This is a genomic window from Bradyrhizobium sp. (assembly GCF_035570375.1).
Lineage (GTDB): Bacteria > Pseudomonadota > Alphaproteobacteria > Rhizobiales > Xanthobacteraceae > Bradyrhizobium.
Genome location: NZ_DATMLW010000090.1, coordinates 1 through 44604, shown reverse-complemented (window position 1 = coordinate 44604; position 44604 = coordinate 1). Strand labels below are relative to the sequence as shown.

Annotated in this window: 35 protein-coding genes; 21 read left to right on the top strand and 14 right to left on the bottom strand. The window is 59.9% G+C overall.

Features of this window, described 5'->3' with window-relative positions:
* Nucleotides 1-369 precede the first annotated feature (369 nt).
* Nucleotides 370-1191, top strand: coding sequence for a substrate-binding domain-containing protein (locus VNX23_RS10130; protein WP_325629589.1), 822 nt, complete (start codon nucleotides 370-372; stop codon nucleotides 1189-1191).
* A gap of 2 nt (nucleotides 1192-1193) precedes the next feature.
* Entirely contained in the window at nucleotides 1194-1769 is a 576-nt protein-coding gene (locus tag VNX23_RS10125) for a PQQ-dependent catabolism-associated CXXCW motif protein (protein WP_325629576.1), read from the top strand.
* 5 nt (nucleotides 1770-1774) lie between these two features.
* Here the strand turns inward: VNX23_RS10125 and VNX23_RS10120 are convergent, their stop codons facing one another.
* From VNX23_RS10120 to VNX23_RS10100, 5 genes are read right to left on the bottom strand one after another with little or no spacing between them, the layout of a single operon-like run.
* Entirely contained in the window at nucleotides 1775-2344 is a 570-nt protein-coding gene (locus tag VNX23_RS10120; RefSeq protein ID WP_325629574.1) for a hypothetical protein, read from the bottom strand.
* Nucleotides 2345-2385: 41 nt separating this feature from the next.
* Nucleotides 2386-3234 carry an ABC transporter permease gene (locus VNX23_RS10115; protein ID WP_325629572.1) on the bottom strand — a complete coding sequence of 283 codons (849 nt, stop codon included), beginning with the start codon at nucleotides 3232-3234 and terminating at the stop codon, nucleotides 2386-2388.
* On the bottom strand, nucleotides 3231-4064 hold the full coding sequence (locus VNX23_RS10110; protein WP_414642974.1) for an ABC transporter ATP-binding protein: 834 nt from the start codon (nucleotides 4062-4064) through the stop codon (nucleotides 3231-3233). The genes VNX23_RS10115 and VNX23_RS10110 overlap by 4 nt, the downstream gene beginning before the upstream one ends.
* On the bottom strand, nucleotides 4037-5008 hold the full coding sequence (locus VNX23_RS10105; protein ID WP_325629570.1) for a YVTN family beta-propeller repeat protein: 972 nt from the start codon (nucleotides 5006-5008) through the stop codon (nucleotides 4037-4039). The genes VNX23_RS10110 and VNX23_RS10105 overlap by 28 nt, the downstream gene beginning before the upstream one ends.
* Nucleotides 5009-5030: 22 nt before the next feature.
* Entirely contained in the window at nucleotides 5031-6215 is a 1185-nt protein-coding gene (locus tag VNX23_RS10100; RefSeq protein ID WP_325629585.1) for an ABC transporter substrate-binding protein, read from the bottom strand.
* A gap of 104 nt (nucleotides 6216-6319) precedes the next feature.
* Between VNX23_RS10100 and VNX23_RS10095 the strand changes: the two genes are divergently transcribed.
* Complete coding sequence (locus tag VNX23_RS10095) at nucleotides 6320-6823, top strand: DUF3280 domain-containing protein (RefSeq protein ID WP_325629568.1); 504 nt, start codon at nucleotides 6320-6322, stop codon at nucleotides 6821-6823.
* 14 nt (nucleotides 6824-6837) lie between these two features.
* On the opposite strand, the gene fghA is transcribed toward VNX23_RS10095, so the two are convergent.
* Nucleotides 6838-7683, bottom strand: a complete 846-nt coding sequence (gene fghA, locus VNX23_RS10090) for an S-formylglutathione hydrolase (RefSeq protein WP_325629566.1) — start codon at nucleotides 7681-7683, stop codon at nucleotides 6838-6840.
* A gap of 353 nt (nucleotides 7684-8036) precedes the next feature.
* Here fghA and VNX23_RS10085 point away from each other — a divergent pair, with 353 nt between their 5' ends.
* The 9 genes from VNX23_RS10085 to VNX23_RS10045 all read left to right on the top strand — a co-directional run bounded on the left by VNX23_RS10085 (nucleotide 8037) and on the right by VNX23_RS10045 (nucleotide 23458).
* Entirely contained in the window at nucleotides 8037-10478 is a 2442-nt protein-coding gene (locus tag VNX23_RS10085; RefSeq protein WP_414642975.1) for a TonB-dependent receptor, read from the top strand.
* 177 nt (nucleotides 10479-10655) lie between these two features.
* On the top strand, nucleotides 10656-11348 hold the full coding sequence (gene minC, locus VNX23_RS10080; protein WP_325629562.1) for a septum site-determining protein MinC: 693 nt from the start codon (nucleotides 10656-10658) through the stop codon (nucleotides 11346-11348).
* Between the two features lie 18 nt (nucleotides 11349-11366).
* Nucleotides 11367-12182: a septum site-determining protein MinD gene (minD, locus tag VNX23_RS10075; protein WP_325629560.1), complete on the top strand. Its 816-nt coding sequence runs from the start codon at nucleotides 11367-11369 to the stop codon at nucleotides 12180-12182.
* Nucleotides 12182-12457: a cell division topological specificity factor MinE gene (minE, locus tag VNX23_RS10070; protein WP_325629583.1), complete on the top strand. Its 276-nt coding sequence runs from the start codon at nucleotides 12182-12184 to the stop codon at nucleotides 12455-12457. The genes minD and minE overlap by 1 nt, the downstream gene beginning before the upstream one ends.
* Before the next feature lie 359 nt (nucleotides 12458-12816).
* Nucleotides 12817-13476 carry a L,D-transpeptidase gene (locus VNX23_RS10065; RefSeq protein WP_414642973.1) on the top strand — a complete coding sequence of 220 codons (660 nt, stop codon included), beginning with the start codon at nucleotides 12817-12819 and terminating at the stop codon, nucleotides 13474-13476.
* Between the two features lie 345 nt (nucleotides 13477-13821).
* Nucleotides 13822-15981: a lytic transglycosylase domain-containing protein gene (locus VNX23_RS10060; RefSeq protein ID WP_325629558.1), complete on the top strand. Its 2160-nt coding sequence runs from the start codon at nucleotides 13822-13824 to the stop codon at nucleotides 15979-15981.
* A 509-nt stretch (nucleotides 15982-16490) separates the two neighbouring features.
* Complete coding sequence (locus VNX23_RS10055) at nucleotides 16491-16742, top strand: hypothetical protein (RefSeq protein ID WP_325629556.1); 252 nt, start codon at nucleotides 16491-16493, stop codon at nucleotides 16740-16742.
* A 1342-nt stretch (nucleotides 16743-18084) separates the two neighbouring features.
* Nucleotides 18085-21468 carry an adenylate/guanylate cyclase domain-containing protein gene (locus tag VNX23_RS10050; protein WP_325629554.1) on the top strand — a complete coding sequence of 1128 codons (3384 nt, stop codon included), beginning with the start codon at nucleotides 18085-18087 and terminating at the stop codon, nucleotides 21466-21468.
* A 340-nt stretch (nucleotides 21469-21808) separates the two neighbouring features.
* Nucleotides 21809-23458, top strand: coding sequence for a PAS domain-containing sensor histidine kinase (locus VNX23_RS10045; RefSeq protein WP_325629580.1), 1650 nt, complete (start codon nucleotides 21809-21811; stop codon nucleotides 23456-23458).
* Nucleotides 23459-24717: 1259 nt separating this feature from the next.
* On the opposite strand, the gene VNX23_RS10040 is transcribed toward VNX23_RS10045, so the two are convergent.
* The gene (locus tag VNX23_RS10040) at nucleotides 24718-25053 is read right to left on the bottom strand and encodes a hypothetical protein (RefSeq protein ID WP_325629552.1); all 336 of its coding nucleotides are present in this window, start codon (nucleotides 25051-25053) and stop codon (nucleotides 24718-24720) included.
* A gap of 305 nt (nucleotides 25054-25358) precedes the next feature.
* On the opposite strand from VNX23_RS10040, the gene VNX23_RS10035 reads away from it, so the two are divergent.
* Genes VNX23_RS10035 through VNX23_RS10020 form a run of 4 tightly spaced genes read left to right on the top strand, consistent with a single transcriptional unit; the run spans nucleotide 25359 to nucleotide 32087 of the window.
* Nucleotides 25359-26396 carry a patatin-like phospholipase family protein gene (locus VNX23_RS10035; RefSeq protein ID WP_325629550.1) on the top strand — a complete coding sequence of 346 codons (1038 nt, stop codon included), beginning with the start codon at nucleotides 25359-25361 and terminating at the stop codon, nucleotides 26394-26396.
* A gap of 20 nt (nucleotides 26397-26416) precedes the next feature.
* The gene (locus VNX23_RS10030; protein ID WP_325629578.1) at nucleotides 26417-27871 is read left to right on the top strand and encodes a GntP family permease; all 1455 of its coding nucleotides are present in this window, start codon (nucleotides 26417-26419) and stop codon (nucleotides 27869-27871) included.
* A 41-nt stretch (nucleotides 27872-27912) separates the two neighbouring features.
* The gene (locus tag VNX23_RS10025) at nucleotides 27913-29031 is read left to right on the top strand and encodes an efflux RND transporter periplasmic adaptor subunit (protein ID WP_325629548.1); all 1119 of its coding nucleotides are present in this window, start codon (nucleotides 27913-27915) and stop codon (nucleotides 29029-29031) included.
* Nucleotides 29028-32087: an efflux RND transporter permease subunit gene (locus VNX23_RS10020; RefSeq protein ID WP_325629546.1), complete on the top strand. Its 3060-nt coding sequence runs from the start codon at nucleotides 29028-29030 to the stop codon at nucleotides 32085-32087. The genes VNX23_RS10025 and VNX23_RS10020 overlap by 4 nt, the downstream gene beginning before the upstream one ends.
* 143 nt (nucleotides 32088-32230) lie before the next feature.
* Here the strand turns inward: VNX23_RS10020 and VNX23_RS10015 are convergent, their stop codons facing one another.
* From VNX23_RS10015 to VNX23_RS09985, 7 genes are all read right to left on the bottom strand, one after another.
* Complete coding sequence (locus VNX23_RS10015) at nucleotides 32231-33835, bottom strand: complex I subunit 5 family protein (protein WP_325629544.1); 1605 nt, start codon at nucleotides 33833-33835, stop codon at nucleotides 32231-32233.
* Nucleotides 33832-35250, bottom strand: coding sequence for a complex I subunit 5 family protein (locus VNX23_RS10010; RefSeq protein ID WP_325629542.1), 1419 nt, complete (start codon nucleotides 35248-35250; stop codon nucleotides 33832-33834). The genes VNX23_RS10015 and VNX23_RS10010 overlap by 4 nt, the downstream gene beginning before the upstream one ends.
* 71 nt (nucleotides 35251-35321) lie before the next feature.
* Nucleotides 35322-35660, bottom strand: a complete 339-nt coding sequence (locus VNX23_RS10005; protein WP_325629540.1) for an NADH-quinone oxidoreductase subunit K — start codon at nucleotides 35658-35660, stop codon at nucleotides 35322-35324.
* A complete protein-coding gene (locus tag VNX23_RS10000; protein WP_325629538.1) occupies nucleotides 35660-36610 on the bottom strand; it encodes a hydrogenase subunit MbhD domain-containing protein in 951 nt (316 codons plus the stop codon). The genes VNX23_RS10005 and VNX23_RS10000 overlap by 1 nt, the downstream gene beginning before the upstream one ends.
* Entirely contained in the window at nucleotides 36607-36894 is a 288-nt protein-coding gene (locus VNX23_RS09995) for a monovalent cation/H(+) antiporter subunit G (RefSeq protein WP_325629536.1), read from the bottom strand. Before VNX23_RS09995 ends, VNX23_RS10000 begins: the two co-directional genes overlap by 4 nt.
* Nucleotides 36891-37163, bottom strand: a complete 273-nt coding sequence (locus tag VNX23_RS09990) for a monovalent cation/H+ antiporter complex subunit F (RefSeq protein WP_325629534.1) — start codon at nucleotides 37161-37163, stop codon at nucleotides 36891-36893. The genes VNX23_RS09995 and VNX23_RS09990 overlap by 4 nt, the downstream gene beginning before the upstream one ends.
* On the bottom strand, nucleotides 37156-37626 hold the full coding sequence (locus VNX23_RS09985) for a Na+/H+ antiporter subunit E (RefSeq protein ID WP_325629532.1): 471 nt from the start codon (nucleotides 37624-37626) through the stop codon (nucleotides 37156-37158). Before VNX23_RS09985 ends, VNX23_RS09990 begins: the two co-directional genes overlap by 8 nt.
* A gap of 531 nt (nucleotides 37627-38157) precedes the next feature.
* On the opposite strand from VNX23_RS09985, the gene VNX23_RS09980 reads away from it, so the two are divergent.
* From VNX23_RS09980 to VNX23_RS09960, 5 genes are all read left to right on the top strand, one after another.
* Nucleotides 38158-39051 (top strand): transglutaminase family protein, encoded by an 894-nt coding sequence (locus tag VNX23_RS09980; protein ID WP_325629530.1) that lies wholly within the window; start codon nucleotides 38158-38160, stop codon nucleotides 39049-39051.
* A 196-nt stretch (nucleotides 39052-39247) separates the two neighbouring features.
* The gene (locus tag VNX23_RS09975) at nucleotides 39248-40747 is read left to right on the top strand and encodes an SGNH family hydrolase (protein WP_325629528.1); all 1500 of its coding nucleotides are present in this window, start codon (nucleotides 39248-39250) and stop codon (nucleotides 40745-40747) included.
* A gap of 1694 nt (nucleotides 40748-42441) precedes the next feature.
* Nucleotides 42442-42732: a hypothetical protein gene (locus VNX23_RS09970; RefSeq protein WP_325629526.1), complete on the top strand. Its 291-nt coding sequence runs from the start codon at nucleotides 42442-42444 to the stop codon at nucleotides 42730-42732.
* Between the two features lie 822 nt (nucleotides 42733-43554).
* Nucleotides 43555-43734, top strand: a complete 180-nt coding sequence (locus tag VNX23_RS09965; RefSeq protein WP_325629524.1) for a hypothetical protein — start codon at nucleotides 43555-43557, stop codon at nucleotides 43732-43734.
* Nucleotides 43735-44000: 266 nt separating this feature from the next.
* A complete protein-coding gene (locus tag VNX23_RS09960) occupies nucleotides 44001-44459 on the top strand; it encodes a DUF5681 domain-containing protein (protein ID WP_325629522.1) in 459 nt (152 codons plus the stop codon).
* The last annotated feature ends 145 nt before the right edge of the window (nucleotides 44460-44604 follow it).

Here is a 44604-nt window from a genome sequence, read left to right as displayed (position 1 = left end):
GCATCGGGCTGGCTGCGGGCCTGACCGATCCGACCGCGGGTCTTGGCGCAGTCGGCGGTTATGCGGCGCTGAGCAACTACACCGCGCTCGGCGGCACGCTGACGGTGTTCGCACTGCCGCAGTAAAAAAGCCAACAACCGTCCCGGCGCGGATCTCGTCCCGCGCCGGGACGTTCTGTCACCGAATGCTTAAAGGACAATCGCCCGCGCGAGACCTGGTTTGCCTGCCGCGACCACCTTGGCGGCGGCGAAGGTGTGTTTGCGGCGTCAATCATTCCACGCCGCCGCGAGGCGAAAGGAGATGAAGATGGAAAATGCCGCCTCTCGCCGGTGGGGCATCATCGTGCTCGCTTGCGTGGCCGCCGCTGCGATGGCCGGTCGGGAAAGCTCGGTCGCGCAGCAGTTGCCCGACAATACCGATCTGTCGATCGAACTGGTCGATCCAAAGGTGTTGAGAGTATGTGCCGACCCCCGCAATCTTCCGTTCTCGGATGAAAAGGGCGAAGGCTTCGAAAACAAGCTGGCTGAGCTATTTGCCGAAAAACTTCAGAAAAAGCTGGACTATACGTTTTTTCCGCAGGCAACCGGCTTCGTTCGCATGACACTCGCGGCCCATCGCTGCGACGTTATCATGGGGTTCCCGCAAGGGGATGAGCTCGTGCAAGGCACCAACCCCTATTATCGCACGGCCTATGCGTTGGTTGCCAAGCCGGGCAGCGGGCTGGAAGACGTGGCTTCACTGGGTGACGAACGCCTGAAGGGTAAACATCTGGGCATCATCGCAGGAACACCGCCGGCTACCAACATGGCTGTGAACGGACTCATGGCCAACGCCAGACCTTATCCGCTGATGATCGATACCCGTTTCGATTCGTCGGCAGGGGCCATGATGAAGGATCTCGCTGCAGGTGCGATCGATGCCGCCATTTTGTGGGGGCCGATGGCGGGCTACTACGCCAAGCAAGCCGCCCCGCCGCTCCATGTCACGCCACTGGTGCAGGAAAAGTCGGGCCCGAAACTGATTTACCGCATCGGCATGGGGGTTCGTTCCGCCGATCAGAACTGGAAACGGCTGCTCAACCGTCTGATTCAGGAGAACCAGCCGGCGATCAACAAGCTCCTGCTCGATTTCGGTGTGCCGCTGCTGGACGAGAACGATCGGCCGATCACCGCGGAGTTGACGACCAGATAGCCATGAGGTGGGCGCGCGCGGGCATCATCGCCGCAATCGTCGTATTGACGGCGACTGCAAACGCACAGGACAGGCCAGCCGAACCGGAAGGGTACCGCGACGACAATTATCGTTCCCCAGTGCCGGCAACGCTTGCCGGTGCGCGCGTTCTGACAACCGAACAGGCTGAAGAGATCTGGCGTTCCAAATCCGGCGTCTTCATCGACGTGCTTCCGCGCCCGCCAAAACCTGCCAATTTGCCTGCCGGCACGGTTTGGCGCGACAGGCCGAGGCTGAACATTCCCGGCAGCGTGTGGCTTCCGGACACCGGTTACGGAGCGTTGGCCCCGTCGACGGAGGACTATTTGCGCAATGGTCTTGTCCGCGCCTCGGCCGGCGATCCCACCAGGCTGCTGGTCATCTACTGCCAGGCCGACTGCTGGATGTCGTGGAATGCAGCAAAGCGGGCCCGATCCTATGGCTACTCCAACGTTGCCTGGTACCCAGAGGGCACCGATGGTTGGCAAAACGCCGACCTGCCACTGGTCGTTTCAGAGCCGGAGCCGAGGCCCGTCGAGGAGGGGGTGCCGACGCGTTGAGGAGGCTATTCCATTTCCTGCTGGATGATGCGGGCCAACGCGAACAGCCGCTGATCGATCGCGGTCGGCACCTCGCACACGAATTTGATCACGCGCCGCCGGTCCTCAAAGATCCGGGTTTCCCAGATCAGCTGATTGCTGAGTTCGTCTATCCTGGTCTGATCCTTGGTTTGCTGGTCCTGCAGCGATTGCAGCCCGACGGTATCTGAGCGAACCTTTTCGGCGGCCTCGCGCTGCTTGCGCGTTGTGCGTTCAAGGCCGTTCATCACTGCGGTCCGCTCGGCATTGAGCGTTTCAAACAAGCCCGCAAACACAAGCTTTCCCCGCTCGGCCTTTTCGGAAGGCGCCTCCTTGAGAAATTCGGCAATCTCTTTCTCCGCCTGATCAAGCGGAGTGCGCCGGACCGCAAGGCGAGCGACCAGCTGACTGATCTTCGGGCTATCTCTCCACTTGCTCGTGGCATCGTCGAGAGCAGGACCGCTCCATACTGCTGCGAGCGAAATCTCAGGTACCTTCGCCTGGGCGCACGGCCAGTCCGGATAGCGCGGATCGGCCGCGAGGCATCGGTCAGCCATGCCTGTCACCGCAACAATTACACAGAACGCCCTCAACGATCTCATGACTCGCCTCCAGCAGGTCCGCGACGGCTGAATCCACGGGCCGGATCGTAGGCGAACATCGCGCCGATCATGAAGGCGGCTGTGCAGCCGCCGACCACCGCCAACGAAACCAGGTTCAGCTTTCCATACAAGGCGAACCGGATCAGTTCGACCGCATGGGTGAAAGGATTGAATTGACAGACGTAGTAAAGCATCGGGCTTCCCTCCTGTACTCGCCACAGCGGGTAGAGGGCCGAGGATGCGAAGAACATCGGAAAGATCACGAAGTTCATGACGCCCGCGAAATTCTCCAGTTGCTTGATGCCGGACGAGATCAGCATGCCGAGCGAGCCGAGCATCAGTCCGGAGAGCGCCAGCGCGGGCAAGACCGTCAGATAGCCGATCGGCGGCGGCTCGATATCCCAGATCCACGCGATCAGCAGGAAGGCATAGACCTGAAGAATCGAAACCGCGGCACCGGCGAGAAGCTTGCAGAACAGGAGATACCAGCGCGGCAGCGGGCTGATCAACAGGGTGCGCATGTTGCCCATCTCGCGATCGTAGACCATCGAAAGCGACGATTGCATGCCATTGAAGAGTTGAATCATCGCCATCAGCCCGGGCGTGATGTAGACCTCGTAGAGAACATAGGTTTCGTAAGGCGGGATGATGGAAATTCCGAGCACCTGACGGAAACCGGCGGCGAAGATGAACAGCCACACCAGCGGGCGTACCAGCGCGGAAATGAAACGTTCGCGCTGGTGAACGAAGCGCAGGCCCTCCCGCCAGACAATCCCGCCCATGCAGGTCAGATATTCCGCGAAGGAGAAGCCCGCAGGCCTGTCGCTGGCGATCACTGCGCTCATGACGCTACCTTCCCGGGGCCCGGAGCGGTTTCGGTCAATTGTGCGAAGGCAGAATTTAGATCCCGTGCCCCGGTCTTGCCGACGACGGAGGTGACCTTGCCCTCTGCCAGTACCCGACCCTGATGCAGAACGACAAGACTATCGTTCGCTTCAATCTCGTCGAGAAGATGCGTGGCCCACAGCACGCCGGTACCTTGCTCGGCGACAAGGCTCCTGACATGCGCAAGGATCTCGGCTCGGGCCTTGACGTCGAGCCCGACAGTCGCCTCGTCGAGCAGCAAAAGGCGCGGCCGGTGCAAAAGTGCGCGAGCAATCTCAAGGCGCCGCATTTGCCCGCCCGAGAGGTCGCGAACCTTGCTGTTGTGACGCTCGGAGAGTCCGATGCGCGACAGCAATTCCTCCGAGCGCAGTCGCGCCTCGCGCCGGGAGATGCCGTGAAGCGCTGCATGATAGAGCAGGTTTTGCGTGACCGAGAGATCGAGATCGAGCGTCCGCGGCTGAAACACCACGCCCATGCACCGAAGCGCTGCGCCCGACTCCTGCTCTACATCGTGACCGAAAATCCTGATGCGTCCAGCCTGCAACGCGAACAGGCGGGTGATGATCGAAAACAGCGTACTCTTGCCCGCCCCGTTGAGGCCGAGCAGCGCCGCAAATTTTCCAGCCGTTACCGTGAAGCCAACATCGTCAAGCGCCTTGCGAGAACCGTAGCTGTGGCTCACGCCCTCGACCACCAGCGCCACGGAATCCGGCGCGTCCTCAAGAACGGTTGCCTGGTCAGCGATGGAAATGCCGCCTATCATCATTGCTTCGCGATCGTGATGCCCCATGGCAATTCGCCAACCTGAATGGTCTTGATCACCTTGAGCGCGGCGACGTCGATGACGGAGACGTCGTTGGAGATGCCATTGGTGACGAGAAGATATTTCTGGTCCGGCGTGAACGCCATGTGCCAGACCCGCTGTCCGACCAGGAGATATTTGATCACCTTGTGGCCGGCGACGTCGACCACCGCAACGCGATTGGCAGGGCCGAGCGCGACGAATGCGGTTTTGTCGTCGGCAGCGATACTGATGCCAACGGGCTGGATCGCTTCCTGCCGCAGGCCTGGAATTTCGAACGTGATCTTGGTCGTGACCACGTGCTTGACCGGATCGATCACCGAGACGGTACCGCCGATTTCGGAGGAGACCCACAATTCCGAGCCGTCGCTCTTGAACTCGGCAAAACGCGGACGCGAATCAACCAGCACATTGGCGACAATCTGGCGCATCTCGGTGTCGATGAAATGGGCCATATTGGTGGTTTCGGAAGTGTTGATCAGGATTTTTCCATCCGGACTGATCGCCATGCCCTCAGGTTCGACACCGACCTGAAGGTCTCCCATCCGTGCGCGCCGCTCGAGATCGATAAGCGTGACCGTATTGTCGTTCTCATTGGCGACGTAGAGAATTTTGCCGGCCTTGTCCTGGACAAAGAGTTCGGGGTCCGGACCCGAGGGCAGGGTGTCCGCGACTTCCTGGGTGGCCGTGTCGATCATCTGAATGGTATCGTCGTCGCCGACGGCGACGAGAACGAACTTGCCGTCCCTGGTGAATTCGATCCCGCGCGGCCGCTGCCCGACCTTGATGGTCTTGATGACCGCCCATTTATCGGTATCGATCACCGAAACCGTATTGCCTTTCTCGTTCGACACGTAGGCGACGAAGCCATAGCAGGGCAGAGCGCCGGCAAGCCACAAGACGGTTCCAAAGAGCAGGCAAGAACGCCACATCGATGAGAGCTCCATTGCACGTTCAGTGCAGCTTGCACCTGGTTTCGGGTTGATCCACTCCAAGCGTATCGAGTTCCGAGACCTGGTGCAGAAATCCTTCCTGTGGTGACACCGAAACCACCATGCGGCCATCGGCCAAAAGGATTGGCTGTCGAAGCTGCAGGTTCCAGGGCCGCAGCGTCAACCGCTGGCCCTTGAAGGCGGCTACGGAAAAGTCGGGCCCCCTGAGGAAATCGAACACCGTCTTGCGATCTGCGGAATTCACGCGCGATACCGCCTCCCCGATCATGCGTACCGCCGTCCATGCCTGCATGTCGAGGGCGGTCATGTGCCGCGAGTTCAGCTTGAGAAAACGATTTTGCATCTGCACCGCCCCCCATTGGTCCTGCGCTGCGTCCCAGCTTTTCGGAACGAGGCCGGCAGATCCCGCGACCGGACGAGGGTCCCAGGTCCGGTAAGGCAGATAGGGGGCGAATACCTCGCTCTCGTCGGCGGCGACGAGAACATCATAGGCTGGCGCCTGCTGGGTGAATACCGGCATCTGACGCTGAATCAGCGTCACGCCGCTGTCGGTGCGCCGCGCGCCGCCGGTGTCCTCGAAGACCCGCTCCTGCACGATCTTGGCGCCAAAGCGCGCGGCCGATCGGCGCAGCGCATCGGCAAAAAGCCTGTCTTCATCATGTGATCCGATCACCATCAACCAGCGCCTCCACTGCTTCCAGACCAGATACTGGGCGAGCGCGTCTGCGAGCATCGAGCGCGTCGGCGCGACATGAATCACATTGGCCCGGCAATCCTGCTCGCGCAGGCGATCGTCTGTCGCGCCAACATTGAACAACACCACTCCGCGATCGCGGATTGCGTCGGCGGCCTTGATCAAGGCCTCCGCGGGCAGATCGGCGACGATAAAGGTTATGTTCTGGTCGGCCAGTTGCGTCGCCGCTTTTGCCGGATCATCGGTCTCCTTGAGCCGCATCTCATGAAGCGTGAAATGTTGATTGAGGAATTTGCCCGTCGTGTTGTTGTCGTCGATCGCAAGCCGCGCACCGGCGACGCCGTAATCCGCCGCCGGCTGCTCGACCAGCGAAAGCGTCGGCTTGACGGTGGCCCGCCGCAGATAGCCGACGCCGATTTCGACGGGATCGGCGGCAAGCGCCGTGACAGACGTGTTCAGGACGAAAAGGAGACCTGCCAATAGCCGGATCAAATATCCCGCGGGAACTTGCCCTCGACCGAGGAAGGGTGTGGTTCGGGTTTCAAACATTACCGAACTACCTTACACTCTGCGAAGTGAATGCACGAACCATGGTCATGCGAAGTCTCGGTCTTGCCATCGCGCTATTTATCTCCTCGCCGGTCGCAGCCGAACCGCTCAGGGCGGCCATATTCGATTTCGAACTGCTCGATACCAGTCTTCAAGGCGAAATAAAGGGACCGCAAGCCGACGAGCAGCGACGTCTCAAAGATGTGACCGACCAGTTGCGCAAAGGACTGGCCGAGGCCGGCAAGTTCGTGATCGTGGATATTTCACCGGTCAATGCTGCGGCGCACGCCAGCAATCTGCAATCCTGTGGCGGCTGCGACGTCGACTATGCGCGGCAGCTTGGCGCCGATCTCGCGATCACCGGCGTGGTTCAAAAGGTCTCCGCCCTCATCCTCAACATGAACATCTACTTGCGGGATACCCAGACCGGACAATTGATCGCCGGCATGAGCGCGGATTTTCGCAGCAACACCGACGAGTCCTGGTCGCGCACGATGAGCTATTTGCTGCGCAACCGGCTGCTTGCACCAAATTACGGCTCGCCCCATTGAGGGACTGCCGGAATCTAGGCCTTGAGCCGTTCGGCATGCCAGCGCAGGTGATCGGCCATGAAGGTCGAAATGAAGTAGTAGCTGTGGTCGTAACCTTGGTGCATCCGCAGCGTGAGCGGGATGGTCGCCTTGGCGCAGGCGCGTTCCAATAATTCCGGCCGAAGCTGTTCTCTGAGGAATGGATCGGCATCGCCGATATCGACGAGGAGTTCGGAAAACCTCGCACCATCCTCGATCAGCGCAACCGCATCATGCTTGCGCCATAGATTCCTGTCGTCTCCGAGGTAGCCGCCGAGCGCCTTTGTGCCCCAGGGAACTTGCGAGGGCGATGCGATCGGCGAGAACGCGGTGGCGGCGCGGTAGCGGTTGGGATGGGAGAGGGCGATCGTGAGTGCGCCGTGCCCGCCCATCGAATGCCCGAAAATGGACTGCCGCTCACGATCGACCGGAAAATTCGCGACGATCACCTCGGGAAGTTCTTTGGTGACGTAGCTCCACATGCGGTAATTCCGCGAAAAGGGAGCTTGCGTGGCGTCCACGTAAAAGCCGGCGCCGAGCCCGAAATCGTAGGCGCCCGAGGGATCTCCGGGCACACCTTCGCCGCGAGGGCTGGTATCTGGTGCTACAAGAATTAACCCCAGTTCGGTGCAGGCCTTTCGGTATTCGCCCTTTTCTGTGACATTGGCGTGGGTGCAGGTCAGACCGGACAAATACCAGACCACCGGAAGCCTGGAGCCATCCTGATGCGGAGGAACGTAGACCGAAAAGGTCATCGCCGTTCCGGTCTCACGGCTTGCGTGTTTGTAAACACCCTGCATGCCGCCGTGTGACTTGTTGAGCGAGACGGTTTCAAGCGACATGTTTTTCAGCTCCGAAGGCGCGGGGTGGGCAACTAATCGTGTCAAATTGCTGGATCGTGTCCATCCTTGACGCTACCACAAAGCGCGTGTCGCATCTTGCTGCAGATTATTGCTGGAGTGACTTGGCTGTGCTGCGACGCAGAGGAGCTCTGAATCATTCTAAATCGCAAACCAGAGGCTGTTTGTCTCCGTCAGCCCGCGCAGACGTGGCGGAGAAACGGCTTGATTTCGCTCTCAGTCAAAGCCGTCGGCTAGACGAAGGGGGAGGTTGCCGTACTATCATGGAGCCTGACCGGCGCGGGGCGGAAAGCGCGATGGGATAGGGGCCGATGCGCGCTCGTTGGTTGGCAGTTATGCTGGTGTCGGTAGGGGTATCTGCCGGGAATGAGTGCGCGCGTGCCCAGACCGGGCCCGGCGAAGCGCAACCTTTGCCTCCGATCGTCGTTTCGCCAGCGGCACCCAAGCCGAGGCCCGCCGCTGCCCGTACCGCGCCTCGTACTCCGAGAGCTGCCCGGCCGGTGCCCGCTCCGCGGGTAGCGGCCGCGCCGCCGGCGAGCCCCTCGCCAAGCCCGTCGCTTTATCCAACCACTCCGATTCCGGGATCAGGGATCGACCCCGACAAGGTGCCGGCCGCCGTCAACGCCGTCGATGCCAATCAGATCGAGCGGGAGCACTCGTCGAATATCGCGAATGCCCTGGAGAAATTTGTCCCGGGCATCGTCGTCAACGAAGTCGCGGGCAATCCCTTCCAACCCAATGTGCAATTCCGCGGCTTTGTCGCTTCCCCTGTATCGGGCACGCCGCAGGGGCTCGCGGTCTACCAGAACGGCGTGCGCATCAACGAAGCGTTTGGCGACACCGTCAACTGGGACCTGATCCCGACCGCCGCGATCCAGTCCGTGGCGGTGATCGCCAACAATCCTGCGTTCGGCCTCAACGCGCTGGGCGGAGCCATCAACATCACGATGAAGAATGGCTTCAACTACCATGGGGCCGAGATCGACACTATGGCCGGCTCCTACGGCCGCATCCAGAGTTCGGCACAGTGGGGCAGGCAGATCGACAATTATGCGGTCTATGGCGCGCTCGAAGGCGTGCACGATGACGGCTTTCGAAACTTTTCGCCATCCGAGATACGCCGCTTTTACGGCGACGTCGGCTACAAGAACGACGGCAACGAATTTCATCTCAACATGGGCGTCGCCGAAAACAAATTCGGCGCCACCGCGACGGCGCCGGTCGAACTCTTGGACCAATTTTGGGGCGCGACCTACACCACGCCGCAAACCACACAAAACCGCGTCGGCTATCTCAACCTGATAGGGAAGGTCGAAGCGACGCCGTCCTGGACCATCGAGGGCTCCGCGCATGTGCGGCGTTTTGAACAGAACATAGTGGATGGCAATCCAACCGGCACTCAGCCGTGTACCAACCCGGCTCTGCTTTGTTTTGGCGACGATACGACGCCCGCATTCGGCTTGAACGGCGTTCAGCTCGCCAATCCCTTCGCTCCCGATGCTGTTTTGGGCGAGCTTGATCGAAATACCACCCGCTCCACCACGGCGGGTGCCACGCTGCAGGCGACGAACTCCGATCAGCTGTTCGGGCACAACAACAAGTTCGTCGTCGGCGCCAGTTTCGATTCCAGCGTGACGAGGTTCACGGCAAGCGCGGAGCTCGGAACGATCGGTCCAAATTTTGTCGTCAGCGGAAGCGGCATATTTCTCGGGCAATCCGGCAATCCGGTGTCGATTGGCCCGGTCGACCTTCGCGCCACCAATCAATACACCGGGCTCTACGCGCTCGATACATTTGACGTCACGAATGCGCTGACGATCACAGGCGGCGGCCGCTTCAACCTCGCCAACATCGTGCTCGAGGATCAGATCGGCACCTCGCTAAACGGGGTTGACAACTTCAACCACTTCAACCCGCTCATCGGCGGCACCTACAAGATCACACCGGGATTGACGGCCTACACCGGGTATTCTCAGGCCAATCGCGCGCCAACCCCGCTCGAACTCAGTTGTGCGGACCCCGCGCGTCCCTGCATCATTGCGGCGTTCCTGGTATCGGATCCGCCCTTGAAGCAGGTCATTTCCCAGACGTTCGAAGCCGGCTTTCGCGGCAGCAGGGACTTGAGTGTCGGAACGCTTGGATGGAAGTTCGGCGTTTTCCGCACCGACAACACCGATGACATCCTGGCCATTCCAAGTCCGGTGCTGCAGGGATTTGGCTTTTTTCAGAACGTCGGCTCGACACGACGCCAGGGCATCGAAACCGAGGTCACCCTGAAGTCGAACGCGCTGCAGTTCTTTGCAAGCTATGCGCTGGTGGACGCACGGTTCCTCAATGCGCTGGAGCTCGCATCCAACAGTCCCTTTGCCGACGCCAACGGCAACGTCCAGGTGCTGCCCGGCAATCGCATTCCCGCAATTCCGCGCAATCGCGTCAAGGCGAGCATCGACTATTCCATCACTGACGCGCTCAAGGTCGGCGGAGACACGCTTTTGGTCAGCAGCCAATATTTTGTCGGTGACGAATCCAATCAGGCGCCGAGGGTGCCGGGTTACGCGGTTTTCAACCTGCACACGTCGTATCAGATCAACAAGACATTCCAGATTTACGGACGCGTGGACAACGTTCTGGACAACCGTTACGCGACCTATGGAACTTTTTTTGACACCACCGCCATTCCCAACCTCGCCAACGGCGGCGCCCCCTTTACCGATCCGCGTTCGCTCAGCCCGGCGCGACCGCGGGTGTTTTACGCGGGCCTGAAGGCCACTTTCTGAATCTTCAGCCGCTCCCGCGGCATCGTCGCGACGTGCCTCAATCTCTATCCCAATTTCGTCGCAATTTTGCCTGCCGAATCAACTCTTTCTGCAGAAGTCGAAAGCGCCGGAACGCGCTTCGGCTTTCGTAGGACACGAACCGTCTGCCATTCGAAAGGACAAGCCGAGACCATCGTCATGGAGGCAATTGCGCGGCCCAAACGTCAACCGGTTCGCATGCGAGGGCGGTCCTACGTCGCGTTTGTGTTCAGCCCGGTGGTTCCGATCATTGGGTGGCTTGAAGAGATAGACGCAACGCTGGAGCAATCGCCTGGTTTTTTTGTCGGCAAGCCGGTGGTGCTTGACCTATCCGCCGTCGAACTCAGTCAATCCGCGATCGCACAACTCGTTGCAAGCCTGCAACAACGAGACATTCGCATCCTCGGTATCGAGGGAGTGGAGGCCGATCGCCTCTCTGCGGCCATGCCGCCCTTGCTCGTCGGCGGACGCCATTGCGTGCTTCCGAGGAATGAGCCGAAGAAGGTGGAAGCCAGGTCGAAGCCAAACTCGCTGCTGCTCGACAACCAGGTACGTTCGGGTCAATCAATCGTCTTTCCCGATGGCGACGTGACCATCGTAGGCTCGGTCAGTTCCGGCGCCGAAATCGTCGCCGGCGGTTCGATCCATATCTACGGAACGCTTCGCGGCCGCGCGATGGCCGGCATCAACGGCAATTCGGGCGCGCGCATCTACTGTCAGAAAATCGAAGCAGAGCTGCTCGCCATCGACGGTTATTACCGAACGGCTGAGGAGATCGACGCCAGTCTGTGCGATCGGCCGTCTCAAGTGTGGCTCGCTGGCAAAGTCGTGCAAATTACACCGCTGAATTGATCTTAAGGGGAAACAAGAATGGCCAAGGTCCTGGTCGTGACGTCCGGCAAAGGCGGCGTCGGCAAGACAACTTCGACTGCCGCGCTCGGCGCGACGCTCGCGCAGATGGGGCAGAAAGTGGTGGTGATCGACTTCGATGTTGGCTTGCGTAACCTCGACCTCATTCTTGGGGCGGAACGGCGGGTGGTGTTCGACTTCATCAATGTGGTGCAGGGTATCGCCAATCTCTCGCAAGCTCTCATTCGCGACAAGCGCCTCGACAATTTGTGGCTGCTGCCGGCCTCCCAGACGAGGGACAAGGATGCGTTGACGGAGGAAGGCGTCAGTAACGTCATCGCGGAGCTTCGGACTCGATTTGACTGGATCGTTTGCGACAGCCCCGCCGGCATCGAACGAGGCGCGATGCTGGCGATGCGCTACGCGGATGAAGCGGTGATCATTACCAATCCGGAAGTCTCCTCGGTGCGCGATTCCGACCGCATTATCGGAATGCTCGATTCGAGGACCGTCAAGGCCGAGCAGGGCGGGCGGGTGGAAAAGCATCTCTTGATCACCCGGTTTGACACCGCGCGCGCAGCGCGGGGAGAAATGCTCAGCATCGACGACGTTCTTGAAATCCTCGGCATCCCGTTGCTTGGAATCATCCCTGAGAGCCAGGACGTTCTGCGAGCCTCGAACGTCGGCTCACCCGTTACCCTGAACGATGCATCGAGCGCGCCGGCGCGCGCATATATCGATGCTGCGCGCCGCCTGACGGGCGAAACCGTTCCGATGACGGTGCCCGCGCCGAGAAAGGGATTGATGGATCGATTGCTTGGACGGAGGGCCGCGTGATGCATCTGCCGTGGCTCTTCGGTGGCCGCACCGCCTCAGCGCCTGTTGCCCGGGAACGCCTGCAGATTCTGCTGGCGCACGAACGCGGCTCGCGTGGCCAGCCTGACTTGCTGGAACTGCTTCGGGCAGAAATCCTCTCGGTCGTCTCCCGGCATGTCGCCCTGGATCCGGAAAAAGTCATGGTTCGGATGGACAGGGGCGATTTGGTGTCGATGCTCGAGGTGGACATCGAAGTGCCTAACGTCGCCGAAAAGTGGATCGCCGCCACGACATGATCGACCACGGCCAGCGTACACTCCAGGCGAACCCTACCGCGGCGCCAGCCATGAACGAAACACCGCTCGATGCCCGATAGCCTGGTGCGATGATCCGAGCCGTGGACGAACGGTATTATTGCATCGACGGTTCGATCGGACGCAGAGCGGCTGAAGCTGCGGTAGCGGTCGTCGCGCAATTTCGGCGGCCCGATGAAGGTGGAGACGCCCCATCGAGTCGAACGCCGTGCGTCATACTGTGATATTTCGGACAGCGGTTAACCGGAATTTACTAAAGAGGCCGTCGTCTGTCCGATTTGCCTTGATTTCTGCACTATTCGAAGGACAAATATTGCGAAGTCACGCTTTGGAGGGGGACGGTGCAGCGGTCCGTACTGGCGTGGTTGCTCGTGGGGCTATTCGGGTGGGTTCTCGTCGGTTGTTCGCAAACGACGCTCTCACCGATGTCGGATGCGAGTTTCACTCAAAGAGACCGGCAACTGCTGGCTCATCCGCCTTACGCGCAGGCGAACATCCCCGAACAGTACCGTCGGCACATCGTCGACTATCCGTACAAGGAGCGGCCGGGCTCGATCCTGGTCGATTCCGACTCACGTTATCTCTATTACGTCCTGCCGCAGGGCAAGGCGATCCGCTACGGTGTAGCGGTAGGGGAGGAGGCAATGGCCTTCTCCGGCGTCGCTACCGTCGGCCGCATGGCCGAATGGCCTGACTGGATCCCGACGCCTGAAATTCAGGCGCGGCTCGGCCCGTATCCCTCACGCGTGCGAGGAGGTCCGGAGAATCCGCTCGGCGCGCGGGCGCTGTATCTTTATGAGGGCAGCAAGGACACTTTGTACCGAATACACGGCACCAATCAGCCGGAATATATCGGCCAGGCTATCTCGTCTGGTTGCATACGCATGACCAATGAGGACGTGATCGATCTTTTCAACCGGGTGAAGCCGGGCACGACCGTCGTCGTGCTCGCGTCTGGTCACGGTGAGCGGCTTGGGGGCCTGACGGGTCGGCGTGGTTGACTTAGTGGTCCGATTCCACCATTCGCATCCCGTCTCGGCAAGCAGTTTTGCGAATGTTGGAATCAAAGGACCACTAGCAAATGCGAGTTTCTAGTGGAGTTTTGGATTTGACATTCGCATTGCGGGTCTGCGGCTAGGTGGGTAGCGAATGTCAAATCCACTACACTAGTGCGGCGGATCTGACGTTCCTGTCAGTCTCGCCGCGAGTGCGTTCTAGGAACGTCAAATCCAAAGAGTTGCTGGTGTCCCTTTGGTTCAGACGTTCGGAAAAAGCGCGTGCGGCAAAGTCATACGAACGTCGGAACCGGACACTAGCGGTCGTTGAAGCTTCGAGGGGAACGGGAAATGAAACGACACTGGCGTTCGCTGTCCTGTTTTCTGACCTTGGCTGCTGCGCTCGCCATATGTTCGACAGACGCTGCCGCAAGATCCAGCCACAAGCCGCAGCATGCCAAGAAGTCGCATGAAGCGAGCGGAGCGCGTCACCACCGCAGCGCGGCGCTCAAGAAAGGCAAGCACACAAAGCATTCGACGGAGGCGCAGCGCAAGGCGGCGCCGCCCAGGGACGCATCGCCTCCGATAGACACGCCGCCGCTCACCGGCGATCTTGCTTTGGTCAGGGACGCCATCGACCTGACGCGCAAGGGCAAGATATCCGAGGCGACCGCCGTTCAGAAGACGATCGCCGACCCGGCGGCGGGCAAGCTCGTCGAATGGTTCATCCTGCGCCATCCGGAAGGTAACGCGAACTTCAGCCGATATGCGGCATTCATCGCCAACAATCCGGGCTGGCCGAGCATGGGACTCATACGCAAGCGCGCAGAGGCCGCGCTGTGGCAGGAGCGCAGCGACGCCGCAACCGTTCGCAGCTTCACCGGCAATCAGCCCATCTGCGCCAAGGGCCGCTTTGCACTTGCGCGCGTCCTTCTCGCCGAAGGTGACCGCGACGGCGCCGCAAGACTGGTCCGACAAGCTTGGCGCACGGAGGAATTGTCCGAGCGCTCCGAGGCCGATGCATACGAGCAATTTCGCGACCTGCTCACGCGCGAAGACTATCGCGCGCGCATGGACAGACGCATCGGCGCCAAGGATTTGTCGGGCGCCAGGCGTGCCGCGCAGTACCTCGGCAGTGACGAACTGTCGATCGTGAAGGCCTGCGCGGCCGGCAATTCGGACAAGGCTCTCGATCGGCTCGACGACGTCGCGACCGAGGCCCGCAACGATCTCGGATATGCGCTCTGCCGAATCCGCTGGATGGCGCATCATGACCGGATCGATGAGGCAACCCACCTGATGCTGTCGTCCGCACCGGAAAACATGGCGCTTCAGGATACGGATGAATGGTGGCGCGAACGGCGCAGCCTCGCCCGCAAGCTGCTCGATCAGGGAAAATTCGAGACCGCCTACCACGTGGTAAGCACTGCCGCGGTGCCGGCCAGCGAACACTATCGGGCCGATTTCCATTTCATGTGCGGATGGATCGCGTTGCGCTACCGCAATGATCCCGCAACCGCGCGGGCGCATTTCGCGCATATAGACGATGACTCCGCCAACCCGATCGTGCTGGCGCGGGCGAACTACTGGCGGGCCCGCGTCGCTGAAGCGACCGGGGAGAAAGAGGCGATGCGCGCCGGCTATGAGGCTGCCGCCCGTTATCCCACTGCCTATTACGGACAGATCGCGCGCGCGAAACTCGGTCTCGACCAGGTCGAGCTGCGAGCGCCCGGTCCGGTTACCGAGTCAGTGCTCGCGGACGAGCGCGTGCGTGCAGCCGATATGCTTTATACGCTCGGCGAGCGCGAAATTGTCCTGCGTTTTGTTGCCGACCTCGCCGAAGAGAACGCCGACGTACCGGTGCTGGTTGCGCTGGGCGAGCTGACGGGCCGCCGCAACGACGCGCGCGCCATGTTGCAGATCGGCAAGCCGGCGCTCGCCCGAGGGCTTGCGCTCGACCACTATGCATTCCCGACGATCGGAATCCCGCAGCACAGCCCGATCGGTCCCGAAATCGAGCGCAGCATCATCTATTCGGTCGCACGCACCGAAAGCGCCTTCGATCAGGCAGACAGGTCGTCGGCCAATGCGGTCGGCCTGATGCAGGTCACGCCGGAAGCCGGACGCGACACCGCCAAGCGGTTCGGGGTTGCTTATGACTGGGACCGGATGGTTTCAGATCCCGTCTACAATACGCAGATGGGCGCGGCTGAGCTCAGCGCGCTGCTGAAGGAATACGCCGGCTCCCACATCATGACATTCGCCGGCTACAACGCCGGCCGGGGCCGCGTCCGCGACTGGGTGAAAGCGCATGGCGATCCGCGCGATCCCAAGGTGGACGCGATTGACTGGGTGGAACGCATCCCGTTCTCCGAAACGCGCAACTACGTCCAGCGCGTGCTCGAAAATCTCCACGTCTACCGCGTCCGGTTCGGAAGCGGGGCCATGGCGGTGTCGAAGTCCGATCCGCGGCCGGCGAAGTCGCAGGAGGCCAACTCCACGTCGCCGTGAGGGTTAGTGTAGCATCCTGCCTCGGGTGGCGCTCATGCTGCGTGCGGGGCAGGTGGCCCGAAGGCTCACCAAGTCAAGGTCATGCCGACCTCAGCTCGGGAAACGAGCGCAGTCACCCGCTCATGGCTCTTTAGGCGCCACTTCCTGAATCCGCTCCCGCGACCGAGGCGCATCCGCGAATCAGCCTCTGACGGCCGTACCTGCCCAAGCATCGGAATCAAAAGCGGCCCCGGCCTGCGTCGCACCGGGACCGCCCAGTTATCCCCCCTACGCGGAAGGGCCCAAGCGATCTCAGATTCGTCGGGCAATATTGTCACCTTTGCAGGGAATTGTGATGGCAAAGGAAGAAGTCTAAAGGTGATCAAGTCGCATTTCGCCAAACGTGATGATCCGCAAACCTCGCATGCCCGACAATTCCGACGAGCGGGCCGGCTTGGGTGTCGCGCGGCGGTACCACGAGGCCGCGAATCGCGTAAGGTACTACCGCTGTACCTTGGAAAGTGGGGCTTATGGCCGACACTCTGGATCAAGATGTACAAGCGTTGAAGGAATGGCTCGCGGTTGCATGGCGGCTACTCGCCGACCCATCAAGCACCCGTTTCGAGCGGCAAGAACTTCGAAACTACATGAAAGAGGCGGACGCGGCGCTGCGAGCGGGGCTGCAAAAAATCGCGGCGAGAGAAATGGCTCGCAAGGATCGGTATGGCAATTATTCCTTTGCCGAGTTGCCAAACTTCCGCGTTTTGAACATTGAGAAATGAGCGGTGAATTCGCTCGACTGTTGCGGACGCGGCATCTCCACGCCATTTCTGGGCCCCAGGTTCAACCGGCGCAAGTCTGGCATTGACGCGTTGTTTATGCACGTCTATCTGACGGCGCAGGGCTGAGACCCTGTCATTTTTCCTTTTCTGTTCTTCCGGCCCTTCGCGTCACATCGATGCCCGTCCGAATGGCGGGGTCGTCTTGATCAGAATTATTGCAGACCCGCCAAAAGCCTCGAATGAAACGCGACGAGGTGCGGACCAGGCAGCAATCACCTCAGAGGTGCCCCAAATAGCACTTGGCCTCGCTGATTGAAGCTGCATTCTCCCGGTATAAAGGCAGGGTCGCGCAAGCAAGCATTATCGAGGCTGCTGTCCCAGGCACCGCGTTGTCGCCATTTGCTCCAGGCGATGTAGTCGCAATATTTGCTGTGCGGATTTCCCGCGTCCCTGGTTGCGCAAAAGAGGCTCTGGCCGGGGTGGCTAGAGATGACGTGCCTGGCCATCACGGGTCCTGCCAACACGGAAAAAAAGACAGCGCCAGCCCCAATCAGTCTGAAACTCGACATGCGTTCTCTCCGTCAGGTCCAGGTTAAGGCGTAACACCACGTATGCGCGAAACTTCCGCTCATGGCTCGTAAAAGATATTTTATTCGGGAGTGGTCATATGACAGCCCGAGAAACTAATCGGAAAGGAAATCCGCCAGGGATCGAGGCTTCGCGCGAGTCTCAGACCAAACTTGAATGCAGGCCCGACAAATTTGAACGTGGCGGAAGGGGTGGTGATCCGTACCGTTATTTTTTTGCACCCGATTGGGATAGCAATCATGTGCAGCAAGCCGAAGCGAACGCGGTTTGGAAAGCTCTAGCAGCCGATCCGGTGCCGAACAAGCCTTGGTCAGGCTTAGGATGAGACGGCTTGTAGAGGCCTTTTCCAAAATAAGCATGCTTTTCTCGAGATTTTTCCCTCCCCCGGTGGGTGGCCCCATGCGGCATTGGCAGAGCTTTCATTTCCGGCTCATCATCGATCCGCCGCCCGCCGCGATCACAAGAAGCTCGGCCATCCCTGCGCGACGACACCGACGCGGGAAGCGAGATAGCCGCTGGGGTGATGCGCAACATCCTGCCAGACCGGCGCGCCTGATCGCGCTGTCGGCCCATCGCGACATATTGCTGTGCCGCGCGATCTCGGTCGCTTCGGAGGGAAGCGGACATCAACTGGCAGGCAAAAATCGGCCGGTTCGGTCGCGAATGACCCGATTCGGACTCGCGCGGCCCGCTAACTACGCTGGACTCATCCACTAGGCTGGACAATCATGAGCGGTAGGCCGTTGAGGGTGCCATGATGGACCTCAGAGGTTGGCTGCGGAGCCTTGGCCTCGAAAGATATGAGGCTGCCTTCCGCGAGAACGAGATCGACGAAACGGTTCTTCCGAGCCTGACGGCGGAAGACCTGAAGGACTTGGGCGTCGATATCGTAGGACACCGCCGCAAACTGCTGGATTCCATCGCTGCTTTGCGCACTGACGCCACGGCGAAAAACGCCTCGGGCGACGCAGTGTCCTCGCCTCCGGGCGCGGCACCCGAAGACCGCGCCGAGCGCCGCCAAGTCACGGTGATGTTCTCCGACCTTGTCGGCTCGACGGCCCTTTCCGCGCGCATGGATCCTGAAGACCTCCGCGAAGTCATTTCAGCCTATCAGAAGTGCGTCGCTGAGACCGTGGGGCGCTTCGGCGGGTTCGTCGCGAAATACATGGGAGACGGCGTCCTTGTGTATTTCGGCTATCCGCAGGCGCATGAGGACGACGCTGAGCAGGCTGTACGCGCGGGGCTGGATTTGGTCGCCGCGGTGACCGGCCTGAAGACAAACACCGCGCTGCAAACGCGTGTCGGCATTGCGACCGGCCTGGTCGTCGTCGGCGACCTGATCGGATCGGGGGACGCGCAGGAACGCGGCATCGTCGGCGAGACGCCGAACCTCGCGGCGCGCCTGCAGGGGATCGCCCAACCGAATACGATCGTCATTGCCGACAGCACACGAAGACTTCTCGGGAACTTGTTCGAGCTGCAAAACCTCGGACCCACGCACCTCAAGGGCATCGCGGGGCCGGTGCAGGCCTGGGCGGCGCTGCGGGCGAGTTCCGTGGAGAGCCGTTTCGAGGCGCTGCACACCACCGGTCTGATCGCCCTGGTGGGAAGGGAAGAGGAATCCGAACTGCTGCTTCGGCGCTGGTCCAGGGCAAAGGCGGGTGAAGGACAGGTCGTGCTTCTCTCAGGCGAGGCCGGTATCGGGAAATCGCGGCTCACGGCAGCGCTTCTGGAGAGCCTCGCCACCGGACCGCACACGCGTTTGCGTTACTTCTGCTCCCCTCAGCACACCGATAGCCCGCTTTATCCGATCATTGGCCAGATGGAACGTGCTGCAGGACTGGCGCACGACGACAAACTGCAAGCGAGGCCCGACAAGCTCGATGCCCTGCTCGCGCAGACCTCGACCTCGACCCAGGATGCCGCGCTGTTTGCGGAGATGCTGTCGCTCCCGAATGATGGACGCTACCCCGCGCTCGAGTTGACCCCGCAGCAGCGCAGGCAAAAAACCCTGGAAGCGCTCATTTCACAAATGGAGGCCCTGACACGCTCAAATCCGGTGCTGATGATTTTCGAGGATGCGCATTGGACCGACCCCACGAGCCTGGAAGTGCTGGGTCGGGTTGTGGACGAGATCGCGATGCTTCCCGTGCTGCTGATCGTGACGTTCCGGCCGGAATTCGACCCACCATGGATAGGACAGCCTCACGTGACTGCCCTCACGATCAATCGGCTGACACAGCGCGACGTGGGTGCCATGATCGACCGCGTTGTCGGCAAAAAACTCCTGCCGGCGAGCATCAGGCGGGACATTGTCGAGCGCACCGACGGCATTCCCCTGTTCGTGGAGGAGATGACGAAGGCGGTGCTGGAAGCGGAAAGCGAGGGCGCGGCCCGGCGCATGGTTGCGGCGGTTCCGTCCGCAGCCCTGGCGGTCCCTGCAAGTTTGCATGCGTCGTTGATGGCGCGGCTCGACCGGATTGGCCCAGCAAAGGAGGTAGCGCAGATCGGGGCGGCAATCGGGCGCGAGTTCTCCCATGCCCTGCTGGCTTCGGTGGTGCGCAAGCCCGAAGCGGAGTTGGGATCGGCGATCGGCCGCCTCATCCAGGCCGGCTTGCTGTTCCGGCAAGGCGTGCCGCCGCATGCGACCTACCTGTTCAAGCATGCGCTGGTGCAGGATGCGGCCTATGGCACGCTGCTGCGCGAGCCGAGACGCGCGCTTCACGCCCGTATCGCCGAGACCCTCGAAAGCCAATTTGCAGAGATTGCGGAGAGCCGGCCCGAGGTCCTGGCACATCATTGCACCGAGGCCGGGTTGATCGAGAAGGCCGCGGGCCTGTGGGGCAAAGCGGGGCAGCGGTCGCTCGCCCGCTCGGCTCTGACCGAGGCGGTTGCGCAACTGACAAAGGCGTTGGACCAGCTTTGGAGCTTGCCAGAAACAACGGCGCTCCGACGCGAGAAACTGCAATTGCAAGTTTCGTTGGCGAACAGCCTGATGCTCGTCAAGGGGTATTCCTCCCCGGATGTGATTGGTGCTTTCGAGAAAGCTCGATCAATGATCGAGAAGGCGGAATCCCTGGGCGAAGGTCCCGAGGATCCTCTGCTGCACTTCTCGATCCTTTACGGCCTTTGGGTGTCCAGTTACATCGCAATAGACGTAGACCAGCTTTTTTGGCGGGCGGAACAGTTTCTCGCTTTCGCCGCAAAGGCCAACACATCTGCACCGATGCAAATCGGCCACCGCTTGATGGCTGTCACGCAGATCGTGGTCGGCCATTTTGAGATCGCACAAATGCACGCCGATCAAGCCGTTGCACTCTACGTGCCCCAGGAGCATCGCGCGTTGGCCGTGCGATTCGGCCAGGATGTCGGGGCGACGGCGTTGGCGTATCGGGCGTGGGCACTGGGGTTGCGCGGCTATCCGCAGAGTGCTCTGACCCTCGCTGACCAACTGATCGAGCACGCGCGAGACCTCGGCCACGCTGCCACATTGATGCACGCACTCTACCATGTTGTTTCCGTCGAAACATGGACAAGAAAGCTGGCTGCCGCCGAGTCGCACGCCGCCGAGCTAATTGCGCTTGCGGAAGAAAAGGGTGCAGAGTTTTGGCGAGCGCTGGGAACGCTTGCCAAGGGTTCAATTCTGTCGGCATCCGGCCGGGCGACGGATGCGATCGAACTCATCAACGTAGGTCTCGACGCGTATCGATCTACCGGATCAAGTGTATTCATTCCGAATTCTTTGAATGCCCTTGCCCACGCCTATGCGAATACAGGGCAACTGGAAAAGGCCTGCGTCATCATCTCCCAAGCGCGGGACACTGTGGAAAGAACCAGGGAAACCTTGATGGAAGCTGAGATCCACCGAACCGCTGGGGAAATTGCGCTTAAATTGCCGAAGCCGGAGGTAGCGAAAGCGCAGGCGTATTTCGAGCGTTCGCTTGAGATTGCGCGAGGTCAGCAGGCAAAGCTCTGGGAACTGCGCACCGCGACGAGCATGGCGCGGTTGTGGTGCGATCAGGGCAAACAGCAACGCGCCAGCGACCTTCTCGCCCCGATCTACGGCTGGTTCACGGAGGGCTTCGACACACTCGATTTGAAGGAGGGGAAGGCCTTGCTCGACCATTTGGCGCAATGAGCGCGCTCGTGGTCGACTCGATAGGCTCAGCGGCGTTCTATCTGGAAACACCAAGCTCTATTGAGCGTAGACCCGACGGAATCCTCACCAGAACCCGGAAGGTCGGCTCGTGGCCCTTCGCGTCATTTCGCGTGGGCGCAACAGTTAGACGCTTTTGGAGAAAAGCGGACATCAATTGGCGGGCAGGACCGGCTGGCTCAGTCGCGAATGACCCGAAGGCGACATCCGAAGTACAAAATTGCTGTTGTGCAACTTGATCCCCGAACCCTATTTTACGGACGGTAAATCCCTGCTTTAATCTTGGCATCGTAAACCAACGGCCTTGTAGGTCTGAGCTTTGGTGGAGGCATTGCGCGCGCGCTCCAGAGCAAGCAGCAAACGGGCGCGACGCCAGAAGGCGAAAACGCGGAAGCGCCACGTTGCGCCAACCACACGCCGTTCCTCCGCTGACCAAGCTGATGAAGTCGATATTGATGATCGACCAAAGGCGGAGGGGGCCGTTCGGGAAAGCGAATACAAGCTTCGTCAAATCATCGATACGGTACCAGGTATCGTCTGGGCAACGGGACCCGATGGCGAAAACACCTATGCCAATCAGCGCCTTTTGGACTATATCGGCGTGCCACATCGGGATTTTAGGAAACGTGGCTGGCAGCAATTCGTGCACCCGGACGACTTGCCAGAAACGCTAAAGGCCTTCCATCACGCAATTGAGACCGGAACGTCCTACGAGGCTGTACACCGCGTGCGTCGCTCGGACGGCGAGTTTCGTTGGCATCGCGACCATGGTGAGCCGCTGCGCGACCGAGAGGGGCGAATAATCCAGTGGTACGGTCTATCTATTGACGTCGATGAAGCCAAGAAGGCCGAAGACCGGCTACGCCGCAGCGAAGCCTATCTGGAAGAAGCACAAAGACTGAGTCACAGCGGTGTGGCTGCCTATAACGAGACGGATATTCTCTACGGGTCGGAAGAGACTTTCCGCATCTGGGGGTTTGATCCGGCGCAGGGTGTTCCAAGCCGCGAGGCCGTGAACCAGCGCATCCACCCCGACGACCGCGACCGGTTGCTCGCAGAAGTTCAACGGGCGGTCAGCGAGAAAAGAAACTACTTCTTTGCATACAGAATCGTACTCCCCGATGGAGAAATCAAACACATCGAAACAATCGGGCGACCTGCGTTTTCCGCAAGCGGGGAACTTGTCGAGATTGTCACGACACAGATCGATGTTACCGAACGCAAACGCGCGCAGGAGGAGCATAAGAGGCTCCTCCAGTTGGAGGCGGATTTCGCCCACATGAACCGCGTGAGCATGTTGGGGGAGCTGGCTGCCTCGCTCTCTCACGAGATCATGCAGCCGATCGCCAGTGCGCGCAACAACGCCCGTGCCGCTCAGAAATTTCTGGAGATGGAGCCTCCGGACCTGGGCGAGGTCAGGGAAGCAGTCGCTTCCTTCGTTAGCGATACCGATCGAACCGGAGAAATTATCGCCCGCATCCGCGAGCAGATCAAGAAGGCGCCGCCGCGCAAGGAGCGTTTCGACCTTAATGCGGCAATCGAAGAGGTGATCATATTGGTGCGAAGCGCCACCAACCGGAACGGCGTCTTGGTTGAGATGCGGCTTGCTGACGGACTGTCTCTCGTTGCGGGGGATCGCGTTCAATTGCAACAAGTATTGCTGAACCTGGTCCTGAACGCGGTCGAAGCAATGGGGTCCGTCGAGGCGGGGGCACGAAAGCTGTTGATCAGCACCGAGCAAGACCGGACAGGTGCGCTCGTGGCCGTGCGAGATTCCGGGCCAGGCATCGATCCCACGCATCTCAAGCGCGTCTTCAAGGCGTTCTACACCACCAAGTCCGGCGGAACGGGCATGGGACTGTCGATCTGCCGGTCCATTATTGATGCGCATGGAGGCCGGTTATGGGCAGAGGCCAATGAACCTCAAGGCGCGGTATTTCAGTTCACCTTGCCCAACGCCGAAAACTCATGAGTTCTCGTCCAGCAGTTCGCCAGAATGCAGGGCGCACGAAGTCACCGTATTAGATGCTCATCATCAACTGGCTTGCAATAAACAACTGCATTCGCAGGCCGCGTTGAATGGCCTTTCACGGTCCAGGCTCCCGATTGGTCGGCAACCCGGAAATTCGTTCAAATCCTGTACGATTTGGGGACTGAGTTGGGGACCGACGTAGGACGCGATTCGCCGTTGCGCTCCACACGCAGGCGGTAGCCGTCATATTTGATTTCGTGAATTCAGTTGGGCGCGGCAGGAACCTTGGTTCCAGTTGCAGGTAGGCAAAACTCAAATGCTCTAGACATGTGCCTCGATAGGCGGTGGCTCAGAAATTGCGAGTTTTGTGATAAGCGTCAACGACGAGCTTCCAACGCTACGGTTAGATCGAGTTGCCTACTCAGCCGATGCCTCGAAAGGGCTGGCGCAATTTCAAGGGGCGGCACGGGGCCGCTCCCGTTTTTGGATCGAACAGTTCAGTAATGATTATCCGCAGTCATGACCGTTGGTTAGAGGACCTCTGCCAAACGTCACAAAGGTTGGCTCAAGAACTACAGAATCTGAAGTCCCTTCGCGATCAAGTTCGAATGCTCGGATTGAACCAGCGCTCGTCACGGGCAACGACCTGGCATTTGTGCAGGGTTATCGTACCGAGACGCACAATCACCGGTCGGCTTGTGCGCGGAAAGGTTTGGCGGCGTCACGATGGTCGTCATTGGTTGTACAAAAAATTCATCGACGGGGCAGCGGCCTAGCGTCATCAATCGCGCGCTAGTTTGCGCCGTGCCCCATGGTTTGAAATGGATAATCGTTCCGGTAGACGCGATCGCCTTGCTGGCCTTGGCCTGAAACAATATGCCGACTAAATCCGCGAACAAATGGAACGGCGGCGACTGAAGTTTATGTCAATTGAATGGCGCACTGACCAAAGCTGCCTCCTGGCGGTGGATATCTGGGAAATCTCCCGCGCTTCCAAAAAAATCAATTGACCTTCCTGTAGTTGAGGCGGTGGGCTGGTCCATGGCCCAACGACCGAGCGAACTCGCAGAGCGCATTTCTAGCCTGTGCGAGCCGACTGACAGAATTATGTTCAGGCTGCCGGTCGCAGCGGCTCGCGCTATGGCTCGCGAGATTATCAGACAGGCTCCACAGGACGGTTACATAGCCGTTGTCGAGCAGTGGCGGCCATTACCCAACGGACAGATTGAACTCACGATACGCTGTTTGTGGGCAGCAGACTAAACTCGATCACCGATCCCGCGCCAGCTTGCGCTTTCCCAATGGTGGTCTTTCCGATCGAGGTTGAACACGCGCTTGACGTAACGATAAAGCGCCCGCATGGCTGATATCGCGCCATGATTGTCCAGGGATTCCTGGCGTTCTTTGTTTTTTCGTCGCCACCAACCAAGCCGCGTTCGTGCGGCGGTTTCTGCAGACTTCCTCGCTTGTTGCTGAATCGACAATTTTACCGCGAGTAGTCCTGACCCAAATTGACGTAAATCAATATCGTCCTGCCAGAAGAGCAGCGCTTCAGAGCGATCAGTTATCCAATGCGCATTCGGCCATCGATGCAACTTAGACCGAGAATTTGTACCTACGTCTATGCAGCCCTGGTAGGAGTGTCGCTCTCAAGGAGCGGACGTTCGTCGCCGCTTGAAATCTGCCGAGCAGATTTTCAACTGGAAATCCATACCCTGTTTTGCGCGCGACCATTTGCTTGATCTGCCGCAACCTGGCTGGTGACTGGGGAGGCTAATAACGATGGGGGAGGTGCTCTCGTCCGCCACGCGAGCGCGAGCAGCGACCGCATTTATCGAACAACAAACAAACAAGAATGCGCCCGACAGGCGCCGGGTCTTCGATAGAAAACGGTACCATCATGCCCGCACAACTGGATGCCTCGCGCAAAACCGTTCTCATTGATCTCGCCTTGCAGGGCGGGGGCTCTCACGGCGCTTTCACATGGGGCGTACTGGATCGACTTCTCGAAGAGTCCTGGCTGAGGATCGAAGCGATTTCCGGCACCTCGGCGGGCGCCATGAACGCCGCCGTTCTGGTCAGTGGCTATATCAAGGGCGGCGTACGCGGCGCACGCGAGGCACTGGACGCGTATTGGGAACGGGTCGCCGCCTCTGCTCGGTATAGTCCAATCCAACGCTCGATGTTCGACCGCTTGATGAATCGTTGGTCGCTCGACACCTCTCCCGGCTATGTGATGATGGACCTCGTGAGCCGGCTTGTTTCACCCTACAATCTCAATCCATTTGGCTACAATCCGATCCGGTCGATTCTCGAGGACTGCATCGATTTCAGTCATCTCAACGAGGCGCCGATCAAGCTTTTTATCACTGCAACGAACGTCCATACCGGTCGTGGCAAAATTTTCCGCAACAAGGAGATCACTCCGGAGGTGTTGCTCGCTTCCGCCTGCTTGCCGACCTTATTCCAGGCGATCGAGATCGACGGCGAGCCCTATTGGGATGGCGGCTACGCGGGCAATCCAACCATTTCGCCCTTGGTCCGTGAGAGCGAGGCCTATGACGTTATCCTGGTTCAGATCAATCCGCGCGAACGCCGCGAAACGCCGCGTTCAGCAGGTGACATCCTGGACCGGCTCAATGAAATTTCCTTCAACTCGCCCCTGATGAAGGAGCTGCGCATGATTGCGCTGCTGTGCCAGGCTGCCGATCCTGGCACAGGCGAGGGGCGTCGTTGGGCCAAAATGCGCACCCATCACATTCTCACGGACAAGCTTGCCGAGTTCGGGGCATCCTCCAAGCTCAACGCCGAGGCGCGTTTCCTGCACGTGCTCAAGGAGGAAGGCCGAAAGGCGGCGGAGGACTTCCTCAAGTTGCACGGCGCGGACGTGGGAAAACGCTCGACTGCAGATCTCGACATTCTTCTGGCGGAGTGCTGATCATGGGTCTTCGTGATCTGATCGGCCTCTTTGGCATTCTGATTGGGCTGGGGCTGCTCATCTGGTTGGCCTTCAAGGGCTGGAGCGTGTTGTTGCTCGCTCCGATCGCTGCGGTTGCCGCGGCTTTCTTCTCCCGAGAGCCGTTATTGGCGCACTGGACTCAAACATTCATGCAAAGCGCCTCGGGATTTCTCGCGCAGTTCTTCCCGATTTTTTTGCTTGGCGCGTTATTCGGCAAACTGATGGAGGACACCGGCTCGGTCTCGGCGATCGCCGACTACATGACGAAAAAGCTGGGAACGAAGCGCGCAATTCTTGCTGTGGTGCTCGGTGGCGCTGTGGTCACCTATGGTGGCGTCAGCCTGTTCGTCGCCTTTTTCGTCATTGCGCCGATGGCGCAGGGTCTCTTCAAGGCGGCAGCCATTCCCCGGCGGCTGATGCCCGCGGCTATCATGCTCGGTACCGCTACCTTCACGATGTCGGCGATGCCAGGGACTCCGTCAATCCAGAACACCATTCCGATGCCGTTCTTCGGCACGACGCCATTTGCCGCGCCAGGCCTCGGCATCATCGCGTCGGCCATCATGCTGACGTTTGGCGTGTGGTGGCTGGGTCGTCAGCAGGCGGCGGTGCACGCAAGTGCTGAGGGCTTCGGCGATGGCGCTCTCAAGAACGCCAGCGAGATCGCCCGGGACGACACATTGCGGGAACGCGCCGTTGCTTCGCATGAATTCGACCCTGCGGAGATTGCTCACGGTGAACTCGCGGCAACGAAACCTGAATTCGGGTCTGCGGTCACGCCGATCGTCGTCGTCATTCTGGTCAATCTCTTACTGTCGCTGATAGTGTTGCCACGACTAGACCTCAGCTTTCTTTCCAGGCCCGAATGGGGCGGCGTGTCTCCCGCCGCCGTCATCGGCGTATGGTCCGTTCTGACTGCGCTGACCCTGGCAATACTCGTGGTCATCGTCCTCAACTGGAAGCGAATCCCGGACCTCCGGGCAACCATGGACGCCGGCGTGAACGCCTCGGCGCTTCCTGCGATCAGTGTTGCAAGTCTGGTTGGCTTTGGCGCGGTCGTCGCCGCCCTGCCGGCCTTCGCTGTGGTGCGCGACGCCGTTCTGGGTATCGGCGGCGGGCCGCTCGTCTCTCTCGCTGTCGCGACCAATACGCTGGCTGCGCTCACCGGATCGGCGTCTGGCGGTCTGACGATCGCCCTTGACGCACTGGGTGCAACCTATCTGGAACGAGCGGCGCAGATCGGCATGGACCCGGCGCTCCTGCATCGGGTTGCCGTGATCGGCTCCGGCACGCTCGACAGCCTGCCACACAACGGCGCGGTGGTTACGCTCCTGTCGGTGTGCGGGTGTACCCATGGCTCGAGCTACAAGGATATCTTCATAGTCGCCATTCTCGGCGCCATTATCGCTCTCGTTGTGGTCATCGTGCTCGGCTCGCTCGTCGGTTCGTTCTGATCTACCGCCTCGTCAACTACGGTCGCCAATGTGAGGCTCCGATGCTTATCTCGTCACGCACCCCTTGCTCGGGCTGGCATCTGCCCCGCGGACCAGTTCTGGCACTTGCTCTGACGCTCCTCCCATTGCTCGCCGGTTGCAAGCGCGATGTCGCCGAAGAGGCGCCGCCCCCGCGCCCTGTGCGCACGGTCGTCGTCGAAAAGGGCGGCTTGGGCCAGACAATTGTTCTGACAGGACAGATCCAGGCGGAAAAGGAAGTCGCTCTCGCCTTCCGGATCGGTGGCAGGATCATCGAGCGCTCGGTAGATAGGGGTGATCGCGTCACGCCCGACCAGGTGGTGGCCAAGCTCGATGCGCAAAACGAATTAAATTCGCTTCGTTCCGCGCGCGCGGCGCTTGCCGCTGCCAACGCCAGGCTGGAGCAAGATTCCAATCATTTCGACCGCCAGGACACACTGCTGAAGCAGGGTTGGACGACCCGCGCCAACTTCGATCAGGCCCAGCAAGCGCTGCGCACTGCGCAGGCGGCCGTGGATGACGCCAAGGCCCAGGTCGAAATCGCCGAGGACCGTGTCAGCTATACCCAGCTCAAGGCTGGCTTGACCGGCACCGTCACCAACCGCGCGGCGGAATCGGGTGAGGTAGTACAGGCCGGTCAGATGGTTTTCATGGTCGCGCGCGATTCCGGCTGGGACGCTGTCTTCGACGTTCCGGCTCAGGTGCTGCGCACTGCGCCTGGGGATGCTGATGTGATCATCGCTCTGACCGACGATCCCAACATCACCGCCAAAGGCCGAGTGCGGCAGGTCGATCCGCAGGCTGATCCGGTCACGCGCACGTTCAAGGTCCGCGTAGCAGTCAACGATCCACCTCCCGAGATGCGGCTTGGTGCGACCGTAACCGGCCGGATGGAAGTTGATCATGGCCACGGAATTTCGCTCCCTGCGAGCGCCTTGACCGCCACAGATAGAAATCCCGCAGTATGGGTGGTCAATCCGGACAGTTTGACCGTGGGCCTTAAGCCGGTCGAAGTCCTGCGCTTTGATCCGGGGACGGTGGTGCTTTCGGGCGGGCTAGACGGCGGCGAGATCGTTGTCACAGCGGGTGTGCAGGCGCTGCATCCGGGCCAAAAGGTAAGGCCTCTGGGAGTGCGGTCATGAGTGGCCCCAATCTTTCCGACTGGGCGCTGAAACATCGATCCTTCATCGTTTTTACAATGATCGCGATCGTGATCGCCGGCTTGTCGTCCTATTTCCGTCTTGGACGCAGCGAAGATCCGGCCTTCACCTTCCGCACCATGATCGTGCAGGCGGCTTGGCCAGGAGCAACGCTCGACGATACCCTGACCCAGGTCACCGAACGCCTTGAGCGCAAGTTACAGGAAACAAAGGGCCTGGACTTCCTGCGCTCCTATACCAATCCGGGTTTGACGACGATTTTCGTCAATCTCAAAGGCTCGACCTCCGCAAGGGAAGTGCCGGACATCTGGTATCAAGTGCGCAAGAACATCGGGGATATACGGCATACCTTGCCCCAAGGCGTCGTCGGACCTGGCTTCAACGATGATTTCGGCGACACCTACGGCCTGATTTACGGTTTTACCGCTGATGGCTTCAGCCATCGTGAGTTGCGCGATTATGTCGAGGAGATGCGCTCGAAGCTGCTGCTGGTTCCGGACGTCTCCAAGATCGAAATTCTCGGCGCGCAAGATGAGCAGATCTATGTCGAATTCTCGACAAGCCAGCTTGCCGGGCTCGGCATCGACCGCGCTGCGCTGGTCGATGCACTCCGGGCACAGAACGCCGTGATTCCAGCAGGCTCGCTCCAGACCGGCGACGAAAAATTGTCGATCCGCGTGACCGGCGCTTTCAAGTCAGAGAATGATCTGCTCGACGTCAATTTTCCGTCGAATGGGCGTTTGATCCGCCTGCGAGACATCGCCGAGGTTCGACGGTCGCTCTCCGATCCGCCGCAACCGATGTTCCGCGTCAGCGGCAAGCCGGCGATCGGTCTTGCCATCGCCATGCGCGACGGCGGCGACATCCTGGCGTTGGGCCAAAATGTGAAGAAGGCGATCGATTCCGGCGTGACCGATCTGCCGCTCGGCATCGACGTGACGCTGGTGTCCGATCAGCCGGTGGTGGTGAAACACGCCATTGGCGAATTCATGACGTCCCTCTGGCAGGCCATTGCGATCATCATGGCCTGCAGCATCGTCAGCCTTGGATTCCGGCCCGGCGCCGTGGTCGCCTTGTCGATCCCGCTGACCGTGGCGATTATCTTCCCGATCATGGAATCCATCGGGATCGATTTGCAGCGCATTTCGCTCGGTGCGCTGATTATCGCTCTCGGCCTGCTGGTCGACGACGCGATGACAACGGTCGATGTGATGATCTCACGCATGGCGGCCGGTGACAGCAAGGAGAAAGCGGCGACTTTCGCCTATGACACGCTGGCATTTCCCATGCTTACCGGCTCGTTCATCACCGCTGCAGGCTTCGTGCCAATCGGTTTTGCACGGTCTTCGGCCGGCGAATATACGTTTTCGATTTTCGCGGTCGTATCGATCGCGCTGATCGTTTCCTGGTTCGTTGCGGTGCTGTTCGCACCTTTGCTTGGAGTCTGGCTGCTCAAGTCTCCCGAACGCAGAGAAGACGGGAAACCCAGCCGTATCATGACCGCATTCCGTGCGATTCTGCTGACCGCCATGCGCCGGCGCTGGATGACTGTTGCGATCGCGCTCGCATGTTTCGTTGCCTCGCTTTTGGCTCTACCGCTGGTGCCCCGGCAATTCTTCCCGGCTTCGGACCGTCCTGAGCTGGTGGTCGATCTGACCTTGCCACAAAATGCGTCGATCTTCGCCAGCGACCGTGCCGCGGCCAAACTCGACGCCGTGCTCAAGGAAAATCCCGACGTCGCGAGCTGGAGCACTTATGTCGGGCGCGGCGCGATCCGCTTCTATCTTCCATTGAATGTGCAGCTCAACAACGATTTTTTTGCCCAGGCTGTGGTCATTGCGAGGGATGTTGCCGCGCGCAAAAGGCTTCAGACGGCGCTCGAGAAAAAGTTGGCTGAGGAGTTCCCGAACATTGTTTCTCGCGTCTCACCGCTGGAGCTTGGGCCGCCAGTGGGATGGCCTGTGCAATATCGCGTAAGTGGCCCGGATTTGGGCCAGGTGCGCACCATTGCCTTGCAGCTCGGCCAGGTCCTCGGCTCCGACAACAATCTGCGGCGGATAAATTTCGACTGGATGGAGCCGGCGCGCAAGGTGCGAGTCGAAATCGATCAGGATCAGGCGCGCCTCCTTGGACTGAACTCGAGGCAACTTTCGGCCTATCTGAACACGGTGATGACCGGCGCCGCAATCACCCAATTGCGCGACGACATCTACCTGGTCGACCTCGTCGCCCGCGCTCAAGACCAGCAACGTGTCTCCCTCGACACAATGCAATCCTTGCAGGTGCCGTTGCCCAGCGGTCGCACGGTTCCCTTAAGTCAGATCGCGCGCTTTGAGTACGGCCAGGAATATCCGCTGGTTTGGCGACGCAACCGCGTGCCGACGCTGACCGTCCAGGCCGATGTCGCACCGGGTTCGTCTCCGGAGGCAGCGGTGGCTTCCTTGGCCCCGGCCGTGGAAAAGCTGCAGGCGAGCCTGCCTGTGGGCTATCGCATTGCCGTGGGCGGCACGGTCGAAGAAAGCGCCAGTTCACAGGCCTCGGTCTACGCGATGGTCCCTGCAATGCTGTTCCTGATGCTGCTGTTCCTCATGGCGCAGCTGCACAGTTTCAGCCGGCTCGCCATGGTTCTCTGTCTTGTGCCTATGGGCCTTATAGGCATTGTCGCAGCCTTGCTGATTTCTGGTCGGCCTCTCGGTTTCGTCGCCATTCTCGGAATTCTGGCGTTGATGGGCATGATCGCGCGCAATGCTGTCATCCTGATCGAACAGATCGAGTCCGAGCGCGCACAGGGTCGTGAGCTGTGGGATGCGGTCGTGGAAGGCGCGGTCTCGCGTTTCCGGCCGATCATGCTGACCGCAATCTCGACCGTTCTGGGCTTTATTCCGATTGCACCGACCGTGTTCTGGGGGCCGATGGCCTTCGCGATCATGGGCGGATTGTTCGTAGCCACCGTGCTGACCCTCCTCGTCCTGCCGGCGCTCTATGTGATTTTCTTCCGCGTCAAGGAACCGAAGCAACGACTAGTGGAGCGGATTTGACGTTCGCTACTCGCTTGCCGCGGCTCGCTTATGCGAACGTCAAATCCAAAGCTCCACTAGCATCAATAATTTGCAAGTGGTCCTTTGATTCTAACATTCGCAAACGTGGCTCGTTGATGGGAGCGAATGTTAGAATCGGACCACTAGCTACCTGAGACGCTCGCCGTCAGCAGGGCCAGGATAATCAGAAGTAACGAGATGCCGGCCATCGGCCATTGCCGTAGACGGGCGTCAAGCTTTTCAAGGGATGGACCAATACCTAACAAGCGACGGAACGCGGCCTCCTCAAGCACTATGCTGTCGCCGACCGGCACGTGCGGTGCAAACCTGACCCGTCTCAGCACAAAAGCGAGGCCCATGCCAAGCGCCACCGGCCAGAGCCCATCGACGAGATTGCCGATTTCAAACGCATATGACGCATTGCCGACTACCGGATAGAAAGCCCACGGCAGCAAGATCGCGCCGAGGGCAGCCGCGGGCCAAAAACGAACGAGAGCGGATGGACACTCCTGTGCAGCGCGCGACGATGGCACGGCGAAGCAGATCAGGAAATGTGTCATCAACAGCGCCGTGCCGATTGAAGAAAGCGTGGCGAGCGCGGCTACCGATCCGCTGGCGAACTGCGCCTTTGTTGCAAGTTTGGCCAGCGCGCCGCCTGTGAACGGTAGCCCCGCAAGGCTAAGGGCAAGGGGGACGGCGAGAACCGGCGTTGCCGCGTCTCGCGTGGCCAGCACGCCGATCGCAAGGAACAGCGCAGCTTTCACCAGCAGATGGTTTGCAGCATAAAAAGCTGCGTCGAGAGCGCCGTCAGCTTCTCCTTTGGCAAGCGCTATGCCCAGCACGGCTGCGATGACTCCCATCTGGCTGATGCTGGAATATGCCAGAATAACCTTGGGATTTTGTTGGGTCAGACCGAAAGCGACCCCGTAAAACGCGGAAAGAAAGCCCAAGACGACCAAAGAATCCCCCCAACCCTCCATTGGGATTCCAAGCGGCAGAAAGCGGATAAGCCCGATTACGCCGGCCTTGACGCCCGCGCCGCCCAGAAGCGCGGCTGCAGGGATCGGCGCGGCGCTATAGGTCAGCGGCATCCAGCCGTTGAAGGGGACCATTCCCAGCTTCATACCGAATCCGGCGACGATCAAACCCAGGGTCGCGTCTCGCCAAGGCGAGGAAGGCAAGGCGGCCATCGCATCCACGATGCGCGTGCTTCCAAGCGGCTCTCCTGTCACGAGCATCGCGAAGGCGAGCAGCAAAATCGCCTCGCCAAGAATGGTGAATGCCATATAGATCGCACCGGAGCGCTTCTGTTCGCGGTCGTCAGAAAAAGCGAACAACCCATAGGCCGGAATGCTGACGAGCGCATAAAAAAGGTAGAAGGAGACAAGATCACCGGCGACGAAGACACCTATGTTGCCGGTCATTGTGAGAAGCCAGGAAAGGCCGAAACGGTTATCGGGCGGGCGGTCGCGCCAGATCGCAGCGCTGAAGACGATCCAAAGCAAGGCCGCGCCCGTGAGAAGCAGGGCGCCTGGCGGATCGAGGCGGAGAGTGAAGTCCAGGATAGGCAGGTCGCAGACAAGCGGCGCGCGGATCAAACCGACGAGGCCAGTTGCGAGACTGGGTACCGGGGCGAGCCATTGGAGGGCGAGGGCGTGCCGTCGCCAGCCTTCGACGAAGCAGGCGCCGAGGAATGCCAATGGCGTGGCGAGGCTCGCGACGAGCAGCGTAGAGGGAAGATCGGTCATGGCTGCCCCACCACCGGACGCCCGATTTCAAGGAAGTCAAAGAAAGCCTGCGGCGCGAAGCCAAGCGCAATGGCGACCGCTGTCAGAGCAAGCGCAATGACCTCCTGGCTGCGCTTCGGAGGCAATACCAGTGAAATTTGGTCATCGGATAATGCGGGCGTAAGAATCCGGTAGACATAGCCGGCCGCAAGCAGGCCACCGGCGAGGATCGGAAGCGTCCAGACCCACTGGCCAGATGCGACGGAGGCTTGCAGCATCAGCCATTTGGCGCTGAAACCGCCGCTCGGCGGAAGGCCCACCAGCGACAATCCGCCAAGCGCAATGGTCAGGAAGGTCAACGGTAACACGCGCGCCGCGCCGCCCAGTTTTACGATCTGGTCATGGCCGAGCGCTTCGGCAAGCAGGCCGGCCGAGAAAAACATCGCAGCCTTGGCGAACGCATGGGCGAGAATCTGCATCACTCCGGCACTCCAGCCGATCGCACTCGAGGCGCCCGTTGCAAGCGGGAACACCAGAAAGAGGTAGCCGATCTGAGCCACTGTCGAATAGGCGATTAGCAACTTCAACCGCGCTTGACGCAAGGCGATTACACTCCCTGCGATAATCGCCGCTGAGCCAAGACAACCGAGAACAATGGCCACCTTCTCCGCGGGAAGGGCGGGAAGGATATAAAACCACAGCCGAAGCGTGAGAAAGAATGAGCCTTTGACAACGAGTCCGGAGAGTACGGCACTCGCTGCCGCCGGCGCGTTGGCATGGGCTGGCGGCAGCCAAAGGTGCAGCGGAAAGAGGGCAGTTTTGGCGAGCAGGCCGCAGGTCATCAGGGCGGCCGCCGTCCAGACAACGGGCGTTGACTGCACCCTTTCTGCGAGAAGCGAAATGTCCAGCGTCCCGTGCGCGCCGTAGAACAAGGCCACGCCGAGCAGATAGGAGATCGATCCGAAGAGAGCGAACAGCAGATAGCGCAATGCGGCAGCGATCGTCTCCGGGCGGCCATCGATACAGACGAGAGGCACCGCCGCGAAGGTCAGCAGTTCCAGCGCGACGTAGAGGTTGAACAGATCGCCGCCTACGAAAATGATGTTTAACGCGGCCCAGATCGCCTGAAGCATGATCCAGAAGGTCAGCGAACTTCGGCTTTCGCTGACGCCGTCAGGCGTAGCGAACTTCGGGCGGGCATAGAACGCCGCGGCTGTCACGATCACCGCAGCAGCGACCAGCATCACCGCCGAAATGCCGTCGGCACGCAAGGCGATCCCGAGCGGCGGCGGCAATCCGCCCACCAGATAGACGATGGGCTTGCCCGCTCGATTGACATGGAATGCGATTGCGCAGGCCAGCGCAAATCCGAACGGCGTCGAACATAAAGCAATGCGCTCGGCATTGCGGCCTCCAGGCGTGAATGAGAGGATCATTCCGACAACCGGGAGCAGAATCGTGAGAACGAGGAGGTACCCGCCCGGCGTGGTTGTCCCCGATTCCGCCATCACATTGTGTCTCCACCATTCGATCCGGTCCAGACCTCTGGATCCAACGTGACGTGGCCGCTCTCCGCGGAAAGGCGTAAAATGAGGGCCACTGCGATCGCGCTGGCGGCGAAGGCGACCACAATTCCGGTTATGACCATGGCTTGTGGGACGGGGTCGAAGCTAAAGCCCGCCGACGCGCCGCGCCGCGCGACAATGCCGAAAATGAGGAAGACACCACTGCCCATCAGGTTGAAGGCCAGCAGCTTGCGCAGCGGATGTGGATGGAGAATGAGGCCATAAAGCCCAAAACCCACCAAAGCCGCGCCGGTCAATCCCGCCAGAACTGAAGGGGTCATTAATCGGGTCTCTCGCTCGGCGGACCAGCGACGAGCATCGGCAAGGCCGCCGCGATGGACAACACCATGAACGCTTCGATGAAAAGGATGATCGGCTTGGCGAGGCTGGGCGGATAGGCGAAGAAGGCTCCTGCGACAACTTCGCCCGCGAGCCCGCTGATGAGGAATACGGCAGGTCCAGCGACCAAAGCCACGCGCAGCCATTGCGTGTCGATGCGGGGCGGGTCCGTCAGCCGCGCCATCATGGTGACCATCCACATGGCCGCAAGCAGAGCGCCGCCTTGAAATGCGCCGCCCGGCGCGTTGGCTCCAGTCCAAAAGATATGAATTGCAATGAGCGCGCCGACAGGGGCGAGCATCTGGGCGAGAAAGACCATCGGAGCATAGGGCTCTTGCTGGCGGAGCGGCGCGGGCGCGCTGCCCCACGCCTTGTCGGTGCCCACCGACCAGACCCCGACCACCGCCAGGATCAGCACGATCTTCTCCAGCATTGTATCAAGGGAGCGATAGGACATCAGCACCGCTGTGATGGGATTGCCCAGGCCAGCGCCGGCACCGTCGGCAGCAGCGGCCGCTTCCGGCGCAAGCGAGGGGGGCGGATCAGGCAGCATCAGGATGACTGCGCCCAACGCGCTGGCGACGAGCGCGGCGAGCACGCCAGTGAGGAGTTTGAAGGCGAATCCCGGCTGCGCCTCCGGAGCAGCATTCTTGAGTGCTCCGAGCCTTTTGCCCGCAGTAATCAACAGCACCCCGGTGACCCCACTGCCCACCGCCGCCTCGGTCAAGGCAACGTCTGGCGCGTAAAGCCGGATCCAGACGAAAGCGAGCAACAGCCCATAGGCGACATAACCGACCACGGAGGCGAACAGCTCCCGCGCAGTGATAGTAAAGATAGCGACGCCGATGACCAAACCGGCAAGAACAACGTCAAGAATGGGGAGAAGACTCATTTGCGACCCCGCCTCAGCGCGCGGCCAATCAGTTGTGAGGTCGAGCCACCCGAGAGCAGAACCAAAACCCAAATGACGATCAGTTTGAGTGCCGAAAGTGCGCTATCGGCGTGGGGGATCAGGCCGAGCGCGACCAGACCAAGGCCAAGATTGTCGGCCTTGGTCAAAGCATGCAGACGCGTGAGCGAGTCCGGAAAGCGCAAAAGGCCAACCGTCCCCGCGAGGAAGAAAAACGTACCGGCGCTGATCGCGGCGATACTGAAAAGATCGAGAAGCGCAATCACGCCTCAGCGTCTCCCTGGTCAACGTCGAGGAGATTGATGAAGGCAATGGAGGCAAACGCGGCGAGCAAGGCGAGACCGAGCGCGACATCCTCCACGCCGGGGACATTTGTCGCCTGAGCGATCAATAGCAGCGCGGCGATACCGCCGGTGCCGAGCAGTTGGACCGCCATCAGCCGTTCCACGTCATTAGATCCAAGCAAAATGCGAGCAAGTCCAATGGCGACCATAAGGACAATGAGGCCCGCCGCCGCGAGAAGCAGTTCATTCATGGCCGAGCGCCTTTTCGAACAGGTCTTCGTCAGCTTCGATGGATGCGGCTATCGGCTGCAAAATGTCGAGGCCGTGCACCTGAAGCGTGTCGCCTTCCGCGCTTGTAGGCAAGGTTCCTGGCTGCAGGCTCGAATAAATGAGAAAGGTGTTGCGGGTGACGCCGGGCGGCAACGTAAAGGGGACGGCAACAAATCCGGGATTCAAGTCAAGACGGGGCAGGAGCGCACGTCTGGCGACGTCTACGCCCGCGAGGATGGAACTGCTCAGGAAGCGAAGGTTAAGTCTGACAAGCGGGGCGAGACGCGGGCGGATTGTGGTGGGCGGTAACAGCGACAAGCTGATCAATACCGCGAGTACAGAAGCCGCGACGCCGATCGGAAGATCCTCTTTGCTCCAATTGGCGATTGCGAGCCAGATACTTATAAAAAAGACGAAGCGGGCTGCTGAGGCCGTCGTCTTCAATGACGATTGAAGGGACATCGAATGACTCCCTTTTTCGAGATCACGCTAGCACTCCTAGCCCCAGTGCGGCAACCATCGCCGTTGTGCTCTTGGCGCGCGCTTGCTTGCCGATCGTTGTGGTATTTTTTGATGTGGCTGGGAGGTTGAGATCAGGACGCGGTCGATCGCGGATAATCAACAACCGGCAAAGCGAACCGAAAAACGGAACCACAAGGAATGAAATGTTTCCAAATCAGAAGTCATCGGAATTGGCCGCCGTCTGATTGGCCGCAGGCCGAGATCAGCTCCGGTGTTGAATCCGCGCTTCAGGCTCCGCGCCACAAGGTCGAGCAATATAATGCCATCCCGCCAGCAACCAAGTCAGCTGTGCTGCTCGTGATCGAATACCACAAAAGCGTTAGTCCGCCAGCGCCTACGGATCTGTGAGTTCACGCCCTGACTTCGTCGGTTGTGAGCTCGGCTGTGATCGGCGCTGAACGAATCTGGATCTGCCTCGCGTTTGGACCGCTTTTTCTTTACAGTCGTTCCATCATGACGGTGTTCTCTGTACATCATAAGACGATGTATCGCTACAAACGACCGATAAGACCGGGCCTGCATCAGCTCCTGTTCCGCCCGCGTGACAGCTTCGATCAACGATTGCTGGAATGCCGTCTGAACGTCATTCCCGAGCCTGCGGAAGTCAGATGGATTCACGATGTGTTCGGCAACTGCCTGACGTTGGTCGATTTTAGTACGATGTGCGAACTGCTGGAATTTGAGACCTTCATCCGCCTGGAGCATACGCCCGAGAACGCTCCCGACTTCCGGATAGAAGATTATGCGCGCTCGCATCCGTTCTCGTATTCCGAAGATGAAGCTCCGGACCTAGCCGCCTACATCTCCCGACAACATCCGCATGACGTCGAGGTGGAGGAATGGTTGGCAAAGTTCGTGCGAATGGACACCAGCCAACCCACCGGACAACTCCTGATGACGCTCAACGAAGCGATAGCTGAAGGGTTCTCATACGAGCAGCGAATGTCCCGCGGGACGCAATCGCCCGGAGAAACCCTAAACCATCTACAAGGCACGTGCAGAGACTTTGCGCTGTTGATGATGGAAGCAGCTCGGTACCTGGGATTCGCGGCGCGATTCGTCACCGGGTACGTCTACGTGCCGGGTCGTGACGGGCCGCTTCGGCTCGGAGGAGGATCCACGCACGCCTGGTGTCAGATCTACGTGCCGGGATCAGGATGGGTAGAATTTGATCCGACGAACGGGATAGTCGGCAACCGAGACCTTATCCGCGTAGGCGTTGCCCGAACACCCGCACAGGCAATCCCCCTTTCCGGAAGCTATTGGGGAGACGGGGAGGACGAACTCGGCATGGAAGTCATGATCAACGTGAAGACCACGGACGACTCGATGGGGAAAGCCCCTTAGCGCGTGGCCATTAAGGCAGTCAGATGGTTCGAACCCCTGCATTATACTCCACCGGCGCAGGATCGCGGTGTTGAGACCCGTAGCAATGTCGGCTTCGGCTTTTTCTGTACTCACGGTAATCACTTCACAATGATCTGAGACTTGTTACAGCGCCTTAGTGCTATGGTTGAGTTTCTCCGTCCCGTGCAGTCCGGCCATGTCCAACAGGCCAAAACGAGTGCGTGTGTTTACCCGAAGCGGCCTGCTAATTGCGCTGGCCATGGCCTTGGGGTTGCTGCTCGGCATAGTTGGATCCAGCTCGGCGCAGTTCTTTAATTTCGGCGGTTTTCAGCAGCGCCCGCAGCCGCAGCGCGGTGGTGGGGGGTTCGGTGGCGGCTGGTATGGCAACGGCATGTTTGAGCCGTTTCAGCAGAAAGCACCTCGTTGGGATAGGCGGCAAGCGCTACCGCCGGTGCGCGAGGATTTTTCAAAGGCGCCGCCGCCGGAGAAACGCGAAACTGTACCGCAGCGTCACATTCTAGTGCTCGGTGACGCTATGGCGGACTGGCTCGCTTACGGTCTCGAGGACGCCTATTCGGAGCAGCCCGACTTGGGCGTGATCCGCAAGCACAAGACCGTTTCCGGTCTAATTCGGTATCAGCCCAAGGGCGAGCCCGCCGACTGGGCGGCTGCGGCCAAGAACATCCTCGCCACCGAGAATCCGGACGTTATCGTCGTCATGCTGGGCCTCGATGACCGCACGTCGATGCATGAGCCAGCGGCCGAGAAGGCCGACAGCAAATCTGCCCCCGACAAACAGAAGGTCGATAAGAAGGCTGACAAGAAGGATGCAACGGCCAAACCGGACGGCAAGCCGGCGGATGCCGAACTGTCCGGCGAAGCCGCCGGCGCCGAGCCGCCGGTCATCTCGCCCGAGAAAAGTGCGCGCTCCCCGAACGGCGTTTACGAATTTCGAGAGCAGCGCTGGGTCGAACTCTATAATAAAAAGATCGAGGAGATGATCGGCGTCCTTAAGTCCAAGGGTGTGCCGGTGCTGTGGGTCGGTCTGCCGGTGGTACGCGGCCCTAAGGCAACCGCTGACACGCTGTTCCTGGATGCATTGTATCGCAACGCTGCCGGCAGGACCGGCATCACCTACGTCGATGTCTGGGACGGATTTGTCGACGAGGCAGGCCAATTCACGCAGAAGGGACCGGACTTGGAAGGCCAAATCCGCCAGCTGCGCTCCTCCGATGGTGTTTATTTTACAAAACCCGGTGCGCGCAAGCTCGCTCACTACGTCGAACGGGAAATCACGCGGCTTTTGGCGGCGCGCACCGCACCGGTTCCACTGCCTACCGAGCCGCCAACGCCCGATGCTAATGCGGTCCCAGGCCAGCCTGTGCCCCGGCCGCTGGCAGGACCGATCGTGCCGCTGGTTGATTCTTCCGTCGGTACCGATCAACTACTCGGCGGCCCGGGATCGCGGCCAGCCGCGGTCGACACGCTCGCCGCCAGAACGCTGGTCAAGGGCGAAGCCTTGACACCGCCTGCCGGCCGCGCCGACGATTTTGCCTGGCCTCGCCGGGAGGTCGGACGAGAACCGGCCACGGGTACGAATCCGGTGGCATCGGTATCGCCCGACGGCTCACGCAATGCCAGCGCCCTGGCGATGGCGCCGGCGGGATCGCTGAAGCCGAAAAAGCATCGCCGCTAGAGTCAGGATTGCTCGAGGATCCGCCTTGGCGCGGCAACGCGTGGCGCAAACGGCGCGCGTACCTGCGGACGTCTGTTCCATCGCAAGCAGAAGCTTGATTGGCTCGGTTATCCACTTCCGGTTATGGCCCGTAGCGACATGCAGGTGCGCGCCTTCGATGTCCGCTGGAAGGGTGATCTTGGTCGGGCGGATCGGCATCTCTTATTATAGGCCCCAGAGCTGGTCCCGCACCAAAAGGGGCTAACGGTTAATTCAAAACCATGCGCGTGGGTAGATGAGTGGGTAGAAATCAGAGGCTTAAAAAAATATGTATTTTCAATAACATGTTGCGGAAGGGGTGGGATTTCGTCAGTCTTTGATATCGTTCTATATTTTCGCACCAAGTGTCAAACCTTGTGCCGTATTGTGCCGTTGTTTGTTTTATCTTTCGGGCGCGGTGTCAAACCTTTCGGTGGGCGGTCAGTTCGATTCCCGAACCGTCCTCCGAACCCACGGTGCCTCTAGATGACTCAGAAATGGCCGCTGGTGCGTTTTAGTATGTTTCCGCACCCATCCCGCTACAGGGCACTAAAAACGAATCCATGATTCGCTAATGGCCGCCAACGCATCGAGGAAGATCGAAAAGATAACGTTAGGCGAAATGCGCTCGTCAGGCGTCCGCGGGCTTCTGATCTATTGCTCCGATTATCGGTGCTCCCATTACATCGCAATCAGCGGCGATCGATGGCCGGATGATGTTCGACTGTCTGATCTCGAGCCGCTATTCACCTGCACTGCTTGCGGGACAAAGGGCGCGGACGTTAGGCCAGACTTCAATTGGAACAAGCAGGATGCGCTAGCTAGGGGTTTTTGACGGCCGTTCCTATCTCCCGGCCCCGGAAGAGAGCCTGTGGATAACTTGGAAAAGCCTAGATTTGCGCAGCATTTGGGCTTGTTGATAAAATCTCATCAGGGCAGCTTTCCGCAAAGGGAGGCCCCCGTTTGGGTGTATGCTCGGCTTGCGGTGCTTCACCGCATCCCCAAAGAACCTAGCCCCGCCCTCTTCGCGGGGCTTTTTCTATGCACAGTCGAGTTCGATATCTGGGGCAAATGAGCAAGGTTCGATTAGGTCAACTAAAACGCGATCCCAGGAACGGTTCCCTTTCCATATTACATAGGCGTGCAAACGGTCACGGCTGTATTTTGAAATTTGACCGGTGCGGCTCTGCCAATCCGCATGACGCCGGTACAAAGCGCCGCCGGAGGCCATGTACGCACGAACGCCTCTTTCGTTTAGTTTTACGAGCATCCTCAGTTCCCCCATTTTGACCGAAGGCGGTTTGGGATCGAAATGAAGGCGAAATCTGGGCAGTGCACTGCCTTATGTGTGGATAGCGTCATTAGCAATAATCGACATCGCTGCAACGCTTCGGCGGCCCCATACTGTATTGAAGCCGGAAAGCTTCTGTAGTGAGCGGCGGTGGCCCCGTCTTGCGATCTCGCGCCTGTTTTTTGTAAATCGCCGCCAATCACAATTGACGCGTGGTGCGCCCTCAGACGGCGCGCGCTGGCTTTTGTTTCCAATGGCGACTGCTGCAGCCGCTGCGCCATGATGGCTTGGGCGCCAGGTCCGGCTCGCCGCCGTGGCAGGCCATTGCCAACGGGCTCGCCGCCGTAGACATTGCGCTCGGTGCTTTTGAATGGGGATGGGGCCAATGAACAAAGCCACGCTGGCCGTCGCTGCGGTTGTTGGAGCGTCTGTCCTCTCCGCGTTCTTCGACGCGCACGCCCAGAATAGCGGCGTCGAGATCGAGCCGCAGTTTCAGGAGGCCATCCGGCGCAAGGTCGAGGGCTTCGGACTCAACTGTCCGATCCCCTACAGGCTCAATTGGATCGCGGAGGACGCGCGTGGGGTTGTCGGCCGGCTCGACTGCCAGAACCGTGAGGGCAAGACCTGGTCGCTGCGCTACATCATCGGCAACCGCGAGTTCATGGAGCCTTGGTGATTATGAGGGGAGGGTGTTTGCAAGCCTTCCAAGCCGCTGTTCTAGGGCGAGCATTGAGATGAACTGGCGCAGGGGTCTTTTCAGAGCGTGGATATCGCTTGCGATCTTCTGGATCGGCATTGCTGGCGGCTACGGCGTTTTCAAGTGGTACAACGATCCATGACGAGTTGCGGCGGCAGAACACTGTGATCCGACGAACCCGCATTCGAACTATTTCGTTTGCAAGGACAAGGCAAAGGTTAAATGTGATCCGACGAATTCCTACGCGCGATTTGTCCCTGGTTGCCAGCAGGCGACTATCGATCCCTTAAAGCCAGAGGCTGCAAATTCCACGGATTTGGAGCTGCCACCCTATCTGGCAACGCCAAAAGCGTTCCGACAGCCGGGCCTCTGGGAAGTATTCTGGTTGACGATCAGCCCACCCGCTTTGCTGTTGCTACTCGGCGCGAGTCTCTATTGGGTCGCTTCGGGGTTCCGTGCATGAATCAAATAGCTGCATGACTCACAGATGCCCCGCTGTGAGTCGAAATCCCCGGGCTAGGTGGGTAGCCGCTTTCAGTTTTGACTCACCACTGGGCATCTCTGAGTCAGCAAACGGCTATCGAGAGTGTAGTTTGATCCCAAATCTTCCGCGATTGCTCGGTTAGACTTCTCCGAGGCCCAGGAATGCACGGTTCCTGAGAGCTGGGCGTGTGACGCGGAACAATATGTTGATGTCGCAATATTGTGAAAGCACAATATCTTGAAATCCTATTATCATATGCTATATCTGGGCCAGCTTGTTCCCACTGAGGCGGCGAGCTTTGAGGATTTGCGACTATAATGAAGCAGGAAACACCATTGCAGGAATTACTGCGGGTTAGGGCACCGTCGGTGCTTATTGAAGCAATTGACCGGGCGGCCCATCGCGATTTCCTTTCGCGATCCGCTTACATCAGGCAGGCGGTGATTGCGAGGTTGCGAACTGACGGCGTCGGTATCGAGGAAACACAGGCGCTTTAGCGAGCGCAACAATACCCGGTGAGGATGCCGGGCACTAAGCAACCGCCTAAGCAAGGGCGGGCATTTGCCGTTAGCGCAGATCAGGCGTTGCGCGCTAGCGGTGTAGTTCTTGAGGCATTGAGTACGGCTCAGAGTTAAGCCGGCTAGGGCGAGGGCGCCCACAAGGAATGCGGATAGTGAGCCGATAGGGCCGCCGCGAAAAACAATCAGAGTCAAAATCAACAGTCGAAGCGAGGACGCTCGCATTCGAATGATCGGAGACCGTCTTGAGGAAAAAGTCTGAAATTGCAGGCAAAAAGCAGGATACCAGGTTCAAGCCCGGGCAGAGTGGAAACCCCGCTGGCAAGCCCAAGGGCCTTCGCAACCGGGCGACACTAGCACTGGAGGCGCTGCTCGACGGGGAGGCGGAAAAGCTCACCCGAAAGGCAATCGATCTCGGCCTCGCGGGCGATATGGCCGCGCTTCGGCTTTGCCTGGACCGCATCATGCCACCCCGGAGGGATCGCCACGTCGCATTCCCATTGCCGGCAATGAATGAGCCTGTGGATGCGGTGAAGGGCCTTGCCTCGATCGTGGCAGCGGTGGCGAGCGGGGAATTGACCCCATCGGAGGCGTCCGAGTTGACGAAGCAGGTGGAGGGCTATGCGCGTGTCCTTGAAACAGTTGACCACGAAGAGCGCTTGCGAGCGCTGGAAGGGAAATTTGGAAATGGCAACAGGTCATAACCGGCGGCTGGACCGACTTGAGGAGATTTCGGCCCTCAATGGTCGCACAATCTTCATTTGGGGCGCTCGTTCGCCAGAATCTGTCGAGCGAGAGAAGGCAAAGCGTATCAGGGCCGGATCAGCTAGACCGGACGATCGTTTCATT

Excerpts from the sequence above, each read along its gene's own strand:
- VNX23_RS10010 (WP_325629542.1), bottom strand. The coding sequence starts at position 35,250 with ATGATCCTCTCATTCACGCCTGGAGGCCGCAATGCCGAGCGCATTGCT.
- VNX23_RS09965 (WP_325629524.1), top strand. The coding sequence starts at position 43,555 with ATGAAGCAGGAAACACCATTGCAGGAATTACTGCGGGTTAGGGCACCG.
- minE (WP_325629583.1), top strand. The coding sequence starts at position 12,182 with ATGCATCTGCCGTGGCTCTTCGGTGGCCGCACCGCCTCAGCGCCTGTT.
- VNX23_RS10120 (WP_325629574.1), bottom strand. The coding sequence starts at position 2,344 with ATGGCTGACCGATGCCTCGCGGCCGATCCGCGCTATCCGGACTGGCCG.
- VNX23_RS10085 (WP_414642975.1), top strand. The coding sequence starts at position 8,037 with ATGCTGGTGTCGGTAGGGGTATCTGCCGGGAATGAGTGCGCGCGTGCC.
- minD (WP_325629560.1), top strand. The coding sequence starts at position 11,367 with ATGGCCAAGGTCCTGGTCGTGACGTCCGGCAAAGGCGGCGTCGGCAAG.
- VNX23_RS09975 (WP_325629528.1), top strand. The coding sequence starts at position 39,248 with ATGTCCAACAGGCCAAAACGAGTGCGTGTGTTTACCCGAAGCGGCCTG.
- VNX23_RS09990 (WP_325629534.1), bottom strand. The coding sequence starts at position 37,163 with ATGAATGAACTGCTTCTCGCGGCGGCGGGCCTCATTGTCCTTATGGTC.
- VNX23_RS10060 (WP_325629558.1), top strand. The coding sequence starts at position 13,822 with ATGAAACGACACTGGCGTTCGCTGTCCTGTTTTCTGACCTTGGCTGCT.
- fghA (WP_325629566.1), bottom strand. The coding sequence starts at position 7,683 with ATGTCGCTTGAAACCGTCTCGCTCAACAAGTCACACGGCGGCATGCAG.
- VNX23_RS10050 (WP_325629554.1), top strand. The coding sequence starts at position 18,085 with ATGATGGACCTCAGAGGTTGGCTGCGGAGCCTTGGCCTCGAAAGATAT.
- VNX23_RS10115 (WP_325629572.1), bottom strand. The coding sequence starts at position 3,234 with ATGAGCGCAGTGATCGCCAGCGACAGGCCTGCGGGCTTCTCCTTCGCG.
- VNX23_RS10025 (WP_325629548.1), top strand. The coding sequence starts at position 27,913 with ATGCTTATCTCGTCACGCACCCCTTGCTCGGGCTGGCATCTGCCCCGC.
- VNX23_RS10095 (WP_325629568.1), top strand. The coding sequence starts at position 6,320 with ATGCGAAGTCTCGGTCTTGCCATCGCGCTATTTATCTCCTCGCCGGTC.
- VNX23_RS10125 (WP_325629576.1), top strand. The coding sequence starts at position 1,194 with ATGAGGTGGGCGCGCGCGGGCATCATCGCCGCAATCGTCGTATTGACG.
- VNX23_RS10020 (WP_325629546.1), top strand. The coding sequence starts at position 29,028 with ATGAGTGGCCCCAATCTTTCCGACTGGGCGCTGAAACATCGATCCTTC.
- VNX23_RS10105 (WP_325629570.1), bottom strand. The coding sequence starts at position 5,008 with ATGTGGCGTTCTTGCCTGCTCTTTGGAACCGTCTTGTGGCTTGCCGGC.
- VNX23_RS10110 (WP_414642974.1), bottom strand. The coding sequence starts at position 4,064 with ATGGGGCATCACGATCGCGAAGCAATGATGATAGGCGGCATTTCCATC.
- VNX23_RS09980 (WP_325629530.1), top strand. The coding sequence starts at position 38,158 with ATGACGGTGTTCTCTGTACATCATAAGACGATGTATCGCTACAAACGA.
- VNX23_RS10005 (WP_325629540.1), bottom strand. The coding sequence starts at position 35,660 with ATGACCCCTTCAGTTCTGGCGGGATTGACCGGCGCGGCTTTGGTGGGT.
- VNX23_RS10015 (WP_325629544.1), bottom strand. The coding sequence starts at position 33,835 with ATGACCGATCTTCCCTCTACGCTGCTCGTCGCGAGCCTCGCCACGCCA.
- VNX23_RS10000 (WP_325629538.1), bottom strand. The coding sequence starts at position 36,610 with ATGAGTCTTCTCCCCATTCTTGACGTTGTTCTTGCCGGTTTGGTCATC.
- VNX23_RS10055 (WP_325629556.1), top strand. The coding sequence starts at position 16,491 with ATGGCCGACACTCTGGATCAAGATGTACAAGCGTTGAAGGAATGGCTC.
- minC (WP_325629562.1), top strand. The coding sequence starts at position 10,656 with ATGGAGGCAATTGCGCGGCCCAAACGTCAACCGGTTCGCATGCGAGGG.
- VNX23_RS10035 (WP_325629550.1), top strand. The coding sequence starts at position 25,359 with ATGCCCGCACAACTGGATGCCTCGCGCAAAACCGTTCTCATTGATCTC.
- VNX23_RS10130 (WP_325629589.1), top strand. The coding sequence starts at position 370 with ATGGCCGGTCGGGAAAGCTCGGTCGCGCAGCAGTTGCCCGACAATACC.
- VNX23_RS09970 (WP_325629526.1), top strand. The coding sequence starts at position 42,442 with ATGAACAAAGCCACGCTGGCCGTCGCTGCGGTTGTTGGAGCGTCTGTC.